At 41.8% G+C, this 57,671-nt stretch carries 55 protein-coding genes, 9 tRNA genes, 1 other RNA gene and 1 other annotated feature (1 of these 66 running past the window's edge); of the genes, 62 read left to right on the plus strand and 3 right to left on the minus strand.

Annotated elements, in window-relative coordinates; translation table 11 throughout:
• The first annotated feature begins 105 nt into the window (after positions 1–105).
• The 41 genes from J2T13_RS19185 to J2T13_RS19385 all read left to right on the plus strand — a co-directional run bounded on the left by J2T13_RS19185 (position 106) and on the right by J2T13_RS19385 (position 34,320).
• A tRNA-Ser gene (locus J2T13_RS19185) sits at positions 106–197 on the plus strand.
• A 36-nt stretch (positions 198–233) separates the two neighbouring features.
• Positions 234–310: transfer RNA gene (locus J2T13_RS19190), tRNA-Met, on the plus strand.
• 10 nt (positions 311–320) lie between these two features.
• Positions 321–396, plus strand: a tRNA-Val gene (locus J2T13_RS19195).
• Positions 397–402: 6 nt separating this feature from the next.
• Positions 403–478, plus strand: a tRNA-Thr gene (locus J2T13_RS19200).
• 18 nt (positions 479–496) lie between these two features.
• Positions 497–573: transfer RNA gene (locus J2T13_RS19205), tRNA-Asp, on the plus strand.
• A 54-nt stretch (positions 574–627) separates the two neighbouring features.
• Positions 628–700: transfer RNA gene (locus J2T13_RS19210), tRNA-Phe, on the plus strand.
• Between the two features lie 12 nt (positions 701–712).
• Positions 713–797: transfer RNA gene (locus J2T13_RS19215), tRNA-Tyr, on the plus strand.
• 7 nt (positions 798–804) lie between these two features.
• Positions 805–877, plus strand: a tRNA-Lys gene (locus J2T13_RS19220).
• A 119-nt stretch (positions 878–996) separates the two neighbouring features.
• A complete protein-coding gene (locus J2T13_RS19225; protein ID WP_429373979.1) occupies positions 997–2,103 on the plus strand; it encodes a PucR family transcriptional regulator in 1,107 nt (368 codons plus the stop codon).
• Positions 2,104–2,205: 102 nt separating this feature from the next.
• Complete coding sequence (locus J2T13_RS19230) at positions 2,206–3,330, plus strand: ABC transporter ATP-binding protein (RefSeq protein WP_429373980.1); 1,125 nt, start codon at positions 2,206–2,208, stop codon at positions 3,328–3,330.
• A gap of 199 nt (positions 3,331–3,529) precedes the next feature.
• The gene (gene hprK / locus J2T13_RS19235) at positions 3,530–4,468 is read left to right on the plus strand and encodes an HPr(Ser) kinase/phosphatase (protein ID WP_429373981.1); all 939 of its coding nucleotides are present in this window, start codon (positions 3,530–3,532) and stop codon (positions 4,466–4,468) included.
• A gap of 15 nt (positions 4,469–4,483) precedes the next feature.
• Complete coding sequence (gene lgt, locus J2T13_RS19240) at positions 4,484–5,521, plus strand: prolipoprotein diacylglyceryl transferase (RefSeq protein ID WP_429373982.1); 1,038 nt, start codon at positions 4,484–4,486, stop codon at positions 5,519–5,521.
• An 8-nt stretch (positions 5,522–5,529) separates the two neighbouring features.
• On the plus strand, positions 5,530–6,183 hold the full coding sequence (gene ppaX, locus J2T13_RS19245) for a pyrophosphatase PpaX (protein WP_429373983.1): 654 nt from the start codon (positions 5,530–5,532) through the stop codon (positions 6,181–6,183).
• On the plus strand, positions 6,180–6,683 hold the full coding sequence (locus tag J2T13_RS19250; protein WP_429373984.1) for an acyltransferase: 504 nt from the start codon (positions 6,180–6,182) through the stop codon (positions 6,681–6,683). Before ppaX ends, J2T13_RS19250 begins: the two co-directional genes overlap by 4 nt.
• A 438-nt stretch (positions 6,684–7,121) precedes the next feature.
• Complete coding sequence (locus J2T13_RS19255; protein ID WP_429373985.1) at positions 7,122–8,396, plus strand: ATP phosphoribosyltransferase regulatory subunit; 1,275 nt, start codon at positions 7,122–7,124, stop codon at positions 8,394–8,396.
• A 51-nt stretch (positions 8,397–8,447) separates the two neighbouring features.
• The gene (gene hisG / locus J2T13_RS19260; RefSeq protein ID WP_429373986.1) at positions 8,448–9,092 is read left to right on the plus strand and encodes an ATP phosphoribosyltransferase; all 645 of its coding nucleotides are present in this window, start codon (positions 8,448–8,450) and stop codon (positions 9,090–9,092) included.
• A gap of 92 nt (positions 9,093–9,184) precedes the next feature.
• Positions 9,185–10,492 (plus strand): histidinol dehydrogenase, encoded by a 1,308-nt coding sequence (gene hisD / locus J2T13_RS19265; RefSeq protein ID WP_429374040.1) that lies wholly within the window; start codon positions 9,185–9,187, stop codon positions 10,490–10,492.
• Positions 10,482–11,087: an imidazoleglycerol-phosphate dehydratase HisB gene (hisB, locus tag J2T13_RS19270; protein WP_429373987.1), complete on the plus strand. Its 606-nt coding sequence runs from the start codon at positions 10,482–10,484 to the stop codon at positions 11,085–11,087. The genes hisD and hisB overlap by 11 nt, the downstream gene beginning before the upstream one ends.
• Positions 11,088–11,089: 2 nt before the next feature.
• Positions 11,090–11,713 (plus strand): imidazole glycerol phosphate synthase subunit HisH, encoded by a 624-nt coding sequence (gene hisH / locus J2T13_RS19275; RefSeq protein ID WP_429373988.1) that lies wholly within the window; start codon positions 11,090–11,092, stop codon positions 11,711–11,713.
• A gap of 52 nt (positions 11,714–11,765) precedes the next feature.
• Positions 11,766–12,506, plus strand: a complete 741-nt coding sequence (gene hisA / locus J2T13_RS19280) for a 1-(5-phosphoribosyl)-5-[(5-phosphoribosylamino)methylideneamino]imidazole-4-carboxamide isomerase (protein ID WP_429373989.1) — start codon at positions 11,766–11,768, stop codon at positions 12,504–12,506.
• Positions 12,507–12,648: 142 nt separating this feature from the next.
• Entirely contained in the window at positions 12,649–13,407 is a 759-nt protein-coding gene (gene hisF, locus J2T13_RS19285; protein ID WP_429373990.1) for an imidazole glycerol phosphate synthase subunit HisF, read from the plus strand.
• Positions 13,404–14,129, plus strand: coding sequence for a bifunctional phosphoribosyl-AMP cyclohydrolase/phosphoribosyl-ATP diphosphatase HisIE (gene hisIE / locus J2T13_RS19290; RefSeq protein WP_429373991.1), 726 nt, complete (start codon positions 13,404–13,406; stop codon positions 14,127–14,129). Before hisF ends, hisIE begins: the two co-directional genes overlap by 4 nt.
• Before the next feature lie 42 nt (positions 14,130–14,171).
• Positions 14,172–14,996 carry a histidinol-phosphatase HisJ gene (gene hisJ, locus J2T13_RS19295; RefSeq protein ID WP_429373992.1) on the plus strand — a complete coding sequence of 275 codons (825 nt, stop codon included), beginning with the start codon at positions 14,172–14,174 and terminating at the stop codon, positions 14,994–14,996.
• A gap of 53 nt (positions 14,997–15,049) precedes the next feature.
• Positions 15,050–16,000: a ribose-phosphate diphosphokinase gene (locus J2T13_RS19300; protein ID WP_429373993.1), complete on the plus strand. Its 951-nt coding sequence runs from the start codon at positions 15,050–15,052 to the stop codon at positions 15,998–16,000.
• Between the two features lie 138 nt (positions 16,001–16,138).
• Positions 16,139–17,851, plus strand: coding sequence for a tetratricopeptide repeat protein (locus J2T13_RS19305; protein ID WP_429373994.1), 1,713 nt, complete (start codon positions 16,139–16,141; stop codon positions 17,849–17,851).
• 122 nt (positions 17,852–17,973) lie between these two features.
• Positions 17,974–18,927, plus strand: coding sequence for a thioredoxin-disulfide reductase (gene trxB, locus J2T13_RS19310; RefSeq protein WP_429373995.1), 954 nt, complete (start codon positions 17,974–17,976; stop codon positions 18,925–18,927).
• Positions 18,928–19,466: 539 nt separating this feature from the next.
• Positions 19,467–19,636 (minus strand) — a sequence feature (23S ribosomal RNA rRNA prediction is too short).
• A 226-nt stretch (positions 19,637–19,862) separates the two neighbouring features.
• On the plus strand, positions 19,863–20,573 hold the full coding sequence (locus J2T13_RS19315; RefSeq protein WP_429373996.1) for a thioesterase II family protein: 711 nt from the start codon (positions 19,863–19,865) through the stop codon (positions 20,571–20,573).
• A gap of 152 nt (positions 20,574–20,725) precedes the next feature.
• A complete protein-coding gene (locus tag J2T13_RS19320) occupies positions 20,726–21,676 on the plus strand; it encodes an ROK family glucokinase (RefSeq protein ID WP_429373997.1) in 951 nt (316 codons plus the stop codon).
• Between the two features lie 66 nt (positions 21,677–21,742).
• Entirely contained in the window at positions 21,743–22,642 is a 900-nt protein-coding gene (gene rapZ / locus J2T13_RS19325) for an RNase adapter RapZ (RefSeq protein ID WP_429373998.1), read from the plus strand.
• A 12-nt stretch (positions 22,643–22,654) separates the two neighbouring features.
• Positions 22,655–23,638, plus strand: coding sequence for a gluconeogenesis factor YvcK family protein (locus tag J2T13_RS19330; RefSeq protein WP_429373999.1), 984 nt, complete (start codon positions 22,655–22,657; stop codon positions 23,636–23,638).
• A 5-nt stretch (positions 23,639–23,643) separates the two neighbouring features.
• A complete protein-coding gene (gene whiA / locus J2T13_RS19335; protein ID WP_429374000.1) occupies positions 23,644–24,573 on the plus strand; it encodes a DNA-binding protein WhiA in 930 nt (309 codons plus the stop codon).
• A gap of 98 nt (positions 24,574–24,671) precedes the next feature.
• Positions 24,672–24,941 (plus strand): HPr family phosphocarrier protein, encoded by a 270-nt coding sequence (locus J2T13_RS19340; RefSeq protein WP_429374001.1) that lies wholly within the window; start codon positions 24,672–24,674, stop codon positions 24,939–24,941.
• Positions 24,942–25,157: 216 nt separating this feature from the next.
• Positions 25,158–26,657 carry a methyl-accepting chemotaxis protein gene (locus J2T13_RS19345; RefSeq protein WP_429374002.1) on the plus strand — a complete coding sequence of 500 codons (1,500 nt, stop codon included), beginning with the start codon at positions 25,158–25,160 and terminating at the stop codon, positions 26,655–26,657.
• An 88-nt stretch (positions 26,658–26,745) separates the two neighbouring features.
• Positions 26,746–27,507: an SIMPL domain-containing protein gene (locus J2T13_RS19350; RefSeq protein WP_429374003.1), complete on the plus strand. Its 762-nt coding sequence runs from the start codon at positions 26,746–26,748 to the stop codon at positions 27,505–27,507.
• Between the two features lie 263 nt (positions 27,508–27,770).
• Positions 27,771–28,760, plus strand: coding sequence for an ABC transporter ATP-binding protein (locus J2T13_RS19355; RefSeq protein WP_429374004.1), 990 nt, complete (start codon positions 27,771–27,773; stop codon positions 28,758–28,760).
• Positions 28,757–29,608 (plus strand): ABC transporter permease, encoded by an 852-nt coding sequence (locus tag J2T13_RS19360; RefSeq protein WP_429374005.1) that lies wholly within the window; start codon positions 28,757–28,759, stop codon positions 29,606–29,608. Before J2T13_RS19355 ends, J2T13_RS19360 begins: the two co-directional genes overlap by 4 nt.
• Positions 29,605–30,411: an ABC transporter permease gene (locus J2T13_RS19365; protein ID WP_429374006.1), complete on the plus strand. Its 807-nt coding sequence runs from the start codon at positions 29,605–29,607 to the stop codon at positions 30,409–30,411. Before J2T13_RS19360 ends, J2T13_RS19365 begins: the two co-directional genes overlap by 4 nt.
• A gap of 55 nt (positions 30,412–30,466) precedes the next feature.
• Complete coding sequence (locus tag J2T13_RS19370) at positions 30,467–31,510, plus strand: polyamine ABC transporter substrate-binding protein (protein WP_429374007.1); 1,044 nt, start codon at positions 30,467–30,469, stop codon at positions 31,508–31,510.
• A 405-nt stretch (positions 31,511–31,915) separates the two neighbouring features.
• Positions 31,916–32,680 (plus strand): DUF2087 domain-containing protein, encoded by a 765-nt coding sequence (locus tag J2T13_RS19375; RefSeq protein WP_429374008.1) that lies wholly within the window; start codon positions 31,916–31,918, stop codon positions 32,678–32,680.
• A 43-nt stretch (positions 32,681–32,723) separates the two neighbouring features.
• On the plus strand, positions 32,724–33,143 hold the full coding sequence (locus J2T13_RS19380) for a GIY-YIG nuclease family protein (protein WP_429374009.1): 420 nt from the start codon (positions 32,724–32,726) through the stop codon (positions 33,141–33,143).
• Positions 33,144–33,240: 97 nt separating this feature from the next.
• Positions 33,241–34,320: a PdaC/SigV domain-containing protein gene (locus J2T13_RS19385; RefSeq protein WP_429374010.1), complete on the plus strand. Its 1,080-nt coding sequence runs from the start codon at positions 33,241–33,243 to the stop codon at positions 34,318–34,320.
• Between the two features lie 105 nt (positions 34,321–34,425).
• Here J2T13_RS19385 and clpP read toward each other — a convergent pair whose 3' ends face one another.
• Together clpP and J2T13_RS19395 are read right to left on the minus strand one after the other, a co-directional pair.
• Positions 34,426–35,022 (minus strand): ATP-dependent Clp endopeptidase proteolytic subunit ClpP, encoded by a 597-nt coding sequence (clpP, locus tag J2T13_RS19390; protein WP_429374011.1) that lies wholly within the window; start codon positions 35,020–35,022, stop codon positions 34,426–34,428.
• Positions 35,023–35,316: 294 nt separating this feature from the next.
• Positions 35,317–35,391 (minus strand) — tRNA-Arg (locus J2T13_RS19395).
• Positions 35,392–35,641: 250 nt separating this feature from the next.
• On the opposite strand from J2T13_RS19395, the gene J2T13_RS19400 reads away from it, so the two are divergent.
• From J2T13_RS19400 to J2T13_RS19500, 21 genes are all read left to right on the plus strand, one after another.
• A complete protein-coding gene (locus J2T13_RS19400; protein WP_429374012.1) occupies positions 35,642–36,691 on the plus strand; it encodes a sugar-binding transcriptional regulator in 1,050 nt (349 codons plus the stop codon).
• Positions 36,692–36,792: 101 nt separating this feature from the next.
• On the plus strand, positions 36,793–37,803 hold the full coding sequence (gene gap, locus J2T13_RS19405) for a type I glyceraldehyde-3-phosphate dehydrogenase (RefSeq protein WP_429374013.1): 1,011 nt from the start codon (positions 36,793–36,795) through the stop codon (positions 37,801–37,803).
• Between the two features lie 125 nt (positions 37,804–37,928).
• Entirely contained in the window at positions 37,929–39,110 is a 1,182-nt protein-coding gene (locus J2T13_RS19410; RefSeq protein WP_429374014.1) for a phosphoglycerate kinase, read from the plus strand.
• Between the two features lie 48 nt (positions 39,111–39,158).
• A complete protein-coding gene (gene tpiA / locus J2T13_RS19415; RefSeq protein ID WP_429374015.1) occupies positions 39,159–39,911 on the plus strand; it encodes a triose-phosphate isomerase in 753 nt (250 codons plus the stop codon).
• Between the two features lies 1 nt (position 39,912).
• Positions 39,913–41,457, plus strand: coding sequence for a 2,3-bisphosphoglycerate-independent phosphoglycerate mutase (gene gpmI / locus J2T13_RS19420; protein WP_429374016.1), 1,545 nt, complete (start codon positions 39,913–39,915; stop codon positions 41,455–41,457).
• A gap of 56 nt (positions 41,458–41,513) precedes the next feature.
• On the plus strand, positions 41,514–42,800 hold the full coding sequence (gene eno / locus J2T13_RS19425; protein ID WP_429374017.1) for a phosphopyruvate hydratase: 1,287 nt from the start codon (positions 41,514–41,516) through the stop codon (positions 42,798–42,800).
• Positions 42,801–43,009: 209 nt separating this feature from the next.
• Positions 43,010–43,243 (plus strand): preprotein translocase subunit SecG, encoded by a 234-nt coding sequence (gene secG / locus J2T13_RS19430; protein WP_429374018.1) that lies wholly within the window; start codon positions 43,010–43,012, stop codon positions 43,241–43,243.
• Positions 43,244–43,617: 374 nt separating this feature from the next.
• The gene (gene rnr / locus J2T13_RS19435; protein ID WP_429374019.1) at positions 43,618–46,461 is read left to right on the plus strand and encodes a ribonuclease R; all 2,844 of its coding nucleotides are present in this window, start codon (positions 43,618–43,620) and stop codon (positions 46,459–46,461) included.
• Between the two features lie 141 nt (positions 46,462–46,602).
• Positions 46,603–47,085, plus strand: coding sequence for an SsrA-binding protein SmpB (smpB, locus tag J2T13_RS19440; protein ID WP_429374020.1), 483 nt, complete (start codon positions 46,603–46,605; stop codon positions 47,083–47,085).
• A gap of 235 nt (positions 47,086–47,320) precedes the next feature.
• Positions 47,321–47,685, plus strand: a transfer-messenger RNA (tmRNA) gene (gene ssrA, locus J2T13_RS19445).
• A gap of 390 nt (positions 47,686–48,075) precedes the next feature.
• Positions 48,076–48,228, plus strand: coding sequence for a Fic family protein (locus tag J2T13_RS19450; RefSeq protein WP_429374021.1), 153 nt, complete (start codon positions 48,076–48,078; stop codon positions 48,226–48,228).
• A gap of 263 nt (positions 48,229–48,491) precedes the next feature.
• Positions 48,492–49,166 (plus strand): hypothetical protein, encoded by a 675-nt coding sequence (locus tag J2T13_RS19455; protein WP_429374022.1) that lies wholly within the window; start codon positions 48,492–48,494, stop codon positions 49,164–49,166.
• Between the two features lie 394 nt (positions 49,167–49,560).
• Entirely contained in the window at positions 49,561–49,740 is a 180-nt protein-coding gene (locus tag J2T13_RS19460) for a hypothetical protein (RefSeq protein WP_429374023.1), read from the plus strand.
• A 115-nt stretch (positions 49,741–49,855) separates the two neighbouring features.
• Entirely contained in the window at positions 49,856–51,439 is a 1,584-nt protein-coding gene (gene istA, locus J2T13_RS19465; RefSeq protein WP_429374024.1) for an IS21 family transposase, read from the plus strand.
• A 23-nt stretch (positions 51,440–51,462) separates the two neighbouring features.
• Positions 51,463–52,215, plus strand: coding sequence for an IS21-like element helper ATPase IstB (istB, locus tag J2T13_RS19470; RefSeq protein WP_429374041.1), 753 nt, complete (start codon positions 51,463–51,465; stop codon positions 52,213–52,215).
• Positions 52,188–52,919: a Fic/DOC family protein gene (locus J2T13_RS19475; RefSeq protein ID WP_429374025.1), complete on the plus strand. Its 732-nt coding sequence runs from the start codon at positions 52,188–52,190 to the stop codon at positions 52,917–52,919. The genes istB and J2T13_RS19475 overlap by 28 nt, the downstream gene beginning before the upstream one ends.
• A gap of 409 nt (positions 52,920–53,328) precedes the next feature.
• Entirely contained in the window at positions 53,329–53,877 is a 549-nt protein-coding gene (locus tag J2T13_RS19480) for a PadR family transcriptional regulator (protein WP_429374026.1), read from the plus strand.
• Between the two features lie 15 nt (positions 53,878–53,892).
• The gene (locus tag J2T13_RS19485; RefSeq protein WP_429374027.1) at positions 53,893–54,741 is read left to right on the plus strand and encodes a CPBP family glutamic-type intramembrane protease; all 849 of its coding nucleotides are present in this window, start codon (positions 53,893–53,895) and stop codon (positions 54,739–54,741) included.
• Between the two features lie 387 nt (positions 54,742–55,128).
• Entirely contained in the window at positions 55,129–55,575 is a 447-nt protein-coding gene (locus J2T13_RS19490; protein WP_429374028.1) for a DUF6376 family protein, read from the plus strand.
• Between the two features lie 449 nt (positions 55,576–56,024).
• The gene (locus J2T13_RS19495) at positions 56,025–56,468 is read left to right on the plus strand and encodes a LytTR family DNA-binding domain-containing protein (protein ID WP_429374029.1); all 444 of its coding nucleotides are present in this window, start codon (positions 56,025–56,027) and stop codon (positions 56,466–56,468) included.
• A complete protein-coding gene (locus tag J2T13_RS19500; RefSeq protein WP_429374030.1) occupies positions 56,465–56,875 on the plus strand; it encodes a hypothetical protein in 411 nt (136 codons plus the stop codon). Before J2T13_RS19495 ends, J2T13_RS19500 begins: the two co-directional genes overlap by 4 nt.
• Positions 56,876–57,161: 286 nt before the next feature.
• Here the strand turns inward: J2T13_RS19500 and J2T13_RS19505 are convergent, their stop codons facing one another.
• On the minus strand, positions 57,162–57,671 hold the end of the coding sequence (locus J2T13_RS19505; RefSeq protein ID WP_429374031.1) for a copper amine oxidase N-terminal domain-containing protein. 1,170 nt of this gene lie beyond the right edge of the window; only the last 510 of its 1,680 coding nucleotides appear in the window; its start codon lies beyond the right edge, outside the window; the stop codon is at positions 57,162–57,164.

Genomic DNA, 57,671 nt, shown 5'->3' on the forward strand with positions numbered 1-57,671 from the left:
CTAAAGTTTCACGAAGTGAAAGTACTTCGGAAGCATATGCTTTTAAACTCGCAAAGTTGTTTCGTATCTAGTTTTCAAGGATTAAACCTTGAATATGATCTATCTGGAGAGATACCCAAGTGGCTATAAGGGGACCCTCTGCTAAGGGGTTAGACTGCGTAAGCGGTGCGTGGGTTCGAATCCCACTCTCTCCGCCATTTGATATTTCATAAAGATTTAACAGTTATTATTGTGGCGGTGTAGCTCAGCTGGCTAGAGCGTACGGTTCATACCCGTGAGGTCGGGGGTTCGATCCCCTTCGCCGCTACCATACATACCCAGGAGGCTTAGCTCAGCTGGGAGAGCATCTGCCTTACAAGCAGAGGGTCGGGGGTTCGATCCCCTCAGCCTCCACCATTATGCGCCGGTGTAGCTCAACTGGTAGAGCAACTGACTTGTAATCAGTAGGTTGGGGGTTCAAGTCCTCTCGCCGGCACCATTTTTATCTTAATAGTGCGGAACCGTGGTGTAGTTGGTTAACATGCCTGCCTGTCACGCAGGAGATCGCGGGTTCGAGTCCCGTCGGTCCCGCCATTTTATTAAGCTTAGAAGATGGAAATGTATAATATTTTTTTGATCATTAGATCTGGCTCGGTAGCTCAGTCGGTAGAGCAGAGGACTGAAAATCCTCGTGTCGGCGGTTCGATTCCGTTCCGAGCCACCTTTTTATTACGGAGGATTAGTGAAGTGGCTAAACACGGCAGACTGTAAATCTGCTCTCTACGAGTTCGGTGGTTCGAATCCATCATCCTCCACCAGTTTTGTGAGCCATTAGCTCAGTTGGTAGAGCACCTGACTTTTAATCAGGGTGTCGAAGGTTCGAATCCTTCATGGCTCATCATAAGACAAAGGGAAGTCATTAACCTATTAGGTTGGTGACTTTTTTTGTTTTATTCTATTTTTGATAAGAGATATGATAAAATATGAAGAAAAAGGTAAAGTGGTAGGTGAACATCAATGGTGGAGATGGAATCTTTACGAGAGAAACTGCAGCAGATAGTGGGTATCCCTCTCACGATTAAAGAGCTAAATAAGCAAGAATCAGGCTCATTTTTTAATCATAATAACAAAACGGTAATGGATTCAGTGGTGAATGAAGGTGAAGTCTGGTTTCCTCTGTATAGTAAGAATGGGCGGATGTCCGTAATGGCTGGAGAATTGAACGCTTTAAGTTTAGAAGAAGTACAATTTATGGAGTTACTTGTAGCTAATATGCGTGACCATACCGAGGTATCCTTATCTTCGGAGGATATAGAAGAGCGTGAAGTACAACAATTCAGTGATTGGCTTCAGTCACAAATAGATCTAGGTGAATTAGAGAGTGAGGTTCCAGACAGGCTTACTCTTAAGAATCGTATACAGCCGGATATGGTTCCTTTTTTTCTAACTTATGAAGGTATACATACATCGGTAATTTCATATATCGAATTAAAGAAGTTAATCGTCAGTTACTTTGATGGTGAGGTAGTGTTGATTCCTCTAGTTGCACATGAATGGCTTATATTGGCTTGTAAAGAATTGATTGTTGGAGCTATAGATGAGAAGGAAGATGACGTGGAGGAATCAGATACGGACATACTCTCCGCATTCTGTGATGGTCTATACGAGTTGATTGCTAGTGAATCGGTTGGTGGTATTCATCTTTCCGTAACGTTAGGTATGAATCCCATCTATTCACTTCCCTCTACAGTTAATTTACTAAGAGAAACGGTAGAGTTGGGCAAAGTATTTCGGATCACTGAGCATATACATCTACCATGGGACTTAGTATTAGAAAGGTTAATATCTAGCATTCCTGATACTCAGCAAGTTAGTTTTCTAGAGCAAGTGGGTAATGACTCCATAATATTTAAGGATACTGAGACGCTATCAACCCTAGAGACCTTTTTTCAATTAGATTGTAATGTTAGTGAGACGGCAAAGCGAATGTATATACATCGGAACACACTTCTCTATCGTCTGGATAAGATCAAACAGGAAACAGGACTTGATGTCCGTAGCTTTGGAGATGCTGTATTGATTAAGCTGACGATGCTATTGTATAAAGTGACGAAAAGAAAATAGGTTTTTTGTGCAGTTTGTGGATAGGCAGTCTTGCAGATGTCGGGTATGATTAGTTTACAAAATGAATTCGATTACAAAACATCCACTTAGGGGGCAAATATAATGGCTGGAGTACGCTTAGAAAATATTTTCAAGAAATACCCTGGATCTGATAAAGCAACGGTTATTGATATCAATCTTGATATTAAAGATAGAGAGTTTCTAGTATTGGTTGGACCTTCAGGTTGTGGTAAGTCTACAACTTTACGTATGATCGCTGGTTTGGAAGAAATCTCTGAAGGTAAAATGTACATTGGTGACCGTGTTGTCAATGACGTAGCTCCTAAAGACCGCGATATCGCGATGGTATTCCAATCCTACGCTCTTTACCCACATATGAGCGTGTATCAAAACATGGCATTTGGTTTGAAACTACGTAAAGTGAAAAAAGATGAGATAGATAAAAAAGTTCGCGATGCGGCTAAAATTCTTGACATCGAACATTTACTTGAACGTAAACCGAAGGCACTTTCTGGTGGTCAACGTCAACGTGTCGCTTTGGGACGTGCCATTGTCCGTGATCCGCAAGTCTTCTTGATGGATGAGCCTCTTTCCAACTTGGATGCTAAATTACGTGGTCAAATGCGTGCAGAAATCACTAAACTAGTTAAACGCCTTGAAACTACTTGTATCTATGTAACGCATGACCAAACAGAAGCTATGACGATGGGTGACCGTATCGTAGTTATGTATGATGGTATCATTCAACAAGCAGCTTCTCCAGAAGAGCTATACAATAGCCCAACTAATCTTTTTGTAGCAGGATTTATTGGATCTCCTACAATGAACTTTATTAATGGTACACTTAGCGAGTCAAACGGAGCTGTTCGTTTCCGTGCAGCTGGTTTGGATGTAGAAGTCCCTGGTGGTAAAGCTCAAATCTTGAAGAACAAAGGTTTGATTGGCAAAGAAGTTATCATGGGCGTTCGTCCTGAAGATATTCATGAAGAGCCAGTATTCTTAGAAGCATCTCCAAATACGATCTTTACATCTAATGTAGATGTTACTGAGAACCTTGGACATGAAATGTTGCTATACTTGAGTGGATTAGGAGCGGATACAGTAATCGCTCGTGTAGATGGACGTTCTACAATCCGTGATGGTAGCTCAGTTCGCTTGGCAGTTGATATGAACAAAGTTCATATCTTCGACAAGGAATCTGAACTTAACGTTCTAATTACTGACTAATATATAATTTAACAGTTACTATAATTCCAAGACCGCCGACTCTGGCGGTTTTTTGGTGTTTATATCTGTCGATATTATCTAAGCCGAGATTGCATTCGATAGAGATTTCATTTACGATGGTTACAATAGAAAAGTCTTGAATAGGTCCATAGATCTCGGTCTGGTATCATAGGGAATCTGGACGAAAGGGAGAATTGAAATGGCTAAAAAAGTAAAGGTATCTGAACTGGTCCAACAATTTCAGCTGGAAGTCATTTCGGGGGAGGAAGGTCTCAAGCGTGTGATCACGGTTGATGATTTGAATCGACCTGGATTGGAAATGGCAGGCTATTTCGAATATCATCCTCAAGAGCGAGTGCAATTATTTGGTAAGACGGAGTTAGCTTTTTTCGCGATGCTACCTGCTGCAGATAGAAAAGAACGAATGGAAAAGCTGTGTACGGACGTAACCCCTTGTATCGTAGTTACTCGATCACTGGATGTTCCCCAGGAGTTAATAGATGTTAGTGTCGAGAAGAAGATAGCTGTCCTTCGTAGTAATATGGCAACGACAACACTATCTAGCCGAATTACGGGCTTCCTAGAGAAGAAATTAGCACCGACGGCAACTATACATGGCGTATTGTGTGATGTTAATGGTGTGGGCATGCTAATAACGGGTACTAGTGGCATAGGTAAGAGTGAGACAGCACTAGAATTGGTCAAAAGAGGACATCGACTTATTGCAGATGATGCAGTGGAAATTCGTCAAACCTCGGATAACCAACTTCATGGTACGGCTCCTGAATTGATTCGCCATCTCCTTGAAATTCGTGGTGTCGGTATTATTAATGTGATGACCTTGTTTGGCGCGGGTGCTATTCGTAATAACAAACGTATTACGCTAGTCGTGAGATTAGAAGCTTGGCAACAAGATAAGCAATATGATCGACTGGGTCTCGATGAGGAGACTACAAGAATTATCGATACTGATGTTCCATTGGTGACAATTCCTGTACGCCCTGGACGTAACCTTGCCGTTATTATTGAAGTGGCCGCTATGAATTATCGTTTGAAACAAATGGGATTCAATGCAGCACTTCAGTTCACGAATAAATTAACGGCAACGATAGCAGAAGATAATGATGATTTGGATTAGGAGCGTGGAATAAAGATGGCGACATTGTTATTGAATCCTATCGCAATTTCGATTGGATCGCTAGATGTACACTGGTACGGTCTAATTCTAGGATTGGGTGCGTTATTAGGCCTTATGATTGCCATTAGAGAAGGTCGTAGATTTGGAATTTCATCTGAAGTATTTATGGATCTGCTATTGTTTGGGGTTCCTTCAGCCATTATCTGCGCCCGTATTTATTTTGTAGCGTTCAAGTGGGAAGATTACAAAGATAATTTATGGGATGTCTTCAAAATATGGAACGGCGGTATTGCGATCTATGGCGCGTTAATTGGATCTATGATTTGTGGGTATCTGTATAGCCGCTATAAAGGATATAATTTCTGGAGAATTCTTGATATATGTGCTCCAGGACTGATTGTGGGTCAATTGATTGGTCGTTGGGGCAACTTCGTAAACCAAGAGGCCTATGGTGGGGCTGTAGAGGAATCGTTTTTGCGTAATACCTTGCATTTACCTGATTTTATTGTGAATCAGATGAATGTTCAGGGAGTATTCCATCACCCGGCATTCTTATATGAATCATTGTGGAACCTTGTTGGACTTGGTTTGCTACTCGTCTTGCGACGTCAGAAGTTTCTACGTGCTGGAGAAATGATTATTTCTTACTTCGTATGGTATTCGATTGGACGCTTCTTTATTGAAGGATTACGTACGGATAGTCTGGCATTCCAAGGTCAACAATGGTTTGTTTCTCTATCCAATGCTCTGTGGAGTCCAATGAAGAGCCTCGGTTTTGAGGCTGGATATTTAGATCCAGCGTATGGCAATGTGAGAATTTCTCAAATGTTATCGCTTCTTATCATTGTGCTTGCGATCGCTCTGGTTATTGGACGTCGTGTAACGGGGCGGGCAGAAGTTCGCTATCTCGATCCGATTGTGTCCACTAAGGTAACACCGGATACAATGCCAGAAGCGCCTCTTACAGCGCCAAAAAGAGCTAAAACCCAAGAAATTTCTGCCGAATCACGAGTGCTTGAGGTGGAACCGCTATCGGATAACAAAAAGGAGTAATAAAAGGCATGATTGATACGATATTGTTTGATCTGGACGGTACGATTATCGATACAAATGAATTAATTATTTCAGCTTTTAAGAATGTACTTGAAGGACAGGGAACGTCTCTGCTTACAAGAGAAGAAATCATACCTAGGATGGGATTGACTTTGGAACGGCAGCTTCAAATTTTCTCGGGTCATGACGATGTTACGCCTTTAATTCAGTCATATCGAAGCTATAATGATATCCATCACGATGAGATGGTACAACCTTTTCCAAAAGTGCTTGAAGTCATTCAATCGCTTCATGGACGAGGAATCCGTATGGGTGTGGTTACAACTAAGAATAGACCTGGTACCTTGAAAGTACTAGAAATGTTCGGATTATTGGAATACATGGATGCTATTGTAACGGTGATCGATGTTAAGAACCCTAAGCCTCATCCAGAACCTGTACTAAAGGCAGTGAAGGAGCTTGGTTCTGATCCACTTAAGACTTTGATGGTTGGAGATAGTCCTGTAGATATTCAAGCAGCGAAGGCGGCTGGAGTGTTGGCAGCGGGTGTCTCATGGTCACTAAAGGGTGAGGATGAACTTAATAAGTATGCACCAGACTACATGTTGCATACGATGAGCGATTTATATTCCTTTGTAGAACAGGAGTCGGGTTTAGATTGAGAAAGGTTACTCGTCATCCCGTGGAAGGTCCCAATGCGCTCTGGCAAATTTATCGAACGGTGAGTCCTTGGAAAGGGATTAAGAACTTCGTGTGTATTCAGATCGCTCGTTATTGTCCTATTCTTCAGGTGAAGAACTGGATTTATCGTCATATGTTAGGTATGAAGGTAGGAACGCATACGGCATTCGCGCTAATGGTCATGGTAGATGTGTTTTTTCCAGAAAAGATAACCGTGGGAGATAATTCAGTCATTGGTTATAATACGACCATTCTGACTCATGAGTATTTAATTGATGAGTATCGGTTGGGCGAGGTTGTCATTGGCAAAAATGTGATGATTGGAGCCAATTCAACGATCCTTCCCGGTGTGCTTATTGGTGATGGGGCTATTGTGGCAGCAGGCTCAGTAGTTCATAAAGATGTTGCACCAGGGGCCTTTGTAGGCGGTAATCCATTACGTGAATTGAGATCTGCTTCATCAAGAAGTGATTTAGAGTAAGTCTCATGAATAGGGTTAAATGGTTGTAAATTGTTAACACCTCAGATTGAGTATGGGGTGTTATTTGTTTATAGACGATGGCTCATAGTAATCTCTGGTATGATGTGTGGGCGATCATTGCGTTCTCAGGGGAAAGTTGAGTATTAATAGAGGAATAACGAAGAGGGTTAGGGTATGATCAAAGGGATAGAAGTTCATTGACGTTACTTCAAAATCATGTTACGATAGCGAATATTCTTTACTTTGGTAGTATGGTAGATCGTTACCGTGCTAAAGTATTTTGGGTTAAAAAAAGCCCTATCCTTTCTTCTAGATCGTATGAATAAAAGTTAATCGGATCGATGCTCCCAAAGGGCCGACAGGGTTTACAAATGAAATAGGGATGGAAGTTTATACTTTCAAATTCAAATAAAGTTGTCTAAGTCGAGGTGAACTGAAGTGTCTAAGCCAAAAGGTTTTGAAAAACCGGTAGGTGTTCGTGACTATCTACCGTACGCTGTGAAGAAACTACGTTCCATTGAACGTGATGTGTTGGATTGCATGGAGGCATGGGGATATCGTCAGATTATGACGCCAACGATGGAATATTACGATACAGTTGGTGTGGCGAGTTCTACAACGGATCGGAAGTTATTTAAATTGCTCAATAATCGGGGTACTACGTTGGTACTACGCTCAGATATGACGGCTCCTATTGCCCGTGTGGTGTCATCTTTATTGAAGGAGGAGCCACTTCCACTAAGATTGTCTTATCATGCGAATGTATTCCGCGCGATTGAAGAAGAAGCAGGTAGAGAAGCAGAGTTCTTCCAGACGGGCGTGGAACTGGTAGGTGATGATTCCCCTGAAGCTGATGCAGAGATTGTAGCGCTTGCTATTGAGTCGTTGAAGGCAGCAGGGGTGACTTCTTTTAAAATTGCAATGGGGCATGTAGGATTCTTGCATGGATTGTTCCAAGAGGTTGTTCCGGGTCTGGATGATGCTCAGGAAGCGCTTAAAGAGGGATTACTGCGCCGAGATTATGTGGGATTCCGAAATACGATTCTCGCATTGGATTTACCTAAAGAACAAAAAGATATATTGGACGGAATTGTCCGATTACGTGGAGGAAAGGAAATCTGCGAGCAGGCTTTCCAACTTAGTAAAAATACGCTGGCTCAGGATTCAATTGTCCACTTATGTAAGGTGTGGGAAGTGTTAGAAGCCTATGGTGTCTCAGAACATGTGTTAATTGATCTTACAATGATTGGTGATTTCTCTTATTATACAGGTATGACTTTTGAAGGTTACGCTTCAGAATTGGGTTTCCCAGTGTGTAGCGGTGGGCGTTATGACAATCTTTTGCAACAATTTGGGCGGTCAATCCCTGCGACAGGGTTCGCTCTTAAGACTAATCGTATTCTAGACGGTGTACACGGTAAGCAGGAGACTGAGGTGTTACCTGTGCTTGTTCAATATGATGCATTGCAACGCTCACAGGGGCTGGCAGAAGCTACCCGATTGCGTGCTGTAGGACGTACAGTGGTGACACGTTTATTAGCAGACCAGAAGTCATTAGAGTCAACTAAGCAGGTTGAGCAAGAGGTAGAACATGATGCAGAAGAAGAGGTAGAACATGATAGAGTATCAGTAAATGTAAAATCAAGCGATCAAGTAACGCAGGCTGTAAAAAAGATCTATAGCGAGATTATTACTTATGTTACACCTGAATAATTAGGGTCACACTGGAGCAGGGATGATCATAGAGGATAAGGAGGTAGGAAGATGGTAGATACATTAAAAGTAGCTATGCCCAAGGGACGTATATATACGAAAGCGGCAGCCTTGTTCCGCAAAGCTGGACTAGATATTCCACTGGAAGTAGACGAATCGCGTAAATTAGTCGTTCCTTTGCCTGAGATGGGAATGGAATTCATTCTTGCGAAACCAGTAGATGTGCCTACTTATGTTGAGTATGGCGTAGCTGATATTGGGATTGTAGGTAAGGATGTGCTTCTTGAAGAAAATAAGGATGTTTATGAACTTCTAGATCTAGGCATTGCGCGCTGTCGTATGTCTGTTATTGGTCTACCGAATTGGGAACCAGGAATTCAACAGCGAGTAGCTACGAAGTATCCGAATGTGGCGTCACAGTATTTTCGAGAGCAAGGACAGCAGGTTGAGGTCATTAAATTAAACGGATCTATTGAGCTTGCACCGCTAATCGGGTTGGCAGATCGAATTGTCGATATGGTGGAGACGGGGCAGACTTTGAAGGATAATGGATTGGTAGAGATGATAAGTATTTTTGAAATTTCGAGCCGACTCATTGCTAATCGTGTCAGTTATCGTATGAAGAATGGGCAAATTCAAGAGTTGTGTGATCTGCTCCAAAAGGTGATTCCCGTACCTCTAATTCAATCGAAGTAAGGGTTAATGAATATACGGGTAAATAGTTAAGAGATTAACGGATTAACAGATTAATATTGTAGAGTAGGCTTGGTGGAGGTGGCGTTGTCATGATGAAAATTGTACCCGTTGAAAAGTTTAATTTGCAGAGGGAAGTGGATTACGGCACACCTGAGCAGAATGAAGCTGTGAAGACGATCGTAAGGGATATCAAGGCTGAAGGAGATGCAGCACTTCTTCGATATACAGAGCAGCATGATCGGACCCGGTTGACGGCGGATACGCTACGGGTGACTGCTGAAGAGCTACAGGAGGCTTATCAACATGTTGAGCCTTCTTTCGTGAAGGCTATTGCTGCAGCAGCAAACAACATTCGGGCCTTCCATATGCGTGAGAAAAGAAATTCATGGATGGATTTGCAGTCAGACGGCAGTATTCTAGGTCAAATTATTCGTCCTCTAAAAAGGGTGGGCGTGTATGTGCCCGGAGGTAAGGCAGCGTATCCTTCATCCGTACTGATGAACGTTATTCCAGCTCAAGTAGCCGGCGTACCGGAGATTGTCATGATGACTCCACCGGGGACGAACGGTCAAGAGGGCATTGACCCTCATATTCTTGTAGCCGCAGCAGAAGCGGGTGTGCACGAGATCTATCGTGTAGGTGGAGCGCAAGCGATTGCTGCATTGGCTTATGGTACGGAGACGATTGCACCGGTTGATAAAATATGTGGGCCCGGAAATATTTATGTAGCATTGGCGAAGCGAGAAGTATATGGTGCTGTAGATATTGATAGCATTGCTGGACCAAGCGAGATCGTGGTATTAGCAGACGAGAAGGCGAATCCTGTATATGTTGCAGCAGATTTGCTATCACAAGCTGAGCATGATGAGATGGCCTCAGCGATTCTTGTTACCCCTTCTCAAGCATTTGCTGAAGCCGTTGCGGCAGAGGTAACACGTCAGTTGACGCTATTACCACGTCAAAAGATTGCAACTTCCTCCATTGTGAACTATGGCGCTATTATTGTTGTGGAATCCATAGAAGAGGGTATTTCAGTGGTCAATCGGCTAGCACCAGAGCATCTAGAAATGATGGTCGAGGACCCGATGTCTTATGTTAGTAAAATTGAGAATGCGGGTGCCATTTTCTTAGGTCCATATAGCTCGGAGCCTGTGGGAGATTATTTTGCAGGACCGAATCATATTATTCCAACGAACGGAACAGCTAGATTCTCATCGCCAGTAGATGTGGATGATTTCATTAAGAAATCGAGTATGATTTATTATAGTAAGGAAGCGTTGCTAGAGAACGGCGCGACGATTATGGAATTAGCTCGACACGAAGGGCTAGAGGGTCATGCACGGGCGATTGAGGTTCGGTTACAGCAGGAAGGAAAGGTGGAAATCAATAATGGACAATAATGTGAGTGAAATACGTAAGGCAAGTGTAAGCCGCGCAACGAATGAAACGAATATTTCCCTTTCTTTTGGAGTAGATGGTACGGGGGTATCGGAGCTAGAGACGGATGTTCCATTCCTGAATCATATGTTGGATCTGTTTACGAAGCACGGACATTTCGATCTTTCTGTAAAGGCGCAGGGGGATATTGAGATTGATGATCATCACACGGTGGAGGATATCGGGATTTGTCTGGGACAGACGCTTAGAGAAGCTTTAGGCGACAAGCGGGGCATTAAGCGTTATGCTAGCGTATTTGTACCGATGGATGAGGCTTTAGCGCAAGTGGTCATTGATATTAGCAATCGACCGCATTTCGAATATCGTGCAGAATATCCTTCGCAGCAGGTGGGTAGCTTCACGACGGAACTTGTACATGAATTTCTGTGGAAGTTCGCATTGGAAGCACGTATTACGCTACATGTGATCGTTCACTACGGACAGAACACGCATCATATGATTGAGGCTGTGTTTAAAGCACTCGGTCGTGCGCTTGATGAAGCAACTAGCATTGATCCGCGTGTGACAGGTGTGCCCTCCACGAAGGGAGTGCTGTAATCGTGGCTATTGCGATTGTGGATTACGGCATGGGAAATTTGCACAGTGTAAGCAAGGCCGTAGAGCGGCTTGGGTATGAGGTGCTTATTACGAGTGTAGAGAGTGAAATTCTTGCCGCTGATGGTGTAATCCTGCCTGGTGTCGGCGCTTTCGGCGATGCTATGGCGCAATTGCGGGAGAGTTCGCTCGATGCTGTGGTACAGAAGGTCGCAGAAGGAAATCAGCCTCTACTTGGCATTTGCCTAGGTATGCAGCTATTATTCAGTACTAGCGAGGAGCACGGTAACCACGAGGGGCTAGGTATATTACCTGGTTCAGTGGTACGATTCGCGGGTGGCGCGTATAAAGTGCCACACATGGGGTGGAATAAGTTGGAGTATATTGAAGAGGGGAGTCCGCTGTTTACGGGACTTGCGGAAGGATATGTATACTTCGTACATTCTTATCATGTTCTTCCGGAAGTAAAGACTGATCTTATAGCTACAACGGATTATGGACATCCCGTGACTGCAATCGTAGGGCGAGGTTCCGTATTCGGTATGCAGTTCCATCCAGAGAAAAGCGGAGAACTGGGTATGAACTTATTGCGGAATTTCCTTAAGTTTACGGGTGATTCTGTGAAGTAAAGGTTGTTAATATAAATTATTTTCAATTTCGAGGAAAAGTGGGGATAACATTATGTCTTCTTTTATCATATATCCAGCTATTGATATTCGTGATGGTAAGTGTGTACGATTGATTCAAGGCGATTATAATCAGGAAACCGTGTATAATGATAGCCCGTTACACGTCGCTAAGTCATGGGAGCAACAAGGGGGATCTTTTATTCACCTAGTGGATCTCGATGGCGCCAAAGCAGGGCACCCTGTAAATGATGTGATTATTGGAGCTATTGCGAAGGAAGTAAATGTCCCTGTGCAAGTTGGGGGCGGAATTCGTACACTTGCTGATGTGAAGCGTCTATTGGAACTGGGTGTAAGTAGATTGATTATAGGAACAGCAGCGATCGAGGATCGTGCCTTCACAGAAGCTGTTCTAGGTACATATGGAGATAAGGTAGCGATCGGTATTGACGCACGTAACGGCTATGTTGCTACCCGTGGCTGGTTGGATACCTCGGAAGTCAAAGCAGAAGAGCTCGCTAAAGAGCTTGCAGCCAAAGGGGCTGAGACTTTTATTTTCACGGATATTTCACGTGATGGCATGATGCAAGGACCCAATGTAGAGGCAATTCTATCCCTTGCTACGAGTAGTGGGCGCACGGTGATCGCTTCAGGTGGTGTCACAGTGTTGGATGACTTGGTTAGCTTGAGTTCACACGCTCATGAAGGCATTGGTGGGGCGATTGTGGGCAAAGCTCTGTATACAGGGAATATTGATCTAGCAGAGGCAGTGAAGACCGTTAGAGGACAGAATTAGAGTAGGCATTAGGGATTACCCCTGATACTTCATAGTGTATTGTGATTCAGGGGAATGTTCAGGTGTTCAATTGTGAATTGACTGTGAAATGTAATGTAAATTTGCAGGCCTTTTATTAATGAGTGTAGAGGGGAAGAGAGACATGCTGGCTAAACGAATCATTCCGTGTCTGGACGTAAAGGATGGTCGGGTTGTGAAGGGTGTTAACTTTGTTAATCTGCGTGATGCGGGTGATCCGGTAGAACTGGCGGCCCTTTATGACCAAGAGGGTGCAGATGAACTTGTGTTTCTAGATATTTCAGCTTCGGTGGAGGGTCGTGCAACGATGGTGGAAGTTGTACGTCAGACCGCAGGTGAGATTGCGATACCGTTCACGGTAGGCGGAGGAATCTCTCATGTTGATGATATGAAGAGGATTCTACGCGCAGGTGCAGATAAGATTGGTATTAATACGGCAGCTGTGGTTAATCCGCAATTGATCGCGGAAGGTGCTCGTAAATTTGGGTCTCAGTGTATTGTTGTAGCTGTAGATGCGAAATACAATGAGGCATGGGGCGAATGGGAAGTATATACGCATGGTGGACGCACACCGTCGGGCATTCGAGCTTTATCTTGGGTTAAGGAAGCTGAATCGTTGGGCGCAGGTGAAATTCTGCTGACGAGTATGGATGCTGATGGAACGAAGGACGGCTTCGACATAGCACTTACTTCTGCTGTGTCAGGTCTAATTGGTATCCCAGTTATTGCTTCGGGTGGAGCGGGAACGAAGGACCATTTCTACGACGTATTTACAAGTGGGAAAGCGGATGCGGGGTTAGCAGCCACTATTTTTCATTATAAGGAAATGACAATACAAGATTTGAAACAGGACCTAAAGCATAAAGGAGTGGAGATTCGATGAGCAACAAGATAGATCGGGTAGGGTCTTTGGAACAAATACAAGGGCAGATCAAATTTGATGAGTCGGGGTTAGTACCTGCTATTATCCAGGATGCAGTGACCAAGGAAGTATTGATGATGGCGTATATGAACCGGGAATCACTGAAACGATCGGTAGAGAGTGGTGAGACATGGTTCTGGAGTCGCTCGCGACAGGAGTTGTGGCATAAGGGGGCTACTTCTAGCCATACGCAACAAATTGTTTCACTACGCTATGATTGTGATGGAGATACGCTACTATTTCAGGTTAAACCTAAAGGACCTGCATGTCACACAGGAAATGATACTTGTTTCTTCAACGATGTGACATTATCTGCTGATCAAATCGCTGATTCCGAAGCTCTGAATGATTCGAAGCTTAAAGCTAATAATCACAACAATGATGACCGATTCGCGGTCTTGGCTGAGCTGGAGCAAATCATTGCTGAACGTGAAAAAGAGCGGCCTGAAGGGGCTTATACAACGTATTTATTTGAAAAAGGTGTCGATAAAATCCTTAAAAAAGTTGGAGAAGAAACAGCAGAAACTATTATTGCTGCTAAGAATAAAGATAATGCGGAGTTACGTCTAGAGGTAAGCGATCTGATTTATCACTTACTTGTATTACTAGAGGAACGTAAACTACCCCTTGATGAAATTCTAGAAGAACTTGGTCTACGGCACGAACGTCCACGCCGGGATTGAGCATAATTCTTATCGACATCGTATTAAGGGAGGAACTTGACGATGCTAATTGATTATCACACCCACCATGTACGCTGTGGTCATGCGATTGGAGAGCTAGAGGAATATGTTCTGCGTGGCATAGAGATGGGCTTATCTCAGATTGGTCTATCGGATCATATGCCACTCATTCATGTGGATCCAGCCACTTACTATCCTGAAATGGCGATGCCAATGGAGGAGCTTCCTCGTTATGTGGAGGAATGCCTTGCTCTTAAAGAGCGGTACAAAGGGCAGATTGATGTTAAGGTGGGGTTAGAAGGCGACTATATCGAAGGGTATGAATCCGAGATAGAAGACATTATATCAGCATACCCATGGGACTATGTCATTGGATCAGTTCATTTTCTGGGAACGTGGGATATTAGTGATTACCGTCAGACGAATCATTGGGACGGACAGGATATTCTTACTGTGTATAAGCGCTATTATGATGCTGTCCAGAAGGCTGCGGCAACGGGATTGTACGATATTATGGGCCATGTAGATGTGATTAAGCGGTTCGGTTATAAGCCTGTAGCAGAAGCCACTGCTGAAGTAACAGATATGGAAGATGCTACACTGATCGCTATACGTAAGAGTGGAGTAGCTATGGAGTTGAACGCTTCTGGGTTATCTAAAGCGTGCGAGGAGATGTTCCCTAGCAGAAGAATAGTGAGCGAAGCCTATCGTCTGGGTATTCCTGTTACGGTCGGTTCCGATGCACATGATCCGCGCAAACTGGGAGAATATCTGGATCAAGCACGTGTTACACTTTGGGATGTCGGTTACCGAGAGCTATCGGTGTTCGATCGGCGAGTTAGAACACAGGTGTCTTTTGAAATCTAGCTTTTGCCTGTATAATATAATTAAATATAGATTTGGAATTACAGGAGGATGTCATGCAACAGCAACACAAGATGCGCGTTTTTTCCGGATCATCGAATCCCAAATTAGCTCAGGACATATGTGCTAAGCTCGGCGTGGAACTGGGCAGTATTAAGCTGTCACGTTTTCAAAGCGGAGAGGTCTATGTCCATTATGAGGAGAGCATCCGCAACTGTGATGTGTTTCTTGTTCAGTCTCTCTCACATCCTATTAATGAGACGTTTGTAGAACTGCTGGTGATGATTGATGCCGCTAAGAGGGCTTCTGCTCATACGGTTAACATTATTGTACCTTACTATGGTTATGCCCGTCAGGAACGCAAATCTGCACCACGTGAGCCTATCTCAGCCAAAATGGTAGCGGATGTACTCACTACAGTTGGAGCAAATCGAGTCATTACGATAGATTTACATGCGTCGGCCATTCAGGGATTCTTTAATATCCCTGTTGATCACTTAACGGCACTTGACTTGATCAGTGAGTATTTACGATCTAAGCATATAAGCAATCCAGTCATTGTCTCTCCAGATGCTGGGCGAGCATCGATGGCAGAGAAACTGGCGAACCACCTGGATTCTCCGTTTGCTATTATGATTAAGAAGCGTCCTGCCCATAATGAATCGGTCATTACGCATGTCATTGGGGACGTGGAAGGAAGAACACCGATCATTATAGAAGACTTGATTGATACGGGAACGACAATTATTAATGTAGTAGAAGGTTTGAAGGAACGTGGAGCACAAGACGTGTACGTATGTGCTACCCATGGACTTTTCTCTGGATCTGCACTAGAACGATTGAATCACCCTAACATTAAAGAAGTGGTTGTGACAGATTCCATTGTTCAGGAGCAGCAATCCGATAGATTCAAAGTATTATCGGTAGCGCCAATGCTGGCACAGGCTACTCAGATTATTATGGAAGGTGGATCTATCGCTACCTTATTTAAAGACTCCGGCATTTAGTGGATGCGGTGTCTTTTCTATGTGTCTGCTACTCTATTGATATAAATGAGAAGGCGAATCTACCTATCTTAGAAGGACTATTGAACTTGTGTTATACTATTGTAGGTCATTGGTTTAAAAAAGGAGGTGCCTTGCTCAATGAATGAGGATAAACTACGGGCTGAAGACCTATACAATAAAATCATACCTGTCCATTTGGATGCGAATTTCTTTTTTGAAAGAGCTGTACGCTCGCTAGATCGCAATCATTATGACAAGGCATTGAAATATTTCGGTAAAGCGGTAGAGTATGAACCAGAAAATCCTGTGAATCATTGCAACGTGGCAGGAATCATGTCTGAAATGGGTGACTTCTCGGGATCAAATGCCGTGCTTGCTCAGGTTCTGAAGGATATTGATCCGGCTATGACGGAATGCTACTACTATATGGCGAATAACTTTGCGAATATGGAACAATTTGAAGAAGCAGAGAAGGCGCTTGTGACTTATTTGGAAGAGGACTCCGAGGGTCAATTCTTGGAGGAAGCGGAAGAAATGATGGATTTACTCCATTATGAACTGAATCGTCCCGCTAAGTTGCACCGAATTAAGAGTAGGGAAGGCATGGTTGAGCATGAGAATGCACGTGCACTTCTTGAAGAAGGAAAGTTTGCTCAGGCTGTAGATATTTTAGAGGAAATTGTGAAGAACTACCCTGATTTTCTGTCTGCTCGGAATAATCTGGCGTTAGCTTATTATTATGTTGGATTATTTGATAGAGCGAAGGAAACAATAGGTGAGGTACTGGAACAAGAGCCAGGTAATCTCCACGGGTTGTGCAATTTGGCTATATTTTATCAACACGAGCATAACATGACAGAATTAGCACCTTTGGTTCGCACCCTGACGGTTACGATTCCTTTTCATCAGGAGCATGTGTTTAAATTAGCTACGACGATGGGAATATTGGGACAACATGAAGTTGCCTATAGACATTTCCGTAGATTATTAAAGGACGAGGACATGAATAGTGATCCGAGTCTTTATCATTATACGGCTGCGGCTGCTTTTAATTGTGAGCGTTATGTAGATGCGGAAAGATGCTGGAAATTTGCGCAGAAACTTGATCCGGAATCGGATGTTCCTAAGTTTTTTCTGTCTCAACTACATCAATTCCAAGCGGGAACTTCGGTTCAACCTAAAATCAGCTATCACTATCACCTTCCGTTTGAGGAGCAGCTTAAGCTCTGGGAATTGGATGGAGATCAAATGACAGAGGAGATCAGACATAATCCTCTCATTCGTTCATCTTTCTTCTGGGCGCTTCGACATGGGGATGTGGGTACTAAACTTCAAGTCATTCAAGCATTTGCGTGGATTGCTGATGATGAGGTTAAGCAGGCTCTTCTCGTTTTTATTCAGGAACCAGATGAAGATATAGAGCTGAAAGAGGCGGCTATGTTTGTTCTGCAAGGCATGGGTATTGATCGTGAAACATTGCTGTTAGATGATTCCGAGGAGTCTTCTCAAGATTCAGTGAAGGATAACCTGCTTCCAGAAGATTGTAATTGGCAGCTGGTTGTTAACAAGACGCTGGAAATGATGGGGCGTTCAAGTCTGAACCAGCAAGAAGATGTACAGCGTTTATGGACGGAATTTCTAAATAAAAGTTATCCAGATACGCCTCAACTACATCATATGGAGGCTTGGTCTGCGGCGCTTGAGTACTGGAGTTCCAAGATTTATGGTGACTCTATTACGTACGAAGAAGTCGCAAAACGATATGGACTTTCTGTATCTACTGTCAGTCGCTACGCTAGACGTATGGACCGTGTGTGCCATATGAAAGGTAGAAAGAGATCACTTTTATGATGAAATGTAGAGATAATTCCAAAAGTAATCTGCTAAGGAGAGACTTTTTGGACTCGAATATATAGGTGAAGTGTGTAAAACATATCATGAACAATTTACTCGATATTGAGGAGGATGATTGAATGTATAAATCAATTATTATCGGAACAGGCCCTGCGGGTTTAACTGCTGCAATTTATCTTGCACGTGCCAACATGAAACCTTTAGTTATTGAAGGTATGCAACCAGGCGGGCAATTGACAACTACTACTGAAATTGAGAACTTCCCGGGATTCCCAGATGGTATTATGGGTCCAGAATTGATGGATAATATGCGTAAGCAAGCTGAGCGCTTTGGTGCTGAGTTTAAATCCAGTTGGGTAGAAAGTGTTGATTTCTCCAAACGTCCTTTTAAGGTTCAAGTTCAAGGGATGGGCGAATTGGAAGCAGAAACGGTTATTATCTCAACAGGTGCTTCCGCTAAATACCTTGGAATTCCGGGTGAACAAGAGAACATTGGACGTGGAGTCAGCACGTGTGCAACATGTGATGGATTCTTCTTCCGTGGCAAAAAAATCATCGTGATTGGTGGCGGTGACTCAGCGATGGAGGAGGCTAGCTTCCTGACCCGTTTTGGCTCTAGTGTAACACTGGTCAATCGTCGTGAAGAGCTACGGGCTTCCAAAATTATGCAAGACCGCGCGCGTGACAATGAAAAGGTGCTATGGGCACTTAACCGTACACCGCTTGAGGTTGTTGCTGAAGGTATGGGTGTTAAAGGGCTAAAAGTCCGTAATAACGAAACGAATCAAGAGGAACTTATTGAAGCAGATGGTGTGTTCGTAGCGATAGGACATACGCCGAACACGAGTTTCCTAGGCAATCAAATTACGACAGATGATGTCGGATATATTGTAGTTAAGCCAGGAACGACAGAGACGAATATTCCAGGCGTATTCGCTTGTGGTGACGTACAGGATAACAAATATCGTCAGGCTATTTCCGCTGCCGGTACAGGCTGTATGGCAGCTATGGATGCTGAGAAGTTCATTGAAGGTTCCATGGTACATGACTGGAGCGAGAATCTCGGTAAGTAAATTGAGATAATTGTATAAGGTGAATGTCTTCGTCGTCCTATGAGGACAGTATTCGGTTACTAATGAAACATAACTTGAGATGTCATTATTATTACAAAAGGTACCCTCCATATGGTGGGTACCTTTTGTGATTTACCGATTAGATCTATATTGAATTCTCATGTTTCATAGCTCCAAAGATAGCATGTTTTTATTTATAGAGCGCAATTATACAACATATTTCGACACATTCGTTTTGATGTCTAATGTATACTTAGTCATAATCGCTAGTTATTAATAGATACACCTAAATAAATACAATATATTGAATTGAAATTACTTAATTAGGCGAAAGGCTGATAAATTATGAAACGATTAGAAGATTCAGTTTCTTCGATAGAATATTAAGAAGTTACATAGATAGATTAACTGGAAGGGGCTGTTGAATTGGGGATTATTATGAAGTTTGTGATACGAAATATTTTTGAAAGAAAAATTAGAACGATAATGATGGACTCTTGGGGGAGATAAGCCTGTTATCCCCAGGGTAGCTTTTATCCGTTGAGCGATGGCCCTTCCATGCGGTACCACCGGATCACTAAGCCCGACTTTCGTCCCTGCTCGACTTGTAGGTCTCGCAGTCAAGCTCCCTTCTCCCCTGATGCTTATAGGGCAGATACAATTCGGTTTTTAGTATCATTTCGGGGGCTGGCTTTGCTCTTGGGCCTGTATGTATGGGGTGGTTTATTAATAGTTTCGGAATAAGCTTGGTGTGGCCTTTTATAAGCATTTTCGGGGTGTTTTCAATGTTCTTCATGTACATTATTAATGTGAAGTTTGAAAAAAAAAATTATGTAAAAGAAAAAATGAATACTAGAAGCGGTTAGATTAGCTAAACGGAAAACTATAATGCGAGAGCTTTCAGATATAATTATTTGATAGACGAAGGAGATTATATGAAACCCAATGTTATATATTGTTTACCTCATGCGGGTGGTTCAGCTTACGCATTTAACAGCTGGAATAATTATTTAAATGAATCGATTGAGTGTATTCCCATCGAATACCCAGGTCGCGGGAAAAGACATAACGATCCGCCATACATGGATATTCAAGAAGCTGTGGGGGACATTTATAGACAGATCAAGGAGACCTTAAGAGGTAGGAAGTATATGATTTTCGGTCACAGTATGGGGGGCCTGTTTACTTATGAAGTAGTGCGTAAAATAAACGAGCTTCATGTCAGACAACCGATTCACGTTTTTATATCCGGGAAGGGCGCTCCTCTACATACGAAAGAACCTGAGTTATATGAGCATATTCTCTCAGACGAGAGTTTCGTTAATAGAATTATTAAGTTAGGAGGGACACCGCAAGAAATCACAGATAATAAGGAACTCCTGTACTACTTCCTTCCAATGATAAGAAATGATTATCGAATCGTGGAAACCTATCAGTATAAAGAATCTGAGCCCGTGAAAAACAACGTTACGATCTTATATGGTGCAGATGACAATCTACTGTCAGGGAATATTGAAGATTGGAATTTGTTTTTTAGTGGGAAGGTACATTACCTTAAGTTTGAAGGGGGTCACTTTTTTAATCAGGCGCATGAAAAAGAAATTGTCGGGGTAATAAATTCTATGTTTGAAGATCACTTAGAGTAGAAATCTAGTTATTGTGGTTTGCATAAAAGTAGTGATCTACAGCTCTAGCACAAAATGTAAGACACCGATCTCCCTTGACCAGAAAGGGGGGGTGAATTATAGTGAGTAAGTAGGCTTAATACTATTTTAGATTGAAAAAGGTGGCTTGTAGCATGTCTGAATTGATCTATGTTGGAGTAGATTTAGGTGGAACGGCAATTAAGGTAGGGATTTGTGATCAAGAAGGGCGGCTTCTTCATACCTATGAAGGACCTACGGAGACTGACAAAGGTGTCGATGTCGTCATTGATAATATTGAGAAGTATGTGCGCCATATTATAGAACAGTCTCCATACACATGGGACCAGCTTGTAGGTGTAGGAGCGGGTGTTGCTGGATTTACCAACGTCAAGGAGGGTGTCATTATCCTTGCTCCTAACATAGGTTTTCGAGATGTTCCGATTCGTGAAATTCTTGAAGAACGTTTCGTGAAGCCTGTCAAAATAGATAATGACGCTAACGTGGCTGCCCTAGGAGAAGCATGGAGTGGTGCGGGTCGTGGGATAGACAATTGTGTCTGTTATACACTCGGTACAGGAGTGGGCGGAGGCATTATTATAAATGGTAAGATTTATCAAGGTTTCTCTGGTCTGGCTGGGGAAATTGGACATATAGCAGTTGTACCTGATTTGGAAGCGATCCAATGTGGCTGTGGTAAGAAGGGCTGTGTTGAGACAGTATCTTCCGCAACGGGTATTATTCGTATGGCTAAAGACGCTGTAGAACGTGGCGACCGCACAACGCTTTTAACCGTTGAGAAAATGACGGCCAAAGAAGTGTTTGATGCTGCAAAAGCGGGTGATGAGGTAGCCGCGAGAATTGTAAATCGTGCAGCCTTTTATTTAGCTAAGTCCATGTCAGCTGTTGCGGCTGTCTTGAATCCTGAGGTGTTTATACTCGGTGGTGGTGTTGCCAATGCAGGTGACATTCTCTTTAATGAGGTTCGTGAAGTTTATGCTAAATTCACACCTGAGCCTCTTCAACGAGGAGTGTCGGTTCTGCCAGCGCAACTAGGTAATGATGCTGGAATTGTCGGAGCTGCGGGATTACATCTTCGTTCTTAGAAATTGTCTGTTGAAATATAACGAGTAGTAGGATTGTTAAACTCAAGTGCAATGGAGGGGAAGCTGATGCCTGAAGGCGACAATGCTACGTCGGCCATGGCCACCTTGATTATTATTACGGGCATGTCTGGAGCAGGCAAGACGCTGGCTGTACAGAGTCTGGAAGATCTCGGTTTTTTTTGTGTAGATAATTTACCGCCTGTGCTTATTCCTAAGTTTGCAGAACTTATAGAGCAATCTAACGGTAAAATAGCTAAAGTAGCATTGGTGATTGACTTGAGGGGGCGCGAGTTCTTTACCGCGTTATCTGAATCTCTGCAGTATGTCAGAGAACGCTTCACGATGGGATGCGAAATTCTGTTCCTTGATGCTACGGATTCTGTGCTCGTACAGCGCTATAAAGAGAGCCGTAGACGCCATCCACTTGCACCTGAGGGCATGCCGTTAGACGGTATTCGCTTAGAACGCCAAATGCTAGAGGAACTTAAGAATTCTGCAACGCAACTCATTGATACAAGTAATATGAAGCCAGGTCAATTGAAAGAAAAAATTATTTCTCGGTTTTCTCATTTAGAGAGTAACACGTTGACTGTTAATATCACTTCGTTTGGGTTCAAATATGGCATACCTATTGATGCTGATTTAGTATTCGATGTTCGGTTTTTACCTAATCCACATTATGTGGATCACTTAAGACCACGCACGGGTCAAGACAATGAAGTATATGATTATGTAATGAAGTGGCCAGAGACACAATCTTTTCTAACGAAACTACTAGATATGCTACACTTCCTGTTACCTCAGTACCACAAGGAAGGTAAGAGTCAGGTTATTATTGGTATTGGTTGTACGGGCGGAAAGCATCGTTCAGTAGCCATTTCGGAGTACTTAGGCAAGATGCTTGGAGCCAGTGAAACAGAATCGGTCTCGGTTAGCCACCGTGATTCCGATCGTGATCGGCATTAATGAGGTGAATGTATGAAAGTGGTTGAACCTATAAAGCGTCCGCGGATTGTTGTGATGGGCGGAGGCACAGGATTATCAGTTATGCTACGTGGTCTGAAGGAAAAGCCACTCGACATTACGGCTATTGTTACAGTAGCGGATGATGGAGGAAGCTCAGGTATTCTACGCAGTGAGCTACAGATGCCGCCCCCGGGGGATATCCGTAACGTACTTACTGCGCTTGCTGATGTTGAACCTCTATTGTCAGAAATGTTAAGCTATCGTTTCAGTAGTGGCTCAGGACTTGCAGGACATAGTCTAGGCAATCTAATCCTGGCTGGGATGACGGATATAACAGGTGATTTCGTAACTGCCGTGAGAGAGCTCAGCAAGGTACTAGCTGTTCGTGGTCAGGTATTACCTGCAGCTGGTGTAGCCGTTACACTTCACGCAGAGATGGAAGACGGAAGCATTGTTATCGGTGAATCTAAGATTCCAGAGGCTGGAAAAAGGATTAAACGTGTTTTTCTAGACCCGGCCAATGTGGAGCCGTTACCAGAAGCTGTTGAAGCCATCACGCAAGCGGATGCTATTTTAATTGGTCCAGGAAGTCTCTATACGAGTATTCTGCCAAATTTACTAGTACCTAAGCTAGCTGAAGCCGTCTGTGCCTCTAAAGCCATCAAAATTTTTGTCTGTAATGTGATGACTCAGCCTGGTGAGACGGATAATTATACGGTTAGTGATCATTTGAAGGCTATTTATGACCATATTGGTACGCAGCTATTCGATTATGTTATTGTTAATAATGGTGATATTCCGACACAGGTACAAGATAGATACGCTGAAAAGGGAGCAAAGCCCGTCCAAGTAGACTGGGATGAAGTGACTGGGCACGGCTACAAGGTCATTGCAGATACTTTAGTCCTTTTCCGTACTTATTTACGACATGATGCAGATAAACTGAGCCAGCACATTTACCAATTGGTGCAAAATTGGATTCTACGAGAGAGGTGAGTCCTTTGTCATTTGCAGCACAGACTAAAAAAGAGTTGACGATGATTGAAGGACAGTCATGCTGTGAAAAGGCCGAATTATCGGCATTGATCCGTATGAATGGTGCCGTTCAACTCTCGAATAAGAAGGTTATTCTGGATATCTCTACGGAAAATGCCGCCATAGCAAGACGGATTTATAGCTTGATTAAGAAGTATTTCCAGGCGCCAACTGAATTACTCGTACGTAAAAAAATGAGATTAAAAAAAAATAATGTCTATATCGTACGTATACCAGGCGGAGTTCAGGAAATGCTGAAGGAGTTAAGTATCGTCTCGGAAGGATTTATTTTCACGCCGGACATTAACCCTGAACTCATTCGTAAGAATTGTTGCAAGAGGGCCTACCTTCGGGGAGCATTCATGGCTGGAGGTTCTGTTAATAATCCAGAGGGATCCTCCTACCACTTGGAGATTTCTTCGATGTATGAAGATCATTGCAGGGCGCTTGTGAATTTAGCAAATGAGTTTAGATTGAACGCCCGTTTCATTGAGCGAAAGAAAGGCTTTATCCTGTATATTAAGGAAGGCGAAAAGATCATCGAATTCCTTAGCTTGATCGGTGCACATCAATCGCTTTTCAAATTCGAAGATGTACGTATCATGCGTGATATGAGAAACTCCGTCAATCGTATCGTGAACTGTGAGACGGCGAATCTTAACAAGACTATAGGTGCCGCTGTCCGGCAGATCGATAATATCAAGCTAATTCAGAGAGAAATCGGTCTCGAAAATTTACCAGAGAAGCTTCGAGAGGTTGCTGATGTTAGGTTATCACATCCAGATCTGAACTTGAAGGAAGTTGGCGAAATGCTTAAAGGTACCGTGAGCAAATCAGGAGTAAATCATCGTCTCCGTAAGATTGATGAGATGGCTGATAAAATTCGTAAAGGGTAAGTTTTTTTTTCTAGTGTCCTTCATGCTATAATGGTATAATGTTCTTAAAATAAAATGTGTTTCAAGTGTTCAGATTCATAAATAGGGGGTAAGTTTCCATGACAAAGCACCCGGTAGTTGTCCGTTTAAAGACGGGTCTCCATGCCAGACCGGCAGCATTGTTCGTCCAAGAAGCGAATAAGTACTCGTCTGAAATTTTCGTGGAAAAAGATGATAAAAAAGTGAACGCTAAGAGTATCATGGGAATTATGAGCCTAGCGATCAGTTCGGGTACAGAAATTAATATTAGTGCCGAGGGTGCAGATGCTGAGCAGGCTGTAACCGCTTTAGTAAATTTGGTAAGTAAGGAAGAATTAGAGAATCAATAATTTTTGTGATTCTCAACACATTTAATAATAAATAGCAGCTAATCCGCAATGAGGATTAGCTGCTATTTATTATTCTCTTTTTACATCTTATTTTCAAGAGACATCTTATTAAAGGTAAGGAGTATACCGATATATATAAAACATATATCCAATTTCAATAATGTTCTTGGAATGATGAGGTAGATATCTTACACAATAGAAGGAGCAACAATATTTATGGAAATGAAAACACCTTGGGGGAAGCTAAATACATCCCACAATATATCTTTATCTGTTGGAGACAGAGACGTCATAAGGCGAAGTACGATTCTTATCATTGCTCTAACTATTTCCACATTGTTGTCATCAGCTACAATCAACACATCTGATCTTATGTCCATTACGAATTTATGTTTTGTAGTTAACATTGTTTCATTGGTCGCGACAATAATTCTTCGTTTTAGGGGTGGGAATATCCATCTAACGCCGTATATAGGGATGTTAGGTATGATAATAAGCTGTAGTTTACAAATTATATACATACCTTATCTGACGGGTGTCACTTCGGTATATTACTTAGTCATCTTGTCTTTGATTACAGTGAAGGAGATTATAACTTACATTACGCTGGTGGTCGGATTAGGATTGACATGGTATCTGACCCTGTCCACGACAGGTGTGATTGATTCCGAGCATCGTGCAGGAATTATAGGCGGTTATGTGATTGTGTCTATTGTAGTCCTATTATTGTTACGTGTATCAGTAACATTAAAGAAGAATATTGAGGATGCTCGTACGGTATCAGAAGATTTATTACATGAGCAACGAATACAGAAGGAACAATTATTAGAGAGTGTCGTTGCGGTCACACAGAACATGATTGATATTACACAATCTATGGAGGATAATTCGTCTTCTTTTCAACAAATGAACGTTGCCTTTCAGGAGATATCAATGGGTGCTGTCACACAGACTGACACTACGGTATCCATTAATGAATCTGTTCAGAAGATGGCGGTTATGATACAAGATATGGCCACTTCTACGGAGACCTTACTCAATAAGACAAATGAGGCGAATCATTTATCAGTGGCGGGTAAGGGGAAAGTTGAGACTTTAAGTGATACTATCGATGAATTCAAACAGGAAATTGATGCGATGGCAACGGACATTCAAGAACTTACAGTACGTGTGAATGAGACTTCGCAATTTAGTCAGACGATACGTGAAATTGCCAACCAGACGAATCTACTTTCACTAAATGCGAGTATTGAAGCCGCGCGCGCAGGAGAATATGGTCGAGGGTTCGCTGTTGTTGCCATGGAGATTCGTAAGTTATCTGAACTTACTTCAGGATCCGCAGAACAAATTACGCTTCAATTAGGAGGATTCTCGGAGCAGTCGAATGAAACACTTCAACGAATGAATGTAGTGGCAGAACGGATGCAAATGAGCAGTGAACTGACTTATGAAACAGCGGAATCTTTTGAATCTATTAAACTCTCCATTGATGCATTACTACAAGTCTCGGAGGAATACCAGAGCTTGATGCAGGAAGTGACTCATTTCTCTAGCTCAGTGGGGGATTCGACGGATCATTTGGCGTCTGTTAACGAACAGACCTCAGCTACGTTACAGGAGCTTTCTGCAACCCTCCAATCGCTATTAAGTAACAATGACAACAGTCTCCATAGAGTCAAGGATGCTGAAGGGAATTTGCAAAAAATAGTTAGCTAAAAATTATATTATCTTCTATAAATTATCATGCAACATTTTCCAGATTACTTCGTCTAAAGGGTAATATAACAATGAGGGGGAATTGTCCATGCAAAGTTTAGTGAAGAAGGTAAGTTCAGTATTGGTTGTAAGTGCTTTATTAGTTGGTACTACAGGATTCAATGGTTCGTTCGGTTCAGCTTCGAAGGCTTATGCTGCGGAGGAAAGTGTACAACGTAACGTTATTAATGTAGTTGGAAAAGGCGAAATCTCAGTTACTCCTGATATTGCTTACTTATCCATAGGTGTGGATTCAGAAGCAGACACGGCTCAAGCCGCGCAGAAGGCGAATGCAGCCATCATGGCAAAGCTCAACAAGCTTCTAAAGGATACTTGGGGAATTGCGGATAAAGATGTGAAAACTTCACAATTCTATGTACAGCCTAACTATACCTACACTGAAAAAGATGGCCAAAAGATCAAGGGATATACGGCTCATCACGTTCTTACAGTGAGCTATCGTGATCTTACTAAAGTAGGTCAATTACTGGATGCAGCTTCAAATACGGGGGCTAACAATATAAATAACGTACAGTTCGCAGTTGAGAATCGTGACCAATATGAGACACAAGTCATTGAGAAAGCAATGGCTAATGCTGAATTGAAGGCGGGTTCCATAGCGAAAGCTGCTAAACGCCAGTTGGGTATGATTCTAGTCGTAAGTCAAGGAGATAGCAGCAATCCAGTTGTGTACTATGAACAACAGAATATGATGTCTGCAGCTATGGACAAAGCAAGTGGTGCTACAGAAGTTGAGGCAGGGGAAATAAAGGTTTCAACACAGCTAAGTGTGCAATTTGAATTGAAATAGTTGAATAGTTGAAAAAGTTGGAGTATTCTCATTATAGTGTCTAAATGTTGAGAACTGTCTTCTCTGGACAAGCTTAATCCAGAGAGGACAGTTTTCTTATGTTATTCAATCATCACATTTTTGTAATATGAATACAGTTGTTTATAGTTCCCTGTCGAAACATGTTGTATCGCAGGAGGAAAAACGATATAGTAAGTATGCGAAATTTGTATATGTTCAAGGTGTTAAATGAGCATACTATGAATGATAGGGGGATGGTGCATATGATTGAACTTGTCCGAATTGAGAAGAAGTTTGAAGGGCAAGATGTGGTGCATCCACTGTCACTAGCTATTAATGAAGGGGAATTTCTAACTTTATTAGGTCCGAGTGGCTGTGGTAAAACTACAATTCTCCGCATGATTGCGGGGTTTGAACAACCAACCCAAGGTGAGATTATTCTAGCAGGCAAGAATGTAACCCAGCTTTCGCCTAATCAGCGTGATTTGAATCTGGTCTTTCAACATTATGCTCTGTTTCCACATATGACGGTTGAAGAAAATATTTCCTTTGGACTTAAGATGAAGAAGTTACCGAAGGATCAACAGAAGACACGTATCGCAGAAGCGGTTGCTATGACGCAATTAACAGCTCTGATGTCTCGATACCCTCATCAGCTCTCCGGGGGCCAACAACAGCGAGTAGCGATAGCGCGAGCTATAGTAAATAAACCTAAAGTTCTGTTACTGGATGAACCACTTGGTGCGTTGGATCTACAACTACGCAAAAATTTGCAGACGGAGCTCAAACATTTACAACGGACACTGGGTATTACGTTTGTTTACGTAACGCATGACCAAGAAGAAGCGATGATGATGTCTGATCGAATTGTTATTATGAATAGTGGGCGGGTTGAACAGATTGGATCGCCTAGAGATATTTACGAAACACCGCGAACTCTTTTTGCAGCAACGTTTGTAGGTGAGAATAACATCTTCACTTCCTCCGAAGGGCATATTGCTGTTCGTCCTGAGAAATTAATAGCGCTGAAGAGTGATGTGGGTGCTAAGAAAATGGGTACAATAGAGGATGTTATGTATATGGGAAATGTTCATAAACTGATCGTCCAAATGCATAGTGATAGTCATGAACTACAACCACACTCCATGAAAGTAACTATCGTCCTTAATATAGCCGATGAACAGCTATGGCAAGTGGGTGAACGAATTGGGGTGAGTTGGAACGCCAAGGATGAGGTGGCAATTAAATCATGAGAAAATTGAAATGGTTAATCTCACCTGTGGTGTTATGGCTTAGTCTCTTCCTGATCGTTCCGATGCTGATTGTATTAGTCATGTCTTTTATGCAACGTGATACGCTTGGCAATGTTGTTTACTCATTCAGCTTGGAAGGTTATGTGACCTTCTGGGATTCACTGTATCTGGGTATCTATTGGGATACGATTGTTTTATCGGTACTGACAACCCTGATTTGTTTATTGGTTAGCTATCCGCTAGCTTACTATATTGCTGGAGCAAGCCCGCGAGTGCAGAATTGGGGACTTATTCTCATTACTGTACCCTTCTGGATTAACTTTCTTATTCGGACATATGCGTGGGTCCTCTTGCTTCGTACCCAAGGTATTGTTAATAGCTTGTTGCTACATTTCGGATGGATTGATGAACCTCTGCAAATGCTGTATACAAAGGGGGCGGTTCTACTGGGTATGGTGTATAATTTCATTCCCTTTATGGTATTACCTCTGTATGTAGCTATTGAGCAAATCGATAAGCGTCAACTTGAAGCTGCGAGTGATCTTGGGGCTAGTAGCTGGAAGGCGTTCTGGCATATCACATTACCTCAGAGTAAGGCAGGGATCATGACGGGGTCGGTGTTAGTATTCGTATCTACAGCAGGGATGTTTGTCGTGACAGATATCCTTGGGGGCTCCAAATCCTCGATGATTAGTAACATTATACAATCTCAGTTTTTAGGGGCCCGAAACTGGCCGTTTGGTTCGGCGTTATCTGTTATCTTTATATTGACTTCGCTTGTGCTCATTATGTTATTTAATCGGGTGATGCAGTCTCGTCATGAACGATTGAAGGAGGGGAGCTCATGAACAAGAAAAGCCATCCTCTGTTAGGTCTTCATTCATTATTGATGATGATATTCATCTATGTACCGATCGTGCTGGTTATCGTGTATTCGTTCAATAATACGAGGTTAAGTGGGGACTGGGAAGGATTTACGTTAGATTGGTATTCCTCACTGCTGAAGGATCGTCACGTCATGGAAGCACTGACTAACAGTCTAATAGTAGCGGTAATTTCCACTGTTGTAGCGACTGTATTGGGAACGATTGCGGCGCTAACCTTGCGAGATTTAAGTAAAAGATGGAAGAAACCATTGAATGGGGTTCTCTATATGCCGGTTATTATTCCGGACATTATTATGGGGCTATCGCTGTTGGTTTTGTTCAATCAGTTTAATATTTCATTAGGTAAAACCACCGTGATCATCGCCCATATTACATTTAGCTTGTCTTACGTTTATGTGGTGGTGAATGCTCGATTGGCTGGAATGGGTAGACAGTTTGAAGAAGCGGCTCAAGATCTTGGGGCTACAGGGTGGCAAACGTTTCGATATGTAACATTGCCACAAATTTCGCCAGGGATTATTTCGGGAGCGTTAATAGCCTTCACTCTTTCGCTAGACGACTTCATGGTTAGTTTCTTCGTAGCAGGACCGAGCTCGACAACGCTTCCCATTTATATTTACGGACAAGTGAAGCGAGGGGTCTCTCCTGAAATTAATGCATTGTGTACATTGCTAATATTGGTAAGCATTACCTTGATTTTCTTGGCCCAATATATACTTAATCGTGGTAGAGGACAAAAGAAACATAAGACGCTACCTATATAGAATAACTAATATTTTATAATAAACTAGTGTGACGAAGGAGAGGCGATACGTAACTGTGAGAAAGATTAGATTCACGGGCCTGCTGTTTGCAGGAGTTCTAGCATTATCCCTTCTGAGTAGCTGTTCTTCTAAGGAGACGCTGCATATTTATAGTTGGGCAGACAATTTTGATGAGTCAGTAATAAAGGATTTCGAGGATAAATTCGATGTAGATATCACGTATGACGTTTATGCGAACAATGAGGACCTTCTAGCTAAAACCAAGGCAGGCGGTGCCGGGTATGACCTTATTCAACCATCAGATTACATGGTGGAAACGATGATTAAGAATGACTTGCTTGAACCGCTGGATAAGAGTAATATTCCTAACTTCGATAATATTGCTGATACATTTAAAGATCCCAAATTTGACCCAGATAATAAATACTCTGTCGTCTATATGTCAGGTGTGACGGGGATTGCCTATAATAAGAAGTACGTGAAAGACCCCATCGAGAGTTGGGAAGACTTATGGAACCCTGCATACAAGGGGAAGGTGCTCCTGTTAGACGACAATCGGGAAGTGATTGGGATGGCGCTAAAGAAATTAGGCTACTCCAATAGCTCTACTGATGAGACGGAGATTAAATTGGCCGTTGATGAGTTGAAGAAGCTATTGCCAAGTGTCCTTGCTTTTGATACGGATACGATCAAGCAGAAGATGATTCAAGAGGAAGGCTGGATTAGTACCGTGTGGTCTGGGGATGCAGCTTTTATCGTTAAGGATAATCCAGATATCGCCTATATCGTTCCGAAAGAGGGAGCGACTATTTTCTCTGATAACTACGCTATTCCTAAAGGTGCTAAGAACAAAGTGTTAGCTGAGAAGTTTATCAATTATATGTTGGAACCTGAAGTGAGCGCCAAAAATTATGAAGCTATAGGTTATAGTGATCCCAATGTTAAGGCTATGGAATTCCATAGTGAAGAGTACCGTAACAATCATATGATTAACCTTAGTGAAGATGAGCTGAATCGTACTGAATGGTTAGGTGATGTAGGAAGTGCGCTACAGATCTATGACCGGTATTGGACAGAGCTCAAAAGTGGTCGGGAATAACTTATCGTTATGATTAAAAAAACAATTCATTCTGCCAAATATACTGCCCCTACTCTTTTGAGTAGGGGTTTTTAAATTGTATAGTGATCTGGAGGCTCAATTTAAAAATTAGTGGTTGACAGAGAGAAGACCTCAGAGGAGTTTTGGGGGAATGTGGACAAGCGGATCGTTCACCTTTAAAGGAGGATTTCTACCTTATTCAATTCAATTCAAGAAATCCTCCTTTAACAGTGAGGGTAACATCCTCCAAAACGGAACGCTGTTTCCACTACATTTTATTGTCAATCGCTGACTTTTGTTTTTGAGCCGAGCTGGATTCACTTTGACAGAACATGATAGTTGATTTAATGCAAACAATATTATAAAATGTTTGTTATAAAGCAAACATAATTAGGAGTTGTCTATATGAATGTATTGCCTGAATTGTTTTGGAATGCCACGATTGAAGAGATTAAACAGGGATATGTATTCGATCAAGAGTTCGAGGCTTATATTTGTCTTGTGTGTGGGAAGAGATATGAGAAGGGGGTCATTTATCAGGCTGAGGATGTGTTCTACGAAGCGGAGAAGTATGTTCGTCGCCATGTGGCGAGTGATCATACTTCGATGTTGGACTTTTTGCTAGGATTAGATAAGAAAATGACAGGACTCACAGAGCTACAACGAACACTGTTGAACTTGTTCCAGATGGGTATGAATGATAATGACATTGTTCGCGAATTAGATGGGGGGAGTACATCAACGATTCGAAACCACAGATTCACTTTGCGGGAGAAGATGAAGCAAGCTAAAGTATTCCTCTCCATCATGGAGCTTGTAGAGGAGAAATCAAGTAAACAAAGTCGTTTTATTCAATTCCAACAATCGAACTCCTGGATCGATGAACGACATCAGATTACAGTGCAGGAGAATGAGGAGATGATCAAAGCCTATTTTAAACAAGGACCAGGGGGGCCTTTATCTGAATTTCCTAAGAAGGAAAAGCGGAAGGTAATTATTCTGCGGCAATTAGTTCAGAATTTTGACAAACAGAAACAATATACAGAGAAAGAAGTCAATGAGATTCTAAAAGAACGATTTCATGATTATGTGACACTAAGACGTTATCTGATTGAATATGGCTTCATGGATCGTTATCCCGATGGGAGTCGTTATTGGGTTAAGGGATAATCTATAGAGTCACTCTAAGATTGAATAAAAGGGGAGTAGGTCAATGGATCATCAAAGAAGAAAAGAGCTCGTTACTGAATATCAACAACGTCCGCGTCATCTAGGCATTTACCAAATTCACAATGTTATAAATGGAAAAAAGTGGATTAATAGTAGTAGTAATTTGTATGGAGCGCTGAACAAAGAAAAGTTCTTACTCAATATGGGAATGCACAGCGTATTAGAACTGCAGAAGGAATGGAAGGAATATGGAGAAGACGCGTTTAAGCTAGAGATACTGGATGAGATTAAGCTTGAAGAGGGCGAATCCCTTATGGGGATGGTCCCCATTAATGTACCGGTGAATCATCCGTCTTATAAGAAGCACAGAGACAAGCTTCAAGTTATGCAACAAATGTGGATGGATAAATTACAACCTTATGGCGACAAAGGATACCACGAATTACCAGAAGGTGAGCATTAATTTACTTCAATACTGTAACCCCGATTGTAACTTTATATCCAATCTCCTTTTATATAATAGAGATAGTTTATAGATGTTATTGAAGGGAGTTTCCTAGATGAAGAAGATCGTTAAATGGAGTGCTGCAGCAATGGTGGCAGGCGTTCTATTAGCAAGTTCAGGATTTGAAGGGGCGACATCGGTATTAGCAGCAAGTAAGAACACAACCCAACAAACTTCTGTGGTATTGAAATGGAAGGGGACTAAATTGACTCAAAAGGGATTAATAAGCCAAGGGAATACGTTGGTTCCTTTAACCGTACTGAGAGATCAATTAGGACTTCCGTTAAATTATAATCCTGGGACCAAGACATATAGCATCGGCAGTGGACATACGCAGCTTAATATGGAAGTGTCGAAGTATGATGTGAACACGAATATTAACAATTTCTATATTAATGAATATCAAGTCAAGAATATTAATGGAAGACTCTATATTCCATTCAAATTAATGAATGATTATTTGGGATATCAGGGTGCGTGGGACGCTTCAACGAAGACGTTGAATATGAGTAAACGTGAACTCAATACAATCACCATTAAGACGGAGACCGTAAAGAACACGACGTCAGATGCCGTATACCTTCTCCATTATCCTAAGGTGAGCGGACTTGGAAAGGTTGAGGTGGAGAAGGCCATTAACAATGTATTGGAACAGCATATGAAGACGTTCAATGAAGCTTCTATGAAACAAGCTGATCTTAGAGATCGTCTAATAGAACATACGTATCAGTACATTCAGAATTTTTTGGTAACGTATAATCGAAATGGTGTACTGAGCCTTATAGTTGATCAATATGGTATTACAGGTGGAGCTCATGGGAGTACTATCCGTACTGGATTCACGTTCTCATTGAAGGATGGTAAGCAACTATCGGCGGATGATTTGTTGAAGAGTAATTCAACTTACAGAACAGTGCTTAATAAAGATTTAGCTAAGAAACTAAAGGCGCATGAGGGTTACTTGGGTGAATTCAAAGCATTAAGTGCTAATCCTGATTTCAATGTAAGTGAAAAGGGAATAGCGTTCTTCTTCCAACAATATGAATACACGGTATATGCTGCAGGTTTCCCTACGTTTGTGTATCCATTTGATCAGTTGTTACCTAAAGGCACGGACCCATTTGAAAATTATTAATCACAAGTCCAAATCCATAGAGGATCTCTTGAACCACATAAATAACAAACAACCCCCTTATTCCTTAAATTACAGGAGCAAGGGGGTTGTTTGTGTATTGGTTTATTAAACGCCTGTTGGTAAAGGTTTCTCGATCACTTTATCAATGATGCCATAGCTTGCTGCGTCTGCAGCACTCATGAAGTAATCACGATCGGTATCTTTCTCAATGCGTTCTAGCGGTTGTCCAGTGCGTTCGGACAATATTTTGTTCAACTTATCACGCATCTTAAGAATACGGCGAGCGCGGATTTCAATATCGGATGCTTGACCTTGTGCACCACCCAAAGGTTGGTGAATCATGATCTCACTGTTAGGTAATGCGAAACGTTTACCAATCGCACCAGCGTTCAATAGGAATGCTCCCATGGAAGCTGCCATACCCACACAAATGGTGGATACATCCGGCTTAATATATTGCATTGTATCAAATATTGCCATACCCGCTGTAATCGAACCGCCCGGGCTATTAACATATAAGTGAATATCTTTGTCAGGCTCTTCGGCTGCCAAGAACAGCATTTGTGCAATAATGGAGTTAGCTACTACATCGTTTACTTCTGAACCCAAGAAAATAATACGATCCTTCAGCAATCTGGAATAGATATCATATGCGCGTTCTCCGCGACTGCTCTGTTCTACAACCATAGGTACATAACCCAAGTGAAAAACCTCCCTTAAATTGGTTCGAATGTTGACCTTCTTAATTATAGCAGTTACCTTAATTACCACATAATAAACAATTTAAATCAAAAAGTCAAAGAAAGTCAAACTGTAGCCAAAAAGAAACGGCTTCGCCATCCCTAGAGGGAAGGTGACCGTTTCTCGTAGAGATATAAGCAGCGTATAGCGTATTATGATAGCTTATGCGTTGTTTATTTTTGTGAAAAAAAAAGAGCCCTGATTGGCTTTTAGTGGTTTGGTTATAAATAAAGTATACAGGCTGTAATAATGAAATGGTGCGCCCGCGAGGAATTGAACCTCGATCTCAGGCTTCGGAGGCCTACGTCATATCCATTTGACCACGGGCGCTAAATTTCAATAGCAAAAATTATTATATGATATCTACATCAGAATAGCAAGAGTAATCGGTAAGTAGGAGCTTAACTTGGCTTAATCAGTACAGAATGTATAAGAAAAACTGCAACTGCAAATTATACACAATGATTACTTGCAAGAGACATAAAATTTGGTTAGAATAGTAGTGGGACTTAAAAAGTTAACCCGGGACATTTTGAGACCAAAGAGAAAGTGAGAAAAGAAAGTTGCAGGGGTGGAAAGCATGCGGACGATATTAGAAATACAAAAGCAGCTTCTGCCTGATCTCATGGAAATTCTCAAGACGAGGTACACTATTCTTCAGCAGATCATGCTGTTTGACACGATCGGTCGTAGAACACTTGCAGCTTCGCTTCATATGACGGAACGAGTGTTGCGGGCGGAGACTGATCTTCTGAAATCGCAAGGGCTCATTGAGATTGAGAGTATGGGTATGAGGATTAATGATTCGGGTAGGAAACTGCTAGAACTCATGGAGCCGATTGCTAAGAATCTTTTTGGACTAACCGATTTGGAAGGGAAGATTCGTAAAGCCTATGGACTGCGTAAAGTAGTGATTGTACCTGGTGATTGTGAGTCTTCGCCGTTCACCAAGCGAGAGCTAGGACGCGCGGGCGCGAAAGCTTTGCTGAGTGTCATGGGAAATGAAGATATTATTGCTGTTACAGGTGGCTCAACACTGGCCGAGATGGCAGAGCAACTGACTTGTCCTTCTTCTAATCTTGTTAAAGGGACGTGGTTCGTACCCGCTCGCGGGGGGCTTGGAGAGAGTATGGAATTCCAAGCGAATACGATTGCTTCCACTATGGCAAAGAGAGTAGGAGCTCAGTATCGGTTGTTACATGTACCTGATCTGCTCAGCGAGGATGCATATCAATCGCTTGTCCAAGATCGCAACATTCAAGAGATTGTGCAGACGATCAGACAGTCACGTATCATCGTACACGGCATAGGTGATGCTATGGAAATGACGCGTCGCAGAAATTTGGATTCTGTTACGACAGAAATAATCCAAGCAGAAGGCGCAGTTGCGGAATCTTTCGGCTATTATTTTAACGAAAGTGGCGCCGTAGTTCATAGGATGGTAACATTAGGATTACGTCTGGAAGATATCATGCAGACTGAAGTGGTGATCGGGATTGCGGGCGGAAAAAGTAAGGCTAGAGCTATTCATGCGGTTCTTCAGTTTGGTAAAGAAGATATTCTGGTTACAGATGAAGCCGCAGCACTAGAAATTGAAAAAGAGATTGATGGACAGATCTCTACTACTTAATTTGGAATAACTAAACTTTGAAATATTTAATCTATGTTGTCTTGACAGGCTTAATTGTCTGTTTTGAATAAATAAAAACGAATTCTGGGAGGACTATTTAAATGACAGTAAAAGTTGGTATTAATGGTTTTGGACGTATTGGACGCCTTGCTTTCCGCCGTATTCAAGCAGTGGAAGGAATTGAAGTAGTTGCGATTAATGACTTAACTGATGCTAAAATGTTAGCACATTTGTTGAAATATGATACGACTCAAGGACGTTTCAACGGTGACGTCGAAGTTCATGACGGATTCTTCAAAGTTGATGGTAAAGAAGTTAAGGTTCTTGCTAACCGTAACCCTGAAGAATTACCATGGGGAGATCTTGGTGTAGATATCGTTCTTGAATGTACTGGATTCTTCACTACTAAAGAAGCAGCTGAGAAGCATTTGAAAGGCGGCGCTAAGAAAGTCGTTATTTCCGCTCCAGCTACTGGCGACATGAAAACAATCGTTTTCAATGTAAACCACGAAATTCTTGATGGTACTGAAACTGTAATCTCTGGTGCTTCTTGCACAACGAACTGCCTTGCTCCAATGGCAAAAGTATTACAAGACAACTATGGTATTGTTGAAGGTTTGATGACTACAATCCATGCATATACAGGCGACCAAAATACTTTGGATGCTCCACACGCGAAAGGTGACTTCCGTCGTGCTCGCGCAGCAGCTGAGAACATCATCCCTAACACTACTGGTGCTGCTAAAGCAATCGGTCTAGTTATTCCTGCACTTGTAGGTAAATTAGACGGTGCAGCTCAACGTGTTCCAGTGGCAACAGGTTCATTGACTGAATTGGTAACAGTTCTTGAGAAGAACGTTACTGTTGACGAAATCAATGCTGCAATGAAAGCTGCTTCTGATGTTGATACTTATGGTTACACAGAAGACGAAATCGTTTCTTCTGATGTTAAAGGTATCACTTTCGGTTCTTTGTTTGATGCAACTCAAACAAAAGTATTGACTGTTGGCGACAAACAATTGGTTAAGACTGTAGCTTGGTATGATAACGAAATGTCATATACAGCACAACTTATTCGCACTTTGGAATACTTCGCTAAAATCGCTAAGTAATTCTTGAAGCGGCAACCATATAGAGCGGAAACAGAACTATTTGTTTCCGCTCTTTATAAATGTAAGTGGTATTCCTTAAATTCCTAATTATTAAAAATTAAATTATGGGTGTGGAGGAACAAGCGATGAATAAGAAGAGTGTACGTGATGTTGAAGTAACGGGGAAACGGGTATTTGTCCGTGTGGATTTCAATGTACCTGTAGAAGATGGTAAAATTACAGATGACAAACGTATTCGCGAAACATTGCCAACGATTAATTACTTGGTAGAACGCGGAGCAAAAGTTATTCTTGCAAGTCACATGGGACGTCCTAAAGGACAAGTGGTTGAGTCCTTGCGTTTAACAGCTCAAGCAGAACGTCTATCTGAATTGCTTGGCAAAAAAGTGATCAAAGCAGATGAGTCTGTAGGCGCTGCTGTGGAAGCGCAAATTGCTACAATGAATGACGGCGATGTATTAGTACTTGAGAATGTTCGCTTCCATGCGGGCGAAGAAAAGAACGATGCTGAATTGGCTAAGCAATTTGCTAAACTTGCTGATTTGTTTGTCAATGATGCTTTCGGTGCAGCTCACCGCGCGCACTCTTCAACTGAAGGAATTGCACATGTACTACCCGCTGTATCTGGTTTGTTGATGGAAAGAGAATTGTCTGTTCTAGGCAAAGCTATTCTTAATCCTGATCGTCCATTTACTGCAATCATTGGTGGTTCCAAGGTTAAGGACAAGATCGATGTTATCGACAACCTATTGAACATTGCTGATAACGTGCTAATCGGTGGCGGTCTGTCCTATACGTTCATGAAAGCTCAAGGATATGAAATTGGATTATCTTTGTGTGATGATGACAAATTGGATGCGGCGCTTGGATTTATACAAAAAGCTAAGGATCTTGGCAAGAACTTCTATCTTCCAGAAGATATCGTGATTGCGGATGATTTCAAAGCAGACGCTAACAAAGATACCGTGGATATTGGCAATATCCCAGATGGTTGGGAAGGCGTGGACATTGGACCTAAGACACGTGCCACATATGCTGAAGTCATTAAGAACTCCAAACTAGTTGTATGGAATGGACCTATGGGCGTTTTCGAACTTGAACCTTTCTCCCATGGTACACGTGAAGTAGCAGAAGCTTGCGCTACAACAGAAGGTTATACAATCATCGGTGGTGGTGACTCTGCAGCTGCGGCTGAGAAGTTCCAGCTTGCTGACAAAATGAATCACATCTCTACAGGCGGCGGCGCATCTCTTGAGTTCATGGAAGGTAAGGCACTTCCAGGCGTTGAGGCATTAAACGATAAATAATCAGTCTACAGGATTGATATTGTAAAGCAATAAAAAGGAGTGAATCACGTGAGAACACCTATCATTGCTGGTAACTGGAAAATGTTCAAGACGGTTCCAGAAGCGAAAACATTTATTGAAGCCATTAAAGGCAAGGCAGAAGTTAGTGGAGTAGAAGCTGTTATTTGTGCTCCATTCACGAATCTACCTGCATTGGTTGAAGCTGTAAAAGGAACATCAATCAAAATTGGTGCTCAAAACCTACATTTCGAAGATAACGGCGCATTCACAGGTGAAATTAGTGGTGTGATGTTGAAAGAGTTAGGCGTGGACTATGTGATCGTGGGTCACTCAGAACGTCGTGCTTACTTCGCTGAATCGGATGAAATTGTAAACAAGAAAGTTCATGCTGCATTCAAACACGGCATTACTCCAATCGTATGTGTTGGTGAAAAGCTTGAAGAGCGTGAAGCTGACCAGACTAAAGAAGTATGTAAAGTGCAAACAGAAGGTGCTTTGAAGGGATTAACGGCTGAGCAAGCAGCTCAAGTTGTTATCGCTTATGAGCCAATCTGGGCTATTGGAACAGGTAAATCTTCCACAGCACAAGATGCTAATGAAGTCATTTCTTATATCCGTGACCTTGTAAAAGGTTTGTATGGAACAAGCGTGTCTGATGTCGTGCGTATTCAATATGGCGGAAGTGTTAAGCCTGAGAATGTCGTTGAATATATGGGCCAAAGTGACATCGACGGAGCACTTGTCGGCGGTGCCAGCTTAGAGCCAACTTCTTATGTTCAGCTTGTTGAGGGGGCGAAGTAAGATGACTGCACCAAGACCGGTAGCATTAATCATTATGGACGGTTTCGGTTTGCGTAACACCGTGGAAGGTAACGCTGTAGCGCAAGCAAAGAAGCCCAATTATGATCGGTTTATGAGTAAGTATCCTCATACGACACTTACAGCTTGTGGAGAAGCGGTAGGTCTGCCACCAGGGCAGATGGGTAACTCTGAAGTTGGGCATTTGAATATTGGTGCCGGTCGTGTGGTGTATCAGAATCTTACTCGCATATCTAAATCGATTCGTGAAGGAGAATTCTTCGAGAATCCAACATTGGTAGAAGCCGTTCGTTACGCCAAAATCAACAAGAAGAAGCTGCATTTATATGGTCTTCTCTCAGATGGTGGCGTACATAGTCATATCGATCATCTGTTGGCTATGTTAGATCTTGCTAAGAAAGAAGGTCTGGATGAAGTTTACATCCATGCCTTTATGGATGGCCGTGACGTTGCTCCCGATTCAGGTATTTTATTCTTAGAACAGTTGAATGCTAAGATCGCCGAAGTCGGAATTGGTACAATCGCGACCGTTCAGGGTCGCTATTATGCGATGGATCGGGATAAACGTTGGGAACGGGTTGAGAAATCATATCGTGCTATCGTTTATGGTGAAGGTCCTAAGTATACGGATGCGCTTCAAGCCGTAAAAGAATCTTATGAGAAGTCTTTGTTTGATGAATTCGTAGAGCCTACAGTGATTGTAGATGCTTTGGGACAGCCGGTTGGAACGGTTGAGAGTGGAGATTCCATCATTTTCTTGAATTTCCGTCCAGACCGTGCTATCCAATTGTCTCAAGTCTTTACAAGTAAGGATTTCCGTGGTTTTGAGCTGGGTCCTAAGGCTCCACAGGACTTACATTTTGTATGTCTTACAATGTTCAGCGAGACGGTAGAAGGCTATGTTGCCTATGAACCTAAGAACTTAGATAATACGCTCGGAGAAGTTCTGGTTCAGAATAACAAGAAGCAACTACGTATTGCTGAGACTGAAAAATATCCCCATGTAACGTTTTTCTTTAGTGGTGGACGCGATGTGGAACTTCCAGGTGAAACACGTATCCTAATCAACTCTCCAAAAGTAGCTACCTATGATTTGCAGCCCGAGATGAGCGCATATCAAGTGGCAGATGCTTGTGTGAAAGAGATTGAAGCTGAGAATTTCGATACGATTATTCTGAACTTCGCTAACCCTGATATGGTTGGACACTCCGGTATGTTGGAGCCAACAATTAAGGCTGTAGAAGTGACGGATGAATGTATGGGCAGAGTGGTGGATGCTGTTCTTGCCAAAGGCGGAGTTGTATTGATTACAGCGGACCATGGTAATGCGGATATGGTATTTGATGAGAATGGTCGCCCATTCACAGCGCATACTACGAACCCTGTACCATTTATTGTTACAGATGAGAATGTTATTTTGCGTGAAGGCGGAGTATTGGCGGATATCGCGCCAACCATTCTTGATTTGATGCAGTTATCACAACCTGTTGAAATGACAGGAACAAGTGTAATTGCTAGTCGTAAATAAGATCACTATAATAAAGTAATGCAACTAATAAGAATAACAAAGGAGATTTAAATCATATGACTATTATTTCTGACGTGTATGCTCGCGAAGTCCTTGACTCTCGTGGTAACCCTACTGTTGAAGTTGAAGTTTATACAGAATCCGGTGCTCTAGGCCGTGCAATTGTTCCTTCCGGTGCTTCTACTGGTGCTCATGAAGCGGTTGAGCTTCGTGACGGAGACAAATCTCGTTACCTTGGTAAAGGTGTACTTCAAGCCGTGAAGAACGTAAATGAATTGATTGCTCCTGAAGTCATCGGTATGGATGCACTAGATCAACTAGGTATCGACAAAGTGATGATCGCTCTAGACGGAACACACAACAAAGGTAAATTAGGTGCGAATGCCATTCTTGCTGTATCTATGGCTGTAGCTCGCGCTGCTGCTGATGCTTTGGATCTGCCATTGTATGTCTACCTAGGTGGATTTAACGCGAAACAATTGCCAGTTCCAATGATGAACATCGTTAATGGTGGGGAACATGCCGACAACAACGTTGACGTTCAAGAATTCATGGTATTGCCAGTAGGAGCTCCTTCTTTCAAAGAAGCACTTCGTACAGGTGCTGAAATTTTCCACAGCTTGAAAGCTGTTCTTCAAGCTAAAGGTCTTAACACAGCTGTTGGTGATGAAGGCGGATTTGCTCCTAACTTTACTTCCAATGAAGAAGCATTGTCTACAATCATGGAAGCTATTGAAAAAGCAGGTTACAAACCAGGTGTTGATGTATTCCTAGGTATGGACGTTGCTTCTACTGAATTCTACAAAGATGGTAAATACCACTTGGAAGGCGAAGGTAAATCCTTCACATCCGCAGAATTCGTTGACCTACTTGTATCATGGGCTGACAAATACCCAATCATCACCATCGAAGATGGCTGTTCTGAAGATGACTGGGAAGGTTGGAAATTGCTTAGTGAGAAATTGGGCAACAGAATCCAACTTGTTGGTGATGACTTGTTCGTAACGAACACTGAGCGTCTTGGTAAAGGAATCGAAGAAGGTATCGGTAACTCTATCCTGATCAAAGTGAACCAAATCGGTACATTGACTGAAACATTTGATGCTATCGAAATGGCTAAACGTGCTGGTTATACAGCAGTTATCTCTCACCGCTCTGGTGAATCCGAAGATAGCACAATCGCTGACATCGCTGTAGCAACAAATGCAGGCCAGATCAAAACAGGTGCTCCTTCTCGTACAGACCGTATTGCGAAATACAACCAATTGCTTCGTATCGAAGATCAATTGGGTGAATTGGCACAATACGCAGGTATGAAGTCTTTCTACAACTTGAAAAAATAGTTCAATCTATATTAATAAAGCCAACCTCTGCAGAGGTTGGCTTATTTTTATGTGAATAGGATGTACACTATCACGGGATAAAGAATAAACAAATCTTGTTAAATGGATGGGCATTGTGGTACAATAAGAGTGCTGTTTTACTGACATAATGCTTATAAATACGACTTGGAATATATGACGATGTTTAACACGTTTAGGAGGTGGAATGAATGGAAATGTTATTTCAAATATTGTTAGTGATTTTCTCCATTGGTTTGATCGCGGTTGTTCTGTTACAAAAAGGGAAAAGCGCAGGTCTTTCCGGTGCCATCTCCGGCGGTGCTGAACATCTTTTTGGTAAGACTAAAGCTCGTGGTATGGACTTAGTGCTTCAACGTTTAACGGTTGTACTTGCTGCTGGGTTCATTATTCTTGCTGTAATTGTAGCTGTACTTGTAAAATAATGCTGTTGATCGGTCGAAAAACCTTCACTCTTTCAAAATTTAGGGGAGTGGAGGTTTTTTTTGAACCATTAGATGGTTAAATAAGTTAAAATAGTGTTATGTGCCATAACTTTGATTCATCCCCCTAGGTATCCTCGTGTACTTATCCCTTACTCCGCCTTAACCTTTATGCTGCTCCTACACATATTTACATTACGATTGTATAGGTCGAAAAAAGGGAATGTATACGGATCATACGGTAGTGAAGGAATGTAAGAGATTAAAATCGTGTATACTAGGGTATGAGTAAGTAAAGAACAATACAATATAAAGCGAAGGATACATAAGAACTTGCAGCTCTCTATATTCCTGCAAGTCATCTGAGGTGAATAAACATGATAACAAAAGAAGAAGTGCTTAATTTCATGCGGGAGACCGCTTATAAACCGATGACCTATCAGGAACTTGAACAGCATTTTGGGATTGATAATGCTCATGACTTCAAGGAATTCTTGAAGTTGTTAAATGCAATAGAACAAGAAGGAGAAATCATCCTTACTCGTACTAATCGCTATGGCGTCCCTGAACGGATGGATCTTCTACGTGGTCGATTACAAGCCCATGCTAAGGGATTCGCTTTCTTCATACCAGAAGATCGGGAACATCCAGACGTTTACATTAATGCGAATGATCTCAAGGGTGCAATGAATGGTGACATCGTGCTGATCCGAGTGACCTCTAAGAGTCAAGGCGGAGGTAAGCTAGAAGGTGAAGTCATACGTATTGTTAAGCGGGCAGTGACCCAAGTCGTGGGCGTGTTCCAGAACAATGAATCGTATGGTTTCGTGCTACCTGATGACAAGCGGATTAATCGTGATATTTTTATTCCCAAGAATGCATTTAATGGTGCTGTGAATGGGGAGAAAGTTGTCGTAAAAATCGTGAACTATCCAGAAGGCCGTGCGGCGGCTGAAGGTGAAGTTGCGGAGGTTCTGGGTCATAAGGATGATCCGGGTGTGGATATCATTTCTATCATTCGTAAGCATCAATTGCCAGAGGCTTTCCCAGATGTTGTGTTAGCTGAGGCTGATCAAGCCCCAGATTCGATTACAGAAGCTGAGATTATGGAACAAGGGCGGCGCGACCTGCGTCATAAGAACAACATTGTGACCATTGATGGTGAAGATGCTAAGGATTTGGATGATGCGGTCAATGTCGAACTGCTTCCTAATGGGAATTATCGACTGGGTGTGCATATAGCGGACGTAGGGTATTACGTACGGGAGAATTCCGACTTGGATATAGAAGCTTATAACCGGGGTTGTAGTGTATATTTAGTGGATCGCGTGATCCCTATGCTCCCACATCGTCTTTCGAATGGGATTTGTAGTCTTAATCCACAAGTGGACAGGCTAACGTTGTCTTGTGAGATGGAATTCGATGAGGATATGAAGGTGGTTAATCACGATGTGTTCACGAGTGTGATTAAGACCAAAGAACGTATGACATATTCGAATGTACGCAAGATTCTGGAGGATGAAGATCCTGAGCTTATGGAACGTTACGCTGATTTAGTCGGAGATTTCCGTCTAATGAAGGAACTTGCTATGAAGTTGCGTGGGAATCGGATGAAGCGTGGAGCGGTTGATTTTGACTTCCAGGAGTCCAAGGTTATTGTTAATGAGATGGGTAAAGCTGTAGATATAGTCAAAAGAGAACGTTCAGTTGCTGAGCAAATCATTGAGGAATTTATGCTTGCGGCTAACGAAACCGTGGCTGAGCATTTCCATTGGTTAAAAGTTCCGTTTATCTATCGTATCCATGAAAATCCAGATCCAGAAAAATTGCAGAATTTCATGGCTTTTGCGGCTAATTTCGGCTATCAAGTCAAAGGCAGAGGAAACTCAATTCATCCTCGTGCGCTTCAATCCTTGCTTGAGGATATTCAAGGAACGAAGGAACAGACCGTCATTAGTACGATGATGTTACGTTCGATGAAGCAAGCGAAGTATGATGCGGAGACTTCGGGCCATTTCGGATTGGCTGCAGAATACTATTCGCATTTCACATCACCGATTCGTCGTTACCCTGATCTAGCCATTCACCGTGTGATTCGTGAAGTGATTGAGAATAAGGGTGTATTATCTGCGAAGCGTCAAGAATATTTAGCGGCTCGGATGCCGGATGTGGCGCAACAATCGTCTGAGCGTGAACGTGTGGCAGTAGAAGCAGAGCGGGATACGGACCAGCTTAAGAAAGCAGAATACATGCTAGATAAGGTTGGTGAGGAATTCGATGGTATAATAAGCAGTGTGACAAGCTTTGGGATGTTCATTGAATTGGAGAATACGGTAGAGGGTCTGATTCGCTTAAGTGCGTTAACGGATGACTATTACCATTTTGACGAACAAATCATGTCATTGATTGGTGAACGTACATCGAAGGTATTCCGCATTGGCGATGAATTAAAGATCCGTGTAGCCAGAGTGAACATGGATGATCATACGATTGATTTTGAGTTGATTGATATGAAGCCACGTGCCGAAGGTAGCCGAGGTGGTGGGCGCGGTAACGGTAGCAGTAGTGGTGGATTGGGTCGAGGCGGTAAAGGTGCGGGTAGAGGTGCAGCTAGCTCTAGCGGAGGTCGTGGTGGTAAAGCATCAAGCGGCGTGAGTAAACCGATCGCGGGTAGTAATGCTACTGGGGGAAATAAAGCTTCCGGTAAGGGTAAGGCAGGTAAGGGCTCTGGTGGTAAAGGGGCAGATAAGAAAACACAACGAAATCATGGAGCTGGTAAAGGTATGGGGAGTATGGGGATTGAAAGTACACCAAGCGGGGCAAACCCTGTTGAGGGAAGCACGGTTGAAGGTAGTAGCCCAGCGATTGACAAGGGCGCTAAAACAGTTGAAGGCAATGGTATAAGTAAACGTAAACGCAGTAAAGGTACCGGCGGGGGTAGAACTACAGGTGGCAAGCCTGCAACCTCATCGTATAGTCGTTATGATAATGGTAAAAAAACACCACCACGTATTGGATTTAACTTTGGTTCTGGTAAGGGTGGATATGGTGCAGCTACACCTAGCGAACCTGAGCAACCAACTAAATCTTTTTCAGATGAAGGTAGTCGTAAATCTAAGCCTTCAGGTAAAGGTGGCGTCTTTCTAGGTGGTGCAGCTACACCAGGTAGCAGTGCTGAGGGAAGCGATGTGCGTAAGCACAAAAGTGGAGAAGAGAAATAGTCTACATGAATAAATAAGGTGGATCGGCAATGACAGGCTTTAGCTGCCTTGATTTTGCCTGATCCACTTGATACAATGGATTTCTATGGAGCGCTTGAATCCAGAAATCCTTTTTTTTATAATGATCTAAGGAGTGAGAACATGGGTAAGAATCATGGTGACGGGAAGGTCTTGGCCCAGAACAAGAAAGCTTCCCATGATTATTTTATAGAAGAAACGTATGAAGCTGGTATGGTGTTGACAGGCACAGAGATTAAGTCGCTACGAACAGGCAGATCGAACATCGGAGATGCGTTTGCAACCATTCGGAATGGTGAAATCAATATTCACAATATGCACATCAGCCCTTTTGAACAGGGGAACCGTAGCAATCCGATTGACCCTACAAGAACACGTAAATTGCTTATGCACAAGCTCCAAATTAAGAAACTGATTGGACTTTCGAAGCAAGAAGGCTATACTATTGTTCCACTTAAGATTTATATTCGTAATGGATATGCGAAGCTGCTATTGGGTCTTGGTAGAGGGAAGAAGGAGTATGACAAACGTGATACAGCTGCCAAACGCGATGCACAGCGTGATATACAGCGTGCGTTACGTGAGAAGCAGAAGATTGCAAGATAGGTAAGGAATGGTGAGGACTACGTGTCTCATGACCCCTATTGGCAATCATCACCTGAAATTCCTTGAACTAAGTATCATAGAGCAGTGGAAATGTGATATACTAAGTTATACGAGATCGTTAGATCTTGTTAAATGATTACCTTCTAGTGGTCCTTTTTCATGGAGGAAAAGGATACTGAATAGAACATCATGTCTTGGCTACTCAAGATTCTATCCTAGAAGCCCTTTATATTAAGGGGGCGTTTATGGATTCGACGGGGATAGTTTGAGCATGGGTAGCGGGTAGTGGGGACGCGTCCGCTTTATCAACGCTAAAGCCTATTAAATGGCAAAACTCAAAACAACTACGCTTTCGCAGCCTAAGAAACTGTGAGCGTGCTCCTACCTAGCATCGTCCATGTGACTAGGCTAGGGGCTAACCAGTAGTGGAATACGCTGTCTCATCTCCGCCTGGGGTGAGCTGAAGAAGATAATCAGGCTGACCCAACGTATAGCCGGTTACGGGGCGATACTCGGGTGACATCAAAACTGTGACTACACCCGTAGAATCTTATGTGTCGATATTTTCGGACAGGGGTTCGACTCCCCTCGCCTCCATACTTATTATCAGAAGAGACACCGTTTAGGTGTCTTTTTTTGTATCATTTTACGGCATTTCATATCTGGATTAGCAGTTGGGTATGGTATAATAGTTGTAAATATAGAAACTCATATGATGGCAAACGGATACGAGAAGATGCCAGTGGGGGAAAATTTGAAATCATTTACGATATAACTGGGAAACGTACTGAACTTGTGAATCATGACTAATGATCAAGCTATATTGACCGTTTTTGCGGGTACCAATGGGGCGGGGAAAAGCACAATCAGTTTTCAAATGAAGGATTACGTTGGGGTTATCATTGATCCAGACCAGATAGCAAGGACCATAAATCCGGATAATCCAAGAAATGCGGATTTATCTGCTGGTATGAGCTTGAGGGCGAAAGGTTGCATCCCATTGAAAGGGCATCGATTGTTCATGTTGATTTTGTTGGATTCCATCCTTTCATTGATGGGAATGGAAGAACAGCACGATGGTTACTAAATTTTGAACTAATGAAAAACGGTTATTCTCCTATTGTCATTCCAAAAGAGTATTGAAGTGAGTATTATATGGTAATGGATCATGCTCACACAGGTGGCAACTCTCCTCGTATCAACGTTGTAAACCCAGTCCGCAGAGGACTGGGTTTTGTTTTGCTTAAAGGTGAACTTTAGTGGCTCTCTATTTTAAGGTTACTTTGTTGTCTGAGAGGCTACATTCATACATTATAAGCTAACATAGACATGAGGACGTTTTCCTTGTTTACGAATCTATTGTTTGGTAATACTAATCACTATAATAATAGATTGGGAGAATGATTATGACGTTAATGACTCGAGAAAAAGAAAATGAATTCCAGATGGTTGATTACAAACGCTTTATTAAAAAAATGATTGAAAAAGGGGCCTTATTTTCTTTATTTAAGCAAGGAACTATGATGATCCGCGACATGACGTCGGATGATACACCGGAGTTTACACAGGAGATGATTGTTGAATTTTTGAATTTATTGAAAGAGGTTACTGATGATTGCTTAAACTGTCCTAAATGTTACATAGTCTATGCTTTTAGGGTTTGTACTGGGCTCAGTTATGATCATAATAATGCAATCGAGCTTACTTGTGGTGGGTGTGGGGACTGTTATAGTCATTCTGAAAAAAAAGTTTGCGAATCTTATTTTAATATCATGGCTTGGAAAGAGGTGGATAACCTAAGAAGACGGTCTAAGGGATTTACTATAGTGTTTAGACTTGGAGGTCCTAATAAAGCAACTCTTTGTGTATATAATGACAAAGGGAAGCGACCAGAGATTTGGATTAATGGTTACCAAATCTTTGAACCTGAAGTGGTAAGAATGTATTGGAACTCCTCAAAAGAGTTAATTAAACAGTGGAGATTGGGGAAGGATCTAGAAGTAAGTTATACCCAAACTGAAAATGAAAAAATATATGTTTTGGATAACGTCAAAGAGAAGCTGTTCGTGACCAAATCGTAAGTATTTTAGATCAAGAGGAACGGATCTTTATCGCTTGGATGATACTAGACTGGATACGTTGTTTCTTGTACATCCCATATCATGGACGGGACATGTTTGTCCCCTTCGACATTAAGACCATTTATAGCATAGAAAGTAGCCCCATGTTCTATTGGTGTGGTTTAGGAACAAGTATGAATGGAACTTTTTATGTGATCCAGCAAAGCATGTTTGATAGTATAGCCTGTCAAGTTAGCCCTTTTTGTAGTTGAAAACAAATCTTAAGAATGGTGAAGTCTACTTATAGCACTGTTTTTTTGATATAATTAGTTGTAGAAGGTATTTTCTTTAGGAAAGGCGGACAGACTATATGAATATAAATGTAGTAAGTCGGAGTAAGAAGAGGATGTCACTTGTGAAGAAGTATTCTGATAAGACAAAAATGAATGCTTTACTCTATGCTAAAGCATCACTTGCAATTGAAGGGATGTATCTTACTACTAAAGAAGAACAATTAGTAGTAAGACGAGTTAACGGTGAGTTAGGGGATACTGAATTTTTATCTCGTGCTATGGAAATTGCAAAAGGTGTATGATCAAGGTAATTTGTATCTGTTAACTTAAAAGTACGCCAACGTAATCATTTAAAACTCCCCCACCCAAACCGATATAACCCATAGAATCATAACGATGATGTGGGGGTTGGGAGAGATGATCAGTTTGATTCAAAAACAGAATATTATCTTGATGCATTATCGAGAAGGAAGATCACAGAGAGAGATTGGCCGAATGACAGGAGTGGATCGTAAGACCATTCGTAAATACATTGAGAAATATGAAGAACAAAGAAAGGAACTGCTCCGTGGAGAAGGTGGGCAGATTGAGCTTATTCGTAATATTGTAGAAACCCCGACGTATACAACAGGAAAACGACCCAAGCGTAAATTAACAGAAACTATGGAGCAAACCATTCAGAAGCATCTAAATGAGAATGAAGTGAAACGACAAAAAGGGCAGCGTAAACAGCAAAAGAAGCCGATGGATATATATGAAGCCATGGCGGCAGATGGTGCAGATATCAGTTACAGCACTGTGTTACGTGTCATTAGGCAACTAGAACAACAAACGAAAGAAGCCTATATTAAAGCTTCATATGAACCTGGTGATGTATGTGAATTCGATTGGGGTGAAGTCAAACTTACGGTGAATGGAACGCTTCGTGTATTCCAAATGGCTGCTTTCACCTCTGCTTATGGGAACTTTCGTTATGCTTATCTGTTCACTAAACAAACCACAGAGTGCTTTCAAGAGGCCCATGCCAGATTCTTCGAACAAGTAAACGGTGTGTATAAAACTCTTGTCTACGACAATATGAAAGTTGCAGTTAAACGCTTTGTCGGTAGAGAGAAAGAACCCACGGATGGACTGCTACAACTATCCATTTACTATGGCTTTGGGTTTCGATTCTGTAACGTCCGTAGTGGCAACGAAAAAGGTCATGTGGAGCGAACCGTTGAGGTCGCGCGTCGTAAAGCATTCGCCTTTCGGGATACGTTTGAGACCTTGGAGGAAGCTAATATCTATCTACTAGAAATATGTGATCGACTGAACAATAAGTCTCAAGACCTCCGGGAGGGTAAGTCAGCGACCGTTTGTTTAGAGGAGGAACGACCTTTCTTATTAGCAAAATTGCCTAGCTTTGACGCAGCACGTGTCACACATGCACGAGTGGATAAATATGCAACGGTCGTTGTGGACCAGAACCATTACTCCGTTCCCGATCATCTTGTGGGTAAGCTCGTCTTCGTTAAAATCTACTCTGGTCTCATTCAATGTTTTGTTGAGGAAACGAAGATCGCTGAACATCACCGACTGGTTGGATGTCATGAATGGCGATTGGAACTTGGTCATTACCTTGAAACCCTAAAGAAAAAGCCTGGCGCATTAGCCGGTAGCACGGCACTTGCGCAGGCTCAATCCCACATCAAACATATATATGAGACTTATTATACCAGACATGAAAAGGATTTTGTAGAGTTGCTACAATATATGTTTAACGAAGCCAATCTGGAAGAAGTGCAACATAGCATTCAGCAATTATGCCATATACACCCGAGCCATGTAACGACAGATAAAATAAAAGCGTTATGTGCAAAAAGACGAGATATAACAGCGCCTCCTCTACAATATTCAAAAGCCTCTCAGGCCATATTAACGCATGCTAAAGCACAATTACGTCAATATGACGAACTGTTCGGCACACACACTATACAAATGAAAGAGGTGATTGCATGAGTCAATCCCCACGAAAAGCATGGATGGAGTCCGTCATGACGTCCTGTACGGAATTGAAACTTTCAATGATACGGCAACATGTCGAAGAGCAGATTCAAGAAGCAAATCAAAAGGAGATGTGCTATGAAGAGCTTTTGGCACATCTGCTGCAAAAGGAATGTGATGCAAGGCTTGAAGCATCTCGGTACAACCGTATTCGTTCAGCCAAATTCACACACAAGAAATATCTAGAGGATTTATCCGTCAACGATTTGCCTGAAGATGCACAAAAGAAGCTGAAGCAATTGAAAAGCTTAGACTTTATTAAGGAGGGACGCAACGTCATCTTGTCTGGAAATCCAGGTACGGGTAAGACCCATCTAGCTTTGGGACTCGGGATTAAGGCTTGTATGGAGGGCTATAAGGTGTGGTTCACGACAGTCCCCTTGCTGATTAACCAGATTAAAGAATGCCGATCACAGCAAACACTTCGTGCCTTTCAGAATCGGTTCGAGAAATACGATCTAGTTATTGCCGATGAGATGGGTTACATTTCATTTGACAAGGAAGGATCGGAGCTCTTATTTACTCATCTGTCCCTTCGTGCCGGTCGTAAATCTACGATTATTACAACCAATTTGTCATTTGAACGTTGGGGAGAGATTTTCCAAGACCCCGTCATGACCGCAGCTATGATTGATCGCTTGACGCATCAATCCTACATCGTGAATATGAATGGGAATTCGTATCGCATGAAGGAAACGAAGGAGTGGTTATTAAAGCAGCAACTAGGATAATTGAAGCACTACTCCACCAATCCACCTATCTATCGCTTGGAGAAATTTCCTCATCTACGTTGTACTATTATTTCATAGGTGGGGGAGTTTTAAATGCTCATGTGGGGGAATTTTCAGTTGACAATTACAGTAATTCAAGGTATTGTTATCCAGATAGTGATGTGTTGATTAATGTACCAGGATTTATAGAACAAAAACAATTGGATGCATTTGAAAGAATTGTAACTCTAGACCGACTAAGATTGCTCTATTTAAAGCCATTAAAGGATAAATACAACCGCAGTCATTTATGTAATATCCATAGATTTATTTTTAAAGATGTTTATCCTTTTGCGGGAGAATTACGTGATGAGGATATTGCTAAAGATAACTTTCTTTTTGCTAATGTACAATTCTTGGTGAGTCAAACGGATCAACTACTTGATGAACTTAGAAATGAGGATATATTAAAGAATCTACCATTCGATATGTTTATAGAGAGATTAACGTATTATCTTACAGAGTTGAATGTACTTCATCCATTTAGAGAGGGGAATGGTCGTACTCAACGGGAGTTTATACGTTGTATAGCACTAGAGTCTAATTATAGTATAGATTGGGGAAGTGTTGATGCTTCTACAATGCTGAAGGCTATGATTCAGTCACCTTTCGACAATACAAGATTAAACAATGTTTTATATACAATCACAAAGAAAAATGAATAGGTTTTTACGTAGTTTATTTAATCATGTATGTAAGCGACATGATTAATAACCTGTGTACGAGTTTTTAGGGTAACATCAAATCTGTAACTACACCCATCGCGAAGCGCATCTTATGTGTCGATATTTTCGGACAGGGGTTCGACTCCCCTCGCCTCCATACTTATTATCAGAAGAGACACCATTTTGGTGTCTCTTTTGTTTGTTCTGTATATGTGGTGAAGTTACTGGAGACTTGGTGTGACTGAGTTTTCGTTCTTAAGAAGGCTGTAATAGTATAGTTGGTAGCTCTCTTGCACGATGAAAATCAATTATTACGGATTGACATTGTCAAGGTAATGAGCTATTTTATAGTTAATAAAAAATGGATCTAGCAGACATGTCTAATAGATATAATGGAGTGATGGTAATTATGCAGGACAAAATAATTCTGGGATTGCTTTTAGATGGTGACAAATCATCCTATGATATCAAAAAAAATATGGAAATGAGCACAGGATTTTTTTACAATTCAAGTCAAGGAAGTATTCAACCGGCTTTGAAAAAGCTGCTTCAGAACGGGCATGTTACATTTTCTGAAGAATATCAAGGAGCGAGAGTAAAGAAAGTCTATGCAATTACAAAAGAAGGGGAGAAAGAATTTATAGAATGGGCAGATGAGGAAATATCCTTAGAAAAACCTAGAGACCCAGCACTTGTTAAGATTTTTTTCTCGAATTATGTTGAGCTAGATAGGCAACTAGAAATGATAGAAGAGTATTTGCATGAAATTAAAAATGTAATAGCTATTATGAGGAGAATGGAACAAATTTCATTAGAACAGATTAAGAATAGTGAGCAAGCATTGGAGAATGGAAAGATAAAAAGCAGAATGGCTACATTACAATTTGGAATGGATTATTATATTTTTCTGAATGAGTGGTATGAGAAATACTTAAGACAATTAAGAAATGATAACTGATATGTAGGGGGGGATATGATGAAAGTAAATGATAAAAAAACGCTGAGGAATATTATTGTTTTTTCACTCATTGTATTGAGTTGTGGGTGGGTCGGACGTCTTGTGGATTTGAAAGCTACTACAGATGCTAGTGGCAGTCTTGGACAGCTTATATGGATTGTTTCACCTCTTCTCGGAATGATTATTATTCGTACATTTAGGGGAGATGGATGGAGAGATTTGGGTATTAAGCCAAGATTCAAAAAGAATATATTTCTTTATCTTGTGAGTATACTTTTTTTTCCTATTAGTACAATAATTATCGTGTTGATTGGACACAACTTAAAGTTGATGGATGCATCCATTTTGTCCCCTTTATTTTTAACTGTATTTGCAGCAGCTCTCATACCTAGTTTTACAAAAAATATATTTGAAGAATTTGCGTGGAGAGGTTATCTAACTCCGAAGCTGTTCTCCCTTGGATACAACAGACTTTTAATTCATATTTACGTCGGAGTAATCTGGGCCGCGTGGCATATTCCCTACTTATTAATTCTAACAGACACTACAGAAGGTATGATCACTTTTATTCCACGAGTTATGATAGGACTTATTGTTCAATCCATCGTGTATGGAGAAATACGGCTTAGAACGAATAGTGTGTGGCCAGCTGTAATTATGCATACTATAGGAAATGCTTTTGTAGACAGCCTTATATTACATAAATATCTGAATATACGAACGGAATTCAACTATTTGGTAACGCCCAGTCCTGAAGGAGTACTGGCCATATTGATTACTGCGATTACTGGTATATGGTTGTATAAGATGCGAAAGAACAAACGGGAGCAGAGTTCAACGATGACATCGAATGATACTAAATAAAATTATTTATGCATGAAAAATAAACTGTGAGTGTACTCCTACCTAGCATCGTCCATGTGACTAGACTAGGGGCTAACCAATAGTGAAATACGTTGTCTCATCAACGCCTGGGTGAGCTGAAGAAGACAATCAGGCTGACTCAACGCATAGCGGGTTACGGGGCGATACAGCATATGCTTTCGGTGCTAGCCATTGCTCCGCAATGACTTTCAGGTGACATCAAAACTGTAACTACACCCATCGCGAAGCGCATCTTATGTGCCAATATTTTCGGACAGGTGTTCGACTCCCCTCGCCTCCATTAGAAAGAATCTATGTAAAATAAGTGTTGGAAGTCTAGAGACAATAATGCACATAATATAAATAATAATAATGGAGGTTGTTGAAGTGAAAAAACTTTTTATTACTTTATCCACAGCAGCAGTGTTGGTTCTTGGAGGTTGCTCATTACTTGAAGATGTAAATAATACCGTAACGTATGTTACTGAAGCTACTGATTATGCAAATAATGTAGATACTTTTGTAAGTGAAGTTCCTGCCCTTGCTAAGCAAGCCGTCAGCAATGAACAGACATTATTGGAACTGGAGACAAAGCTAAAGGATATGAAGGAAGAGATGGGGACGTTTAATGAACTTCAAGTACCAGAAATAGCAACTGATCTCCATCAGCAAATTATTGATCACAACCAGAAAGCCGGAGAAGGAATTGATTTTCTTCTTAACGATATTGAGGACGGCAAGCTTAATCCTGCAGCACTTGAAAATATAGAAATATTTCAGCCTTTGCAGGGTATATCAAATGCCATTAAACAAATTAAACAATTGGGACAGTAAGAAAAGACAAGTTAGGGACTTGGGTGTTTAAACCGTTGTTATAGTCCTTTTTATAGGTTACTGATTGGGATAAGGACACTATAATGGGATACGCTTCTCGGTCTCGCCTGGGTCGAACGGAAGTAGACAATCAGGCTGACCCAACGAGCAGTGCGAATGTGTAAGCCACCTCTCCAAGCACCCTTCGGTGGCGAATGTGGATTTACCACGCCACGGTTCGCCTCCATACTTATTATCAGAAGAGACACCGTAGCGTTTAGGTGTCTTTTTTGTTTGTTCTGTAACATGTTTGCTGTTACTAGGTTTATGGCATCTGCTGTACTTTACTTTTATAGTACAATCCGACGTCTGATGTAACAAACAGACAAGATAATGCAAGAAAACGTAATATAGTAGTTTTAACTATATTTCGCAAGTAATATGAGTTGTGAGAGGGAGGAGGCATAAAATTGAAGGTTATATTTGAAGCTGATGCAGGGATAGATCGAAGTATTACAAAAGTCATAACCAATCCTGCTGAACAAGAAAATTGGATACATATTGAAGAAGCACTAAATAACACTGAAAAAAAGATTGTAGTCATCAACGCTAAAAATAACCGTAATGTTCAAATCTTGTTAAGTTCTATTGCAGTTATAGAATCGGAAGATCGAATGTGTAGTATACGTGTTATTACCGGAGAAATGTTTCTTCTCAATAAACGATTGAAATTTGTCGAAGAAAGCCTGAATTCACACTTTTTGAAAATTAATAATCAAACCATCGTGAATACAAGCTATATTAAGGAGTTTTCATCAACAGATAATGCAAGAATTAAAGTGATATTAAATGACAATTCCAGCTACTTTGTCAGTCGGTTTTACATTAAAAATTTTAGGGGGAAACTATCATGATAAACCAATTGAAACATTCATTTTTTCAAGTATTTACTGTGACTTTATTGTGGGTGATCTTACTTGTAACTGTTTTTTTTAAGGATCAATCGATCCGTATCGTATATATGTGGAATGTTGTAGGTATCGCTATGATTTCAGCCGCAATATTTGGGGTTATTTATAATGTCCTATGGAATCACTTCACTTTAAAACCAATTTGGAATATTGTTATCTCTTCAACTTTCAATACTTTAGGCGGAATCGTCGCTGTTTGGTTATTTTCAAAAGATATGTTTCATTTCATAGCACCTTGGTTTCCGGGGATGTTGTTGTTATCTGTTGTATTGCATACCATTGCCTTTTATTTTTACGCTAGAATGGATAGTAAAAAGAAGGCTGAAGAGTTGAACAAGATTCTGAAGTAACGATTTCTGATTGCTTGGAATAAATACTTCACCATCTATCTTTAGAAGATTAAAGGTGATTGTAAAAGCCTCCAAGGTTTCTCTATACTTTCTGAGGCGTTTTACGTTTGCATTCATGATAATATCTTCTTTTGTTTTCAGATGAGACTTACTGTTCTTCTTGTCTGGGACGGCTGAGTATAAGGGGTCATCAGCCCCACCTTCAATAACTCTAGATGGTATTCGCCCCAAGAAAGCTTAGAAAAAAGATGGGCCTATCGAAAGAATCCGATAGGCCCACCGACCATTAGTAATCTGCCAGTCCGAGATAGTGCAGCGAGATAACGTTCTCGTAGCCTAGCGCCGCCCGCAGATTCTGCTTATTGCTTACGGTTAGATTGGCGTACGCTGCCTGTGCTTCGTGGAAGCTTTGTAGACGCTTCTTACCACTCTCGATTGCCTCATAGTACTTGTAGACAAAGAAAAACGGATTATTTTCCTTCAGAAGTTCCTTGTCCACCGCGATGTAGTCGTGCCAGTCGTCTCCTGTCTCTCCTACCGGCGTGGGGATCGGGAGCCACAGGTAATTCGCGACATCTCTGTTGTAGGTCGGAACGGTATAGGCGATAGGGTTGATCATCTTCCCTTTCGCCATTCCGTCGTGGATGATGCTGTTCGTGTCCAGTCCCTTGGCGGAACCCATGCCCCAGAAAAAGGCCGTATAGTAGTTGGAGTTCAGGCTGGCCGCGCTTTTGCGGTCGAAGAAGTAATCCTTTCCACTCTTTTTCAGAGCGGCTCCCTCGGTACCTCCATCGCT

It is taken from the genome of Paenibacillus sp. DS2015 (assembly GCF_050433705.1).
Classification (GTDB): Bacteria; Bacillota; Bacilli; order Paenibacillales; family Paenibacillaceae; genus Paenibacillus_AQ.

What these genes read in the sequence shown, in the direction of transcription:
- J2T13_RS19225 (WP_429373979.1), top strand. Translation starts at nt 997, where the DNA reads ATGGTGGAGATGGAATCTTTACGAGAGAAACTGCAGCAGATAGTGGGT.
- J2T13_RS19230 (WP_429373980.1), top strand. Translation starts at nt 2,206, where the DNA reads ATGGCTGGAGTACGCTTAGAAAATATTTTCAAGAAATACCCTGGATCT.
- hprK (WP_429373981.1), top strand. Translation starts at nt 3,530, where the DNA reads ATGGCTAAAAAAGTAAAGGTATCTGAACTGGTCCAACAATTTCAGCTG.
- lgt (WP_429373982.1), top strand. Translation starts at nt 4,484, where the DNA reads ATGGCGACATTGTTATTGAATCCTATCGCAATTTCGATTGGATCGCTA.
- ppaX (WP_429373983.1), top strand. Translation starts at nt 5,530, where the DNA reads ATGATTGATACGATATTGTTTGATCTGGACGGTACGATTATCGATACA.
- hisG (WP_429373986.1), top strand. Translation starts at nt 8,448, where the DNA reads ATGGTAGATACATTAAAAGTAGCTATGCCCAAGGGACGTATATATACG.
- hisD (WP_429374040.1), top strand. Translation starts at nt 9,185, where the DNA reads ATGAAAATTGTACCCGTTGAAAAGTTTAATTTGCAGAGGGAAGTGGAT.
- hisB (WP_429373987.1), top strand. Translation starts at nt 10,482, where the DNA reads ATGGACAATAATGTGAGTGAAATACGTAAGGCAAGTGTAAGCCGCGCA.
- hisA (WP_429373989.1), top strand. Translation starts at nt 11,766, where the DNA reads ATGTCTTCTTTTATCATATATCCAGCTATTGATATTCGTGATGGTAAG.
- hisF (WP_429373990.1), top strand. Translation starts at nt 12,649, where the DNA reads ATGCTGGCTAAACGAATCATTCCGTGTCTGGACGTAAAGGATGGTCGG.
- hisIE (WP_429373991.1), top strand. Translation starts at nt 13,404, where the DNA reads ATGAGCAACAAGATAGATCGGGTAGGGTCTTTGGAACAAATACAAGGG.
- hisJ (WP_429373992.1), top strand. Translation starts at nt 14,172, where the DNA reads ATGCTAATTGATTATCACACCCACCATGTACGCTGTGGTCATGCGATT.
- J2T13_RS19300 (WP_429373993.1), top strand. Translation starts at nt 15,050, where the DNA reads ATGCAACAGCAACACAAGATGCGCGTTTTTTCCGGATCATCGAATCCC.
- J2T13_RS19305 (WP_429373994.1), top strand. Translation starts at nt 16,139, where the DNA reads ATGAATGAGGATAAACTACGGGCTGAAGACCTATACAATAAAATCATA.
- trxB (WP_429373995.1), top strand. Translation starts at nt 17,974, where the DNA reads ATGTATAAATCAATTATTATCGGAACAGGCCCTGCGGGTTTAACTGCT.
- J2T13_RS19315 (WP_429373996.1), top strand. Translation starts at nt 19,863, where the DNA reads ATGAAACCCAATGTTATATATTGTTTACCTCATGCGGGTGGTTCAGCT.
- J2T13_RS19320 (WP_429373997.1), top strand. Translation starts at nt 20,726, where the DNA reads ATGTCTGAATTGATCTATGTTGGAGTAGATTTAGGTGGAACGGCAATT.
- rapZ (WP_429373998.1), top strand. Translation starts at nt 21,743, where the DNA reads ATGCCTGAAGGCGACAATGCTACGTCGGCCATGGCCACCTTGATTATT.
- J2T13_RS19330 (WP_429373999.1), top strand. Translation starts at nt 22,655, where the DNA reads ATGAAAGTGGTTGAACCTATAAAGCGTCCGCGGATTGTTGTGATGGGC.
- J2T13_RS19340 (WP_429374001.1), top strand. Translation starts at nt 24,672, where the DNA reads ATGACAAAGCACCCGGTAGTTGTCCGTTTAAAGACGGGTCTCCATGCC.
- J2T13_RS19345 (WP_429374002.1), top strand. Translation starts at nt 25,158, where the DNA reads ATGGAAATGAAAACACCTTGGGGGAAGCTAAATACATCCCACAATATA.
- J2T13_RS19350 (WP_429374003.1), top strand. Translation starts at nt 26,746, where the DNA reads ATGCAAAGTTTAGTGAAGAAGGTAAGTTCAGTATTGGTTGTAAGTGCT.
- J2T13_RS19355 (WP_429374004.1), top strand. Translation starts at nt 27,771, where the DNA reads ATGATTGAACTTGTCCGAATTGAGAAGAAGTTTGAAGGGCAAGATGTG.
- J2T13_RS19360 (WP_429374005.1), top strand. Translation starts at nt 28,757, where the DNA reads ATGAGAAAATTGAAATGGTTAATCTCACCTGTGGTGTTATGGCTTAGT.
- J2T13_RS19365 (WP_429374006.1), top strand. Translation starts at nt 29,605, where the DNA reads ATGAACAAGAAAAGCCATCCTCTGTTAGGTCTTCATTCATTATTGATG.
- J2T13_RS19375 (WP_429374008.1), top strand. Translation starts at nt 31,916, where the DNA reads ATGAATGTATTGCCTGAATTGTTTTGGAATGCCACGATTGAAGAGATT.
- J2T13_RS19380 (WP_429374009.1), top strand. Translation starts at nt 32,724, where the DNA reads ATGGATCATCAAAGAAGAAAAGAGCTCGTTACTGAATATCAACAACGT.
- J2T13_RS19385 (WP_429374010.1), top strand. Translation starts at nt 33,241, where the DNA reads ATGAAGAAGATCGTTAAATGGAGTGCTGCAGCAATGGTGGCAGGCGTT.
- J2T13_RS19400 (WP_429374012.1), top strand. Translation starts at nt 35,642, where the DNA reads ATGCGGACGATATTAGAAATACAAAAGCAGCTTCTGCCTGATCTCATG.
- gap (WP_429374013.1), top strand. Translation starts at nt 36,793, where the DNA reads ATGACAGTAAAAGTTGGTATTAATGGTTTTGGACGTATTGGACGCCTT.
- J2T13_RS19410 (WP_429374014.1), top strand. Translation starts at nt 37,929, where the DNA reads ATGAATAAGAAGAGTGTACGTGATGTTGAAGTAACGGGGAAACGGGTA.
- gpmI (WP_429374016.1), top strand. Translation starts at nt 39,913, where the DNA reads ATGACTGCACCAAGACCGGTAGCATTAATCATTATGGACGGTTTCGGT.
- eno (WP_429374017.1), top strand. Translation starts at nt 41,514, where the DNA reads ATGACTATTATTTCTGACGTGTATGCTCGCGAAGTCCTTGACTCTCGT.
- secG (WP_429374018.1), top strand. Translation starts at nt 43,010, where the DNA reads ATGGAAATGTTATTTCAAATATTGTTAGTGATTTTCTCCATTGGTTTG.
- rnr (WP_429374019.1), top strand. Translation starts at nt 43,618, where the DNA reads ATGATAACAAAAGAAGAAGTGCTTAATTTCATGCGGGAGACCGCTTAT.
- smpB (WP_429374020.1), top strand. Translation starts at nt 46,603, where the DNA reads ATGGGTAAGAATCATGGTGACGGGAAGGTCTTGGCCCAGAACAAGAAA.
- J2T13_RS19455 (WP_429374022.1), top strand. Translation starts at nt 48,492, where the DNA reads ATGACGTTAATGACTCGAGAAAAAGAAAATGAATTCCAGATGGTTGAT.
- istA (WP_429374024.1), top strand. Translation starts at nt 49,856, where the DNA reads ATGATCAGTTTGATTCAAAAACAGAATATTATCTTGATGCATTATCGA.
- istB (WP_429374041.1), top strand. Translation starts at nt 51,463, where the DNA reads ATGGAGTCCGTCATGACGTCCTGTACGGAATTGAAACTTTCAATGATA.
- J2T13_RS19480 (WP_429374026.1), top strand. Translation starts at nt 53,329, where the DNA reads ATGCAGGACAAAATAATTCTGGGATTGCTTTTAGATGGTGACAAATCA.
- J2T13_RS19485 (WP_429374027.1), top strand. Translation starts at nt 53,893, where the DNA reads ATGATGAAAGTAAATGATAAAAAAACGCTGAGGAATATTATTGTTTTT.
- J2T13_RS19500 (WP_429374030.1), top strand. Translation starts at nt 56,465, where the DNA reads ATGATAAACCAATTGAAACATTCATTTTTTCAAGTATTTACTGTGACT.